Source organism: Janthinobacterium sp., from assembly GCF_031995485.1.
Classification (GTDB): Bacteria; Pseudomonadota; Gammaproteobacteria; order Burkholderiales; family Burkholderiaceae_D; genus Janthinobacterium.
Window position 1 is genome coordinate 236,123 of record NZ_DAMAGB010000002.1, and the last position, 50,329, is coordinate 286,451.

Annotated in this window: 43 protein-coding genes (1 of these 43 only partly in view); 18 read left to right on the forward strand and 25 right to left on the reverse strand. The window is 57.4% G+C overall.

Annotated elements, in window-relative coordinates; all coding sequences use genetic code 11:
• From RTQ46_RS02775 to RTQ46_RS02845, 15 genes are all read right to left on the reverse strand, one after another.
• On the reverse strand, positions 1-676 hold the 5' portion of the coding sequence (locus tag RTQ46_RS02775; protein WP_312434438.1) for an alpha/beta hydrolase. Its footprint begins 137 nt before the window's first position; 676 of the gene's 813 nt are visible here — the first part of the coding sequence; the start codon lies at positions 674-676; the stop codon falls past the left edge of the window.
• Positions 677-701: 25 nt separating this feature from the next.
• Positions 702-1,766, reverse strand: coding sequence for an enolase C-terminal domain-like protein (locus RTQ46_RS02780; protein ID WP_312434439.1), 1,065 nt, complete (start codon positions 1,764-1,766; stop codon positions 702-704).
• A 13-nt stretch (positions 1,767-1,779) separates the two neighbouring features.
• On the reverse strand, positions 1,780-2,841 hold the full coding sequence (locus tag RTQ46_RS02785; RefSeq protein ID WP_312434440.1) for a porin: 1,062 nt from the start codon (positions 2,839-2,841) through the stop codon (positions 1,780-1,782).
• Positions 2,842-3,067: 226 nt separating this feature from the next.
• Positions 3,068-4,201: a PA0069 family radical SAM protein gene (locus RTQ46_RS02790; protein WP_312434506.1), complete on the reverse strand. Its 1,134-nt coding sequence runs from the start codon at positions 4,199-4,201 to the stop codon at positions 3,068-3,070.
• Positions 4,202-4,306: 105 nt separating this feature from the next.
• Complete coding sequence (locus RTQ46_RS02795) at positions 4,307-4,957, reverse strand: tRNA-uridine aminocarboxypropyltransferase (RefSeq protein WP_312434442.1); 651 nt, start codon at positions 4,955-4,957, stop codon at positions 4,307-4,309.
• 54 nt (positions 4,958-5,011) lie between these two features.
• Positions 5,012-6,658: a methyl-accepting chemotaxis protein gene (locus RTQ46_RS02800; RefSeq protein ID WP_312434443.1), complete on the reverse strand. Its 1,647-nt coding sequence runs from the start codon at positions 6,656-6,658 to the stop codon at positions 5,012-5,014.
• 95 nt (positions 6,659-6,753) lie between these two features.
• The gene (locus RTQ46_RS02805) at positions 6,754-7,281 is read right to left on the reverse strand and encodes a lipocalin family protein (RefSeq protein ID WP_312434444.1); all 528 of its coding nucleotides are present in this window, start codon (positions 7,279-7,281) and stop codon (positions 6,754-6,756) included.
• Between the two features lie 42 nt (positions 7,282-7,323).
• Positions 7,324-8,130: a transporter substrate-binding domain-containing protein gene (locus RTQ46_RS02810; protein WP_312434446.1), complete on the reverse strand. Its 807-nt coding sequence runs from the start codon at positions 8,128-8,130 to the stop codon at positions 7,324-7,326.
• Between the two features lie 21 nt (positions 8,131-8,151).
• Positions 8,152-9,183, reverse strand: a complete 1,032-nt coding sequence (tssA, locus tag RTQ46_RS02815) for a type VI secretion system protein TssA (protein ID WP_312434447.1) — start codon at positions 9,181-9,183, stop codon at positions 8,152-8,154.
• Between the two features lie 21 nt (positions 9,184-9,204).
• Positions 9,205-11,841: a type VI secretion system ATPase TssH gene (gene tssH, locus RTQ46_RS02820; protein ID WP_312434448.1), complete on the reverse strand. Its 2,637-nt coding sequence runs from the start codon at positions 11,839-11,841 to the stop codon at positions 9,205-9,207.
• Positions 11,838-12,329: a type VI secretion system baseplate subunit TssE gene (gene tssE, locus RTQ46_RS02825; protein WP_312434450.1), complete on the reverse strand. Its 492-nt coding sequence runs from the start codon at positions 12,327-12,329 to the stop codon at positions 11,838-11,840. Before tssE ends, tssH begins: the two co-directional genes overlap by 4 nt.
• A gap of 76 nt (positions 12,330-12,405) precedes the next feature.
• Positions 12,406-12,897, reverse strand: coding sequence for an Hcp family type VI secretion system effector (locus RTQ46_RS02830; RefSeq protein WP_065310606.1), 492 nt, complete (start codon positions 12,895-12,897; stop codon positions 12,406-12,408).
• 36 nt (positions 12,898-12,933) lie between these two features.
• Complete coding sequence (gene tssC, locus RTQ46_RS02835) at positions 12,934-14,421, reverse strand: type VI secretion system contractile sheath large subunit (RefSeq protein WP_312434452.1); 1,488 nt, start codon at positions 14,419-14,421, stop codon at positions 12,934-12,936.
• A 1-nt stretch (position 14,422) separates the two neighbouring features.
• Entirely contained in the window at positions 14,423-14,932 is a 510-nt protein-coding gene (gene tssB / locus RTQ46_RS02840) for a type VI secretion system contractile sheath small subunit (RefSeq protein WP_312434453.1), read from the reverse strand.
• A 59-nt stretch (positions 14,933-14,991) separates the two neighbouring features.
• Positions 14,992-15,615 (reverse strand): tetratricopeptide repeat protein, encoded by a 624-nt coding sequence (locus tag RTQ46_RS02845; RefSeq protein WP_312434454.1) that lies wholly within the window; start codon positions 15,613-15,615, stop codon positions 14,992-14,994.
• A 277-nt stretch (positions 15,616-15,892) separates the two neighbouring features.
• On the opposite strand from RTQ46_RS02845, the gene tssJ reads away from it, so the two are divergent.
• From tssJ to icmH, 3 genes are read left to right on the forward strand one after another with little or no spacing between them, the layout of a single operon-like run.
• Positions 15,893-16,474: a type VI secretion system lipoprotein TssJ gene (gene tssJ, locus RTQ46_RS02850; RefSeq protein WP_312434456.1), complete on the forward strand. Its 582-nt coding sequence runs from the start codon at positions 15,893-15,895 to the stop codon at positions 16,472-16,474.
• Between the two features lie 35 nt (positions 16,475-16,509).
• Positions 16,510-17,877 carry a type VI secretion system baseplate subunit TssK gene (gene tssK, locus RTQ46_RS02855; RefSeq protein ID WP_312434457.1) on the forward strand — a complete coding sequence of 456 codons (1,368 nt, stop codon included), beginning with the start codon at positions 16,510-16,512 and terminating at the stop codon, positions 17,875-17,877.
• The gene (gene icmH, locus RTQ46_RS02860) at positions 17,874-18,653 is read left to right on the forward strand and encodes a type IVB secretion system protein IcmH/DotU (protein ID WP_312434458.1); all 780 of its coding nucleotides are present in this window, start codon (positions 17,874-17,876) and stop codon (positions 18,651-18,653) included. Before tssK ends, icmH begins: the two co-directional genes overlap by 4 nt.
• Here icmH and RTQ46_RS02865 read toward each other — a convergent pair whose 3' ends face one another.
• The 4 genes from RTQ46_RS02865 to RTQ46_RS02880 form a co-directional block, all read right to left on the reverse strand.
• Positions 18,654-19,433 (reverse strand): OmpA family protein, encoded by a 780-nt coding sequence (locus RTQ46_RS02865; protein WP_409518292.1) that lies wholly within the window; start codon positions 19,431-19,433, stop codon positions 18,654-18,656.
• A 10-nt stretch (positions 19,434-19,443) separates the two neighbouring features.
• On the reverse strand, positions 19,444-20,457 hold the full coding sequence (gene tagF / locus RTQ46_RS02870; protein WP_312434460.1) for a type VI secretion system-associated protein TagF: 1,014 nt from the start codon (positions 20,455-20,457) through the stop codon (positions 19,444-19,446).
• Complete coding sequence (gene tssM / locus RTQ46_RS02875; protein ID WP_312434461.1) at positions 20,454-24,242, reverse strand: type VI secretion system membrane subunit TssM; 3,789 nt, start codon at positions 24,240-24,242, stop codon at positions 20,454-20,456. The genes tagF and tssM overlap by 4 nt, the downstream gene beginning before the upstream one ends.
• 212 nt (positions 24,243-24,454) lie before the next feature.
• Entirely contained in the window at positions 24,455-25,294 is an 840-nt protein-coding gene (locus RTQ46_RS02880) for a M15 family metallopeptidase (protein WP_312434463.1), read from the reverse strand.
• Between the two features lie 119 nt (positions 25,295-25,413).
• Between RTQ46_RS02880 and RTQ46_RS02885 the strand changes: the two genes are divergently transcribed.
• On the forward strand, positions 25,414-26,097 hold the full coding sequence (locus tag RTQ46_RS02885; protein WP_312434464.1) for a hypothetical protein: 684 nt from the start codon (positions 25,414-25,416) through the stop codon (positions 26,095-26,097).
• Positions 26,098-26,103: 6 nt separating this feature from the next.
• Here RTQ46_RS02885 and RTQ46_RS02890 read toward each other — a convergent pair whose 3' ends face one another.
• Complete coding sequence (locus RTQ46_RS02890) at positions 26,104-26,880, reverse strand: alpha/beta hydrolase (RefSeq protein ID WP_312434465.1); 777 nt, start codon at positions 26,878-26,880, stop codon at positions 26,104-26,106.
• Between the two features lie 245 nt (positions 26,881-27,125).
• On the opposite strand from RTQ46_RS02890, the gene RTQ46_RS02895 reads away from it, so the two are divergent.
• Positions 27,126-27,512 carry a hypothetical protein gene (locus RTQ46_RS02895; RefSeq protein WP_312434467.1) on the forward strand — a complete coding sequence of 129 codons (387 nt, stop codon included), beginning with the start codon at positions 27,126-27,128 and terminating at the stop codon, positions 27,510-27,512.
• A 187-nt stretch (positions 27,513-27,699) separates the two neighbouring features.
• Here the strand turns inward: RTQ46_RS02895 and RTQ46_RS02900 are convergent, their stop codons facing one another.
• Positions 27,700-28,785, reverse strand: a complete 1,086-nt coding sequence (locus RTQ46_RS02900) for a GNAT family N-acetyltransferase (RefSeq protein ID WP_312434468.1) — start codon at positions 28,783-28,785, stop codon at positions 27,700-27,702.
• A 321-nt stretch (positions 28,786-29,106) separates the two neighbouring features.
• Here RTQ46_RS02900 and RTQ46_RS02905 point away from each other — a divergent pair, with 321 nt between their 5' ends.
• The 11 genes from RTQ46_RS02905 to RTQ46_RS02955 all read left to right on the forward strand — a co-directional run bounded on the left by RTQ46_RS02905 (position 29,107) and on the right by RTQ46_RS02955 (position 43,088).
• Positions 29,107-30,171: a glycosyltransferase family 4 protein gene (locus tag RTQ46_RS02905; protein WP_312434469.1), complete on the forward strand. Its 1,065-nt coding sequence runs from the start codon at positions 29,107-29,109 to the stop codon at positions 30,169-30,171.
• Positions 30,172-30,203: 32 nt separating this feature from the next.
• Positions 30,204-31,226: a DUF354 domain-containing protein gene (locus tag RTQ46_RS02910; protein WP_312434471.1), complete on the forward strand. Its 1,023-nt coding sequence runs from the start codon at positions 30,204-30,206 to the stop codon at positions 31,224-31,226.
• Positions 31,227-31,237: 11 nt separating this feature from the next.
• A complete protein-coding gene (locus RTQ46_RS02915; RefSeq protein ID WP_312434472.1) occupies positions 31,238-32,371 on the forward strand; it encodes a Gfo/Idh/MocA family oxidoreductase in 1,134 nt (377 codons plus the stop codon).
• A 25-nt stretch (positions 32,372-32,396) separates the two neighbouring features.
• A complete protein-coding gene (locus tag RTQ46_RS02920; RefSeq protein ID WP_312434474.1) occupies positions 32,397-33,308 on the forward strand; it encodes a hypothetical protein in 912 nt (303 codons plus the stop codon).
• Positions 33,309-33,452: 144 nt separating this feature from the next.
• The gene (locus tag RTQ46_RS02925; protein ID WP_312434475.1) at positions 33,453-35,114 is read left to right on the forward strand and encodes a hypothetical protein; all 1,662 of its coding nucleotides are present in this window, start codon (positions 33,453-33,455) and stop codon (positions 35,112-35,114) included.
• Between the two features lie 64 nt (positions 35,115-35,178).
• Positions 35,179-36,591 carry an O-antigen ligase family protein gene (locus tag RTQ46_RS02930; protein ID WP_312434476.1) on the forward strand — a complete coding sequence of 471 codons (1,413 nt, stop codon included), beginning with the start codon at positions 35,179-35,181 and terminating at the stop codon, positions 36,589-36,591.
• Positions 36,588-37,691: a glycosyltransferase gene (locus RTQ46_RS02935; protein WP_312434478.1), complete on the forward strand. Its 1,104-nt coding sequence runs from the start codon at positions 36,588-36,590 to the stop codon at positions 37,689-37,691. The genes RTQ46_RS02930 and RTQ46_RS02935 overlap by 4 nt, the downstream gene beginning before the upstream one ends.
• Entirely contained in the window at positions 37,688-38,857 is a 1,170-nt protein-coding gene (locus RTQ46_RS02940; protein ID WP_312434479.1) for a glycosyltransferase family 4 protein, read from the forward strand. The genes RTQ46_RS02935 and RTQ46_RS02940 overlap by 4 nt, the downstream gene beginning before the upstream one ends.
• A 133-nt stretch (positions 38,858-38,990) precedes the next feature.
• Positions 38,991-40,292, forward strand: a complete 1,302-nt coding sequence (locus tag RTQ46_RS02945; RefSeq protein WP_312434480.1) for a lipopolysaccharide biosynthesis protein — start codon at positions 38,991-38,993, stop codon at positions 40,290-40,292.
• Positions 40,293-40,452: 160 nt separating this feature from the next.
• Complete coding sequence (locus RTQ46_RS02950) at positions 40,453-41,913, forward strand: GNVR domain-containing protein (protein ID WP_312434482.1); 1,461 nt, start codon at positions 40,453-40,455, stop codon at positions 41,911-41,913.
• 92 nt (positions 41,914-42,005) lie between these two features.
• Positions 42,006-43,088: a GNAT family N-acetyltransferase gene (locus RTQ46_RS02955; RefSeq protein WP_312434483.1), complete on the forward strand. Its 1,083-nt coding sequence runs from the start codon at positions 42,006-42,008 to the stop codon at positions 43,086-43,088.
• Positions 43,089-43,388: 300 nt separating this feature from the next.
• Here RTQ46_RS02955 and RTQ46_RS02960 read toward each other — a convergent pair whose 3' ends face one another.
• Both RTQ46_RS02960 and RTQ46_RS02965 read right to left on the reverse strand, forming a co-directional pair.
• The gene (locus tag RTQ46_RS02960; protein ID WP_312434484.1) at positions 43,389-43,634 is read right to left on the reverse strand and encodes a hypothetical protein; all 246 of its coding nucleotides are present in this window, start codon (positions 43,632-43,634) and stop codon (positions 43,389-43,391) included.
• Positions 43,635-44,083: 449 nt separating this feature from the next.
• Positions 44,084-44,275 carry a hypothetical protein gene (locus tag RTQ46_RS02965; protein ID WP_312434485.1) on the reverse strand — a complete coding sequence of 64 codons (192 nt, stop codon included), beginning with the start codon at positions 44,273-44,275 and terminating at the stop codon, positions 44,084-44,086.
• 348 nt (positions 44,276-44,623) lie between these two features.
• Here RTQ46_RS02965 and RTQ46_RS02970 point away from each other — a divergent pair, with 348 nt between their 5' ends.
• Positions 44,624-45,694 (forward strand): undecaprenyl-phosphate glucose phosphotransferase, encoded by a 1,071-nt coding sequence (locus tag RTQ46_RS02970; RefSeq protein ID WP_312434486.1) that lies wholly within the window; start codon positions 44,624-44,626, stop codon positions 45,692-45,694.
• Between the two features lie 400 nt (positions 45,695-46,094).
• Here the strand turns inward: RTQ46_RS02970 and RTQ46_RS02975 are convergent, their stop codons facing one another.
• The gene (locus RTQ46_RS02975) at positions 46,095-47,222 is read right to left on the reverse strand and encodes a GNAT family N-acetyltransferase (RefSeq protein ID WP_312434487.1); all 1,128 of its coding nucleotides are present in this window, start codon (positions 47,220-47,222) and stop codon (positions 46,095-46,097) included.
• Between the two features lie 421 nt (positions 47,223-47,643).
• Between RTQ46_RS02975 and RTQ46_RS02980 the strand changes: the two genes are divergently transcribed.
• Positions 47,644-49,116 (forward strand): hypothetical protein, encoded by a 1,473-nt coding sequence (locus RTQ46_RS02980; protein ID WP_312434489.1) that lies wholly within the window; start codon positions 47,644-47,646, stop codon positions 49,114-49,116.
• Positions 49,117-49,217: 101 nt separating this feature from the next.
• Here the strand turns inward: RTQ46_RS02980 and RTQ46_RS02985 are convergent, their stop codons facing one another.
• On the reverse strand, positions 49,218-50,078 hold the full coding sequence (locus RTQ46_RS02985) for a class I SAM-dependent methyltransferase (RefSeq protein WP_312434490.1): 861 nt from the start codon (positions 50,076-50,078) through the stop codon (positions 49,218-49,220).
• Between the last annotated feature and the right edge of the window lie 251 nt (positions 50,079-50,329).

Consider the following 50,329-nt stretch of genomic DNA (forward strand, 5'->3'; position numbering starts at 1 on the left):
CGCTGGCGCGCGGCCGCCACGGGTCCTCTGCGCCCTGCAGATCGAGCACGGGCGCATGGCTGACCGGCCACCAGATCGAGCGCGCAGGCGTTTTGGCCGCCTTGCGGTAAACCGCCGCCAGCTCCGGCTGCCAGCCCTCCAGCCAAGGGCGCGGATCGTTGCCGGCCGCAAAAAAAGCGCGGCGCAAGGCGTCGAGGCGCCGTGCTTCCGGCTGGGCGCTGTCGGCCGCGATATCGAGCGATGCCGGCAGCGACGTGTCCGCACTGGCACTGGCGCTGGCCAGCATCACCACGCCGCGCACCAGTTGCGGGTGATCGAGATCGGCCACGCGCGCCACATAGTGGCCATAGGCATGGCCGGCCACGATGGCGCGCCCGCCGCCGAGCTGGCGGATGGTGGCGGCGACATCCTGCGCCAGCACGTGCAAGCTCAGGTCTGTCATCTCGCCCCGGCTCGCGCCAAAGCCGCGCGGCTGCGGTCGCAGCACGCGCATGCCGCTCTCCGCCAGCGCTTCGGCCACCGCGTCGAGATCGTCGCTGCCGCGCTGCGACGAAGGCAGCAGCACAATGGCGTCCCCGTGCCCGTCGACGATGACGTCGATCCGCGTGTCCCCGTCCTGCAGCAGCACGCGGCTGCGTTCCGCTTGCGCCACCGGAGCAGCACCAATGGTCAGCATGATCATTCCTTTCAACAGCAGTTTTCTAGACATAGCCCACCCCGCAGCCTGCGCCGGTGGGCAGCGCCATGTCGCCATCGATCACCGGCAATGGCGTAAACGGATCGTCGCGCAGGTGCAGGTGCTCGGCCAGTTCGCAGCCGTGCGGCAGGCTGCCGATGCACGCTGCCGCCTGCAAGGCCACCGACTGCAGCAGCGCCGGCCCGAACGTGGCGCCGACGCGGCAGGTCACATTGCCCGTTTCGCAGATCTGCACGGCAGCGAGGAACTTGCGCAGGCCGCCGAGCTTGGTCACCTTCAGATTGATCACGTCGACCATGCGCCCGCTGACCAGCGCCAGCACATCGTCCAGCGTGCCCGCGCTTTCATCGGCTTCGATCGCCACCGGCAGGGTGTCGGTCAACAGCTTCATGCCGGCCCAGTCGGACGCCGGCAAGGGCTGTTCGATCAGCGCGATGTCGTATTGCTCCATACGTGCAAACGCGGACATCATCTGCTTGACGCCGTACGACTGGTTCGGGTCCAGCGTCAGGGTCACGCCCGCGCCGGCCGCCGCGCGCACTTCGGCCACGCGCGCCACGTCGAGCGCGCTGTCGCCACTGAGCTTGAGTTTCAGCTGGCGGTAGCCCTGCTCCGCCAGCCGCGCCGCGTTGGCGGCCATGTCCAGTGGCGGCTTGATGGCCAGGATGCGCGCCTGGATGACGCTGGTGCGCACGGCGCCGCCCAGCAGCACATGCAGCGGCACGTTCAGCTGGCGCGCCAGCAGGTCGTGCAGCGCCATGTCGACGGCGGCCCTGGCAGAATTGGAGAAAGCGAGGCGCGCATCGACCTCGGACATGATCTGGCGCAGTGCGGCCGGATCGCGCCCGACCAGCTGCGGCAACAGGAATTCCAGCGCCGCGCGCACGGTGTCGCCGGAACCGGTAATGGCGGCAATGGCATGCGCATAGCCGAGGCCCTGCACACCGCTATCGTCTTCGAGCACCAGCACCCAGCCATCGAGCCGGGGCACGGTGGCGCGGGCGAATTTCCAGGTGGGGTCGGCCAGCGGCTGCACGCAGGGGCGCAGGGTGGCGGAAACTATCGTCATCGCATTGCTCCCATCAGAACAGGTGGCGCATGCCAAGGTTGAAGGCACGGTTGCCGGAACCCGTGTCGATGGCCGAGTTGACCGTGTACGAAGCGCCGTTTTCGTTGCTGATCTGGCCGTAGGCCGCGTACAGGTCGGTGCGTTTGGACAGCAGGTAGCTGTAGCCGATCGCATATTGCGAGGCATCCTGCTTGAACGCCGTGCGATCATCCTTGTGGATATACGAGGCGATCACGCGGCCCGGCCCGGCCGGAATGGTGACGCCGACCAGCAGGTCGCGGCTGTCGATACTGGGGCGCGCCGCCACAGCCAGGCCGTAGGCATTCGGGTTCGACAGCTGCGAACTGTTCAGGCCCTTGTTGATGCCGTAGGCGAAAAAGCCTTTCACCACCTGCCAGTCGTAATTCATTGCCAGCAGGGTATTGCGCGCGGCGCTCTGGTTTTTCAAGGTCGCCGTGTCGTTGTCGCGATGTTGGTAGCCGACGCGCATATTGAACGCGCCCGTGCTGTAGGCCAGCGCCGCACCGGCCACGCTGGAGGCGGAAGTGCTGCCAGCCACTTCACCGGCGCCATACACCACTTCGCCGCTCAGGCCGTTGAACTTGGGCGACACATATTTGACGGCATTGTTCATGCGCGCGCCGGAATTGGCAAACACACTGGAAAACACCCCGGCCAGGCCCGCCACGAACGGATCGCCGACGGTCGTCATGGTGGTGTAGTTCGGCGCGTACTGGCGGCCAAGCGTCAGGGTACCCCAGTTGCCGGACAGGCCGACGTACGCCTGGCGCCCGAACAGCAAGCCGCCCTGCCCCAGCGCGCCCGTATCGGCCTGGAACCCTGATTCCAGCAAAAAGATGGCGGAATTGCCGCCGCCGAGGTCTTCGGTGCCGCGAAAGCCGATGCGCGAACCGTTTTCCACGCCGCTGGTCAGCTTGGTCACGGAACCGGCCGCCCCGCCCGATTCACGCACCACGCCCATGTCGACCATGCCGTACATGGTGACCGACGATTGGGCGGTGGCCATGCCCGAGGCGGCCGACAGGATGGCCACGGCCAGGATTTGTTGTTTCATCTACGTCTCCATGGTTATAAAGGTCAATTATCTGACCTATTGATTTAATTGGACTGTAGACGGCACATCGAACGCTGTCAAGCGTTATCGGGCCAGCGAGGGCAAGAGCAGAAAAGGAGAGAGAAGCCGAGGGGAAAGCGCAGCAGAAGCCGCACCCGCCTTGTCTCACGCGCGCAACGCATGACGGCGCGGCGGCAAGCCGCGCGCCGGGGACAAAGAACCGCTGCTAGAACAGATCCAGCTGCCCCGTCTGGCTACGCCCGGCCTTGAGCCCTGGCGGTGGCGCTACCAGCGGGCGCCGGAACTGTGTGCTGTCGAGCTGCTTGAAACGGCCGCCCTTGCCATGCATGCCGAGGCGGTGCACGGCTTTTTCAAAGCGCTGGCGTATCAGGTCGGCCCAGACGCCTTCGCCATGCATGCGGGTACCGAAGCTGCTGTCGTAATCCTTGCCGCCGCGCATTTCACGCACGCGGTTCATCACGCGCTGGGCACGCTCGGGAAAATGGGCTTCCAGCCATTGCTGAAACAGCGGATTGACTTCCCACGGCAAGCGCAGCACCACATAGTGGGCATTGATGGCGCCCGCATCGCGCACGGCTTCGAGCAGTTGCTCGATTTCGGGCTCCGTCACGAACGGAATAATCGGCGCGATGCTCACGCCCACCGGAATGCCGGCGTCGGTCAGGGTACGAATCGTGCGCAGCCGCCGCGCGGGAGCGGCCGCGCGCGGCTCCAGCGTGCGGGAAATGGCCGGATCGAGCGTGGTGACGGTGATCGCCACCGCCGCCAGGCGCTTTTCGGCCATCGGCGCCAGCAGGTCGATATCGCGCTCGATCAGCGAGGACTTGGTAATCAGCCCCACCGGGTGGTCGCACTCGCGCAGCACTTCCAGCACGCGCCGCGTCAGCTGGCGCTCGCGCTCGCACGGCTGATACGCATCGGTATTGACGCCCAGCGCGATCGGCTCGGGCACATACGAGGCCTTGGCCAGTTCGCGCCGCAGCAGTTCGGGTGCATTCACCTTGGCAAAGATGCGGCTTTCAAAATCGAGTCCCGGCGACAGGCCCAGGTAGCTGTGCGTGGGGCGGGCAAAGCAGTAAATGCAGCCGTGCTCGCAACCGCGATATGGATTCAAGGATACGCAGAACGGCAGGTCGGGCGAAGTATTGCGCGACAGGATGGTGCGCGCGAATTCGTCGCTGACCTGCGTCTTCCAGGGGGCGGCTGCCTCCTCGCCGTCGTCAGCAGGCACGCTCCAGCCATCGTCAAACCCTTCCCGGCCATGCACCTCGTAGCGGCCCTGCAGGTTGGAAACGGCGCCCCTGCCCTTGCGCGCTTTGAGCGATTGCGGCGGCAACATGGCCTGGCCGGCAAAACTGTCGCCATGATCCGGGATGATAGCTTTCATGAACGGCCCCATTAACTGTATATACGTACAGTATACTATGCCGCTGCCGGATCAAGTTCAAGGACTATCTGAGGCATTTTTATCCGCTGGCGGGATGTAACTCATCTGTTGCGCGACAAAGCCGTCAAAGGCGGTGATCAGGGGAGCAAAACGGGGTACGTCGTTTTCCAGCTGCATCAGCGCATAACAGGTCGCTTCCAGGGTCGACAACTGGTCCGGCGCATGCGCCTTGCGGATCAGGTAGTGCGATGCGGGCGTGTCGCGCAGCGGCAGGCGCGGCAGCTGCTGCAGCGCGGGGTTCAGATACAGCATCTTGCGGCTCTTGCGCCAGGTGGCGTCCAGCACCACCAGCCGCAGTGCCGCCGGGTCCAGCAGGATGGCGGGGTCGAGCGCAGGCGGCGGCGCGATGCCCAGCGAGCGGTCGCCTGGCGTGTCGGGGTACAGCAACACATTGTGCTTGCCCGCCAGCAGTTCCGCCAGGACCTCGGGGGCAAACGCCTCGCCCGCCACCAGCCGGCTGTTGGGCAGGCTCAGGTGTAGCAGGCGGGCGCTGTTCTTGGCGTTCGTTACTTCCAGCGGATGCTGGAACAGCAATATCTCCACCGTGTTTGGAACGCGCCGCACCCACTGGCAGATGCAGCTGGCCTGGGCGCGCAGGCAGGTGGCGCAGCGTTCGCGGCGGCAAGAAGAGTCGGTAGCGGAATTCATGGAAGGGCGTCAGTCGGCATCAGGACCGCGATTGTAGCGCCCCGCCCTGCGCTCTTAAAATTCTTCCCATTCCTTGGCCTTGCCCGCTGCCAAAGCCGCCGACCGGCGCACGGCAGGAACCAATGGCGCCGAGGGTGCCGCAGCTGCGCGCGCCACCTGCCTGGCATCGAGCTTGAACAGCCCCACCACGCCGCTCAGGCGCGCCGCCTGGTCCTGCATCGATTCGGCGGCGGCCGCCGCCTCCTCCACCAGCGCCGCGTTCTGCTGGGTGACCTGGTCCATCTGGCCGATTGCCTGGTTGACCTGTTCGATGCCGGCGCGCTGCTCTTCGCTGGCGTCGGTAATCTGGTTCATGATCTGCGTCACATGGCTGATGCTCTGCACGATTTCGTCCATGGTGCGGCCCGCCTTGTCCACCAGCTGCGAGCCCGCTTCGACCTTTTGCACCGAGTCGTCGATCAGGCCCTTGATTTCTTTCGCGGCCTGGCTGGAGCGCTGGGCCAGGTTGCGCACTTCGGTGGCAACCACGGCAAAGCCGCGGCCCTGCTCGCCTGCGCGCGCCGCCTCCACGGCGGCATTCAAGGCCAGGATATTGGTCTGGAACGCAATCGCATCGATCACGCTGATAATGTCGACAATCTTGCGCGAAGAATCGTTGATGGAACCCATGGTGCTGACCACTTCCGACACCACCGCGCCGCCCCGGCTGGCGATCTGCGACGCGTCGATGGCCAGCTGGTTGGCGCTGCGCGCATTGTCGGCATTGTGTTTCACGGTCGAGGTCAGCTCTTCCATGGACGAGGCCGTCTCTTCGAGCGAGCTGGCCTGCTGCTCCGTGCGCGACGACAGGTCCAGGTTGCCGGCGGCAATTTCGCCGGAGGCGGTGGCGATCGAGTCGGTGCTGGCGCGCACCTGGCTAACAATGCTGACCAGCTTGTCGTTCATGTCTTTCAGCGCGTGCATCAGCTGCCCCGTTTCATCGGTGCTGTCGACCACGATCTCGCTGGTGAGATCTCCGGCCGAGACGGCCTGCGCCACTTCGACAGCGCGCGTGATGGGCCGCGTGATCGAACGGGTGATCCAGTACGCACAGGCAATGCCCAGCAGGATGGCGGCCACGCCCAGCGAGATCAGCAGCAGGCGTCCGTTTTCATAGCGCGAGCGGATCTGCCCTGCGGTGACATCGAGCAGTTGTGCTTCGAGCTGGGCCAATTTACTCAGCGAGGCCAGGTAACTATCGCGCCGGGTGGCCATCTCGCCTTCGTACAGCTGCCTGCCCAGCGCCATGTCGCCCGCATTCTTGGCCTTGAAGACATTCTTGCGCACTTCCGTGTAGGCCTTGCGCGTGGCCAGCACGTCCTGGTACTGCGCCTGTTCCTGCGCGTTGAGCTGGCTCTTGCCGATGGCGTCCTGGATTTCCGTGGCGCGCGCGGACGAGGCGGCCATTTCCGTTTCGAACTGCTTCTGGTGTGCCGGATCGCTGACCTTCCAGGCGGCCGCCGTGCGCGCCGCATTGACTTCGATCACCTTGGCCCATTCGCCGATCAGGCGCTCGTTGCGCACCTTGACGTTGACCAGCTCGTCGGTTTCGCGGCTGGCATTTTGCATCTGCACGATGCCGACCACGGTAAGCGAGGTCAGCAATATCAATACCGCGGCAAAACCTCCGCCCAGACGTACGCCGATCCTGAGGTTTTTCATGATGCAGTCCCCTATCTGAAAAGTCGACGCGTATTCCGCGGGCGCGGCGCGTTCTGAGGCTGATTGTGACCGACTCAGATAGGCATTGCAAGAAATCAGTTTTGCTTGACGATAATCAGTTTCGAGGTATCAAAACCGAGCGCTTGCGCTTTGTCGATCAGGCGCTTCTGCAGCGCCGGGTCCATGGTCGGCGTACGCGACAGCAGCCAGAAATACGATTTGTCGGGGCCGCTGATCATCGAGTAGCTGTAATCCTGCTGGTCCAGGTCGAACACGATGTACGAGCCATAGAACGGGCCGAAAAACGACACTTTCAGGTAGCCCTCGTCTTTCTTGTCGACAAAATAGGCCTTGCCCTCGGATTCCTTCCAGACAGCGTCGGCGTCCTTGTAGCCGCGATTGACCACTTTCAGGCCGCCATCCTGGCGCAGGCTGTAGTCGGCCGTCACGTGACTCAAGCCCCGCTCGAACGAGTGGTCGAGGCGGGCGATCTCGTACCACTTGCCCAGGTATTTGGTGGTATTGAAATTGCTGACAGGAACGATATTATCAGGGCGGCCAACGCAGCCGGCCAGCAGCGCCAACGACAGCAGGGAAGAGAGCAGCAGCAGCAGTTTTTTCATGGTGATACTCCACGGTAAATGATGGCGCCGATTGTAGCCTGCTCAATGCTGCAGGGCGCGTTCGACTATGCGCCGGATCGCGCCGTTCTGCTGCATCTGCGCCAGGGCCAGATTAAAGCGGGCAATAAAGTCGGCGCGGTATGGCGCAGTCGCAGGCAGCACGGGACCATATCCCAGATAACCTTGCTGGCTGGCCAGCTGCGCCGTTTCCTTGATGGCCAGCATGGCGGGCAGCACCTGCCCTTCGCGGCGCAAGCGCTGCAGTTCCCAGTGCACCGACAGCCGGTCGTTGATATAGCAGTCCACGCGACCGTGCATCAGCTTGAGCAGATTGCTGCGCGTACCCTTGGCCATATCGACTTTCAAAGTTCCCTCCCGGACCGCCGCATGATAAGCCGCGTCGCCCACCAGGAAACCGGCATTGACGCCGATGCGCAGGCCGCGATAGTCAAGCGGCCAGCTGGCCAGCTTGCGCCGCTTGGCCACTTCCTGGTTGCAGAACACCGCCACGTGCTCGGTCAGCAAAGGCGCGGAGTAGCTCACCGTCGGGCGCTCGCCGGGCAAGGCGTACGGCGGATACAGGGCAAACGCCTCGCCCGTCTGCATCATCAGCACCCCACGCTTCCACGGCACCGGCCGCAGCTGCACCCGGTATTGCGGCATCGTTCGCAGGGCTTCGCGCAGGATGTCCGTATAGATGCCCTTCATCTGGCCGTTTTCAACATAGGAATACGGTGGATAGCCATCGTCGCCATAGATCACCAGCGGCTGCGGTGGCGCGGCAGCACTGGACAGGCGGGTACAGGCAAGCAGACAAAGCGCGGCAAATGGCAACGGTGTTTTTTGCATCCGACAAGGTTAGCATAAAGCTCAGCCACCGGCGCCATCGGTGCCCAGCATGTCGTCGAGCTGTGCCAGCGTGCCCTGGTCCTTGACCACGGCGCGCAGCCACTGGTGCAACGGCATCTCGCCCCAGCTGGCGGCCTTGTCGGCCAAATAGGCCACGGGGCTGTGCGGCTCGGTGCGGCGGAAGAAATCGGCCACCTGGCGCAGTTGCGACAAGGCCTGCTGGCGCTGCACAATGGCGCCCGTATTGCCCGGCACGCCCGAGGCGGCAGGCACGCCCGGCAGCGCGGCGGCAAATTCGCCGTCCAAGGGCATCGGCGCAATAAAATGGATCGCGTTTTCCAGCGCTTCGCGCGCGGCGCGAAAACTGGGGCCGTCGATGCCGAAGCGCGCGTCGATGCAACGCTCGAGCGCCAGCAGCGACTGCATGCAGTACTGCGCGTCGGCCAGCAGGGCCTCGCTGAACTGGCGCGTGTTCTTTTGCCGCGCCAGTTCCATCTGCGCCAGTGTGACGCCCTCCTCTTGCCGCGGCTCGCCCCAGCCGTTGTCGGGCTGCTGTGCGCTGGCTGCCTGGCGCTGGCGCGCCGCATCGAAATCTTGCAGCGAAAAGCGGCCGTCCGGGCCGTCGGTCAGCGCGATCTCGCGCACCAGCTGCGGCGTGCGCGTGAGCAGCCAGAACAGGTTGCCGATGCGCTGCTCCGGGTCGCCGTCTTCGACCGGCGGATACAGGCCGTCCCAGTAGCGTTCGCACAGCCCCGCCAGCAGTGCATAGCCGTCGCCCAGGCCCCGGAAATGGCGCGTCTTCGCGTGCGCTTCGGCCAGCCAGACGGCGACCCGCAAATCCTTGCTGTGCGAGGCGATCAGCTGCGCGCAGCGGGTGGCGACAAACGGCCAGTCGGCCTCCTTCAGCGCCACCACCCACTCGCCCTGGTCCAGGCTGGGGTCGTCGTGCTGGCGCGCACGGGCGATCGCATCGAGCTCCTGGCTGAAGGTGATGTCTTCGCCGCAGGGCTTGACGGCGCTGACCGGCTGCAGCAGTTGATCGAGATTGAACATGGCTTCCTCCGGCTGATGTAATTACGTGACGGTGTAGGTGAACTGACCCTGCGCGGTGGCGCTGACGCTGATGGCGGACACCGGCCGGCCATCAGCCATGCGCGCCAGCACCGCTTCGGCCACCTCGGGCAGCACGCTGCCGTTGAGGATCTGGTCGACATTGCGTGCGCCCGAATCGACTTCGGTGCAGCGCGCCAGCACCGCTTCGACCAGCGCGTCGTCGGTGTTGAACGTCGCCCGGTGATTGCGCGCGATGCGCTGGCCGATGCGCGCCAGTTTCAGCGCGATGATCTCGGCCAGCACCGCATCGTTCAAGGGGTAGAACGGCAGCACTTTCAGGCGTCCCAGGAAGGCGGGCTTGAAGTGTTTCACCAGCTGCGGGCGCACCAGTTCTTCCAGCGCCCCGGGTGTGGGCAAGGTATCTGCCGGCTGGTTCAGGCAGGCCGCCATCATGGCGCCGGAACCCACATTCGAGGTGGCGATGATGATGGTGTTGCGAAAGTCGATCTCGCGCCCTTCTGCGTCATCGAGCACGCCCTTGTCGAACACCTGGAAAAACAGTTCGAGCACGTCGGGATGGGCTTTTTCCGCCTCGTCGAGCAGCACCACGCTGTAGGGCTGGCGCCGCACGGCTTCGGTCAGCACGCCACCTTCGCCATAGCCGACATAACCGGGCGGCGAGCCTTTCAGTCCGGCCACGCTGTGCGCTTCCTGGTATTCGCTCATGTTAATGGTGATCAGCTTGCGCTCGCCGCCATACAGCAGGTCGGCCAGCGCCAGCGCCGTCTCCGTCTTGCCGGTGCCGGACGGCCCGGCAAACAGGAACACGGCCTGCGGCTTGTTAGGATCGTCGAGACTGGCGCGCGCCGTGCGCACGCGCTGCGCCACCGCATCGAGCACGTGATCCTGGCCCAGCACGCGTTCGCGCAAAGCCGCATCCAGCGCCAGCACGGTGCGGATTTCATCCTTTACCATTTTGCCGAGCGGGATGCCGGTCCAGCCGGAGACGATCCCCGCCACTACCTGCGCATCGACTTCGAGCGGCGCCAATGGCGCTTCGCCCTGCAGCGCCGCCAGTTCGTCTTTTACCGCCAGCAGCGCCGCCGCACCGGCTTCGCCGGGCCGCTCGCGCTGCAGGCCGGCGCGCAGTTCGGTGATCTGCGCCACCAGCGCCTTTTCGCGCTGCCAGCGCTGCGCCAGCCCGGCCACCTGCTGCTGCCCCTGCTCGTGATCGTGCAGCAGCTGCTGCAATCGCGCAGCTGCCTGGCCGGGTGGCTCGCCGCCGGCCAGCTCGCGCTGCAGCGCGGCGATTTCCGCCGCCATGCGCTCGTTGCGGCGACTGGCGTTTTCCAGTTGCGCCGGCGTGGAGCTCTGTCCCAGCGCTACCTGGGCGCAGGCCGTATCGAGCACGCTGACGGCCTTGTCGGGCAACTGGCGCCCGCTGATATAGCGGTGCGACAGGCGCACGGCGTCGACGATCGCCTCGTCGCGCACGCGGATATGAAAGTGGCGCTCCATCAGCGGCGCCATCGCGCGCAGCATGGCGCAGGCGATCTCCTCGCCCGGCTCCTCCACCTTGACTACCTGGAAGCGCCGCGCCAGTGCCGCATCCTTTTCAAAGTATTTTTTATATTCGCCCCAGGTGGTGGCGGCAATGGTGCGCAGGGCGCCGCGCGCCAGCGCGGGCTTGAGCAGGTTGGCGGCGTCGTTCTGCCCGGCCTGGCCGCCGGCGCCGATCATCGTGTGCGCCTCGTCGATGAACAGGATCACGGGATGCGCGCTCTTGCCCACTTCGTCGATGACGTTTTTGAGCCGGCTTTCAAACTCGCCCTTGACGCTGGCGCCGGCCTGCAGCAGGCCCATGTCGAGCGAGTGGATATGCGCACCCTGCAGCACGGCGGGCACGTCGCCGGCGGCGATGCGCAGCGCCAGTCCTTCCACCACGGCCGTCTTGCCCACGCCGGCCTCGCCGGTCAGGATGGGATTGTTCTGGCGCCGGCGCAGCAGGATGTCGACCGCCTGGCGGATCTCGTTTTCGCGCCCGATCACGGGATCGAGCTTGCCGTCGCGTGCCAGCTGCGTCAGGTCGGTGGTGAACTGGTCCAGCGCCGGCGTTCTGGTCGCCAGCGCCGCGACGGCGTCGGCCGGCGCTTCAGCCACTTGCGGCGCAGCGGCGGTTTCTTCGCTGGAACCGGTCGTCAGCTTGTCGGGGTGGTGTTTCAGCTGTTCCACGCTGAAGCGGGCGAACAGCTTCGAGCCGCGATACGCCAGTTGCGACAGTTCCGGCTCGGTCAACAGCGCCAGCAGCAGATGGCGGCTGCGGATCGCCGCCGGCTGCGCCGCGCCGAGCGACGCGATCAGCCACGCGTGCTCGAACAGCAGCGGCAGGTGCGGCGAAAATACGGGGGTGCGCGCGCTGCCCGTGCGGAAGGTGCCGATCTCGCGGCGCAGGTCCGCTTCCAGCGCCGTGACGCTGATGTCGCTACGCCGCGCGGCCACGGCGACATCGCTGCGTTCCTGCTCCAGCAGGGCCAGGAACAGGTGTTCGACATCGACTTCATACTGGCCCAGGCCCACGCAGATCGAGGCCGCGCGCGTGGCGGCCGTGCGCGCGGTGTCATTGAGTTTCGAGATCAGGGTCTTGAGGTTGTTGCTCATGCGGCGGCTCCCTTGCGGTTGATCGAATAGCGCAGCGACGATGGCTGCAGCACGGCGTCGAAATTGACGGCTTCACTGGCCTGCGCCACGGCCAGGGTCGCGCTGATGACAAAGCTGACGCGGTTGATGGAACCGGCCTCGCGCTCCAGGCGCGCGCGCACATGGCGCAGGCGCGGCTCGTGGCGTTCGATGGCCGCCTTCAGCGCGGCGCAGATGCGGGCCCGGTCATCGCTGCTCGACAAACACATGCCGGCAAAGTCGATCAGGCCGTAATTGACGATGGAGGCGGCGCATTCCGGGTAGTTGTCCAGGGCGCCGGCCGGCAGCGCCACGCGCGTGTTGAGCAGCTCTTCCAGGTCGCGCGCCACCGCATCCTTGAGCTGCTCGAGCGTCAGCCGCGCCGTCGCGCCCGTACCACCCTCGCCCAGCAGGCGGTCGAACAGTCCCGGCACGAACCCGGGCGCTGCGCCATTCAGCGGTGCTTGCATGCGGCCTCCCGAAAAGAAGCGCGGTGCGCATCGGCCCGTCGCCGGCGCGCACCGCGCATGCTGCGTCAGATCACCATCACACTACGCGGTTGGCCGCCAGGTCCCAGCCGCCCGAGGTATTGCCGCCGGCGCCGCCGGTCACCTTTTGCTGCGTGTATTTCCACTTCACTTTCGAGAACTTGAAGCCCACGTGCTCGCCCAGGATGTCGCCTTCTTCCACGTTGGGCGTGACGGCGCCGATCAGCACATTCTCGATCTCGATTTCAAAATACTTGACGCGCTCGCCCTGGCCGTCGGCACGCATAAATTCGAAGCGCGCCTTGGGGATGGTCTTGCCGGCCGAGCAGGTCTGCAGCAGCACCGGCGAGGACAGGTCGGCCAGCTTGGAGATGACGATGTCCTTGTGCTCGCAGCGTTCGGCCGTGTGGCCGCCACCGGTCGATGCGGTGGCCGATTTCGGCTGTTCCACGCTCCAGCTGACCGATTTGCACTCGATCCAGTCCTTGTGCTTGTCATCGGTCGACTCGCCCTTGATGCCGTCTATCTGCAGATATACATCGATTGCCATGGTGTGCTCCTCTGGTTGAAAAAATAATCGGATGAATCAGGAATTGGTCGACTTCGGCAACTCCGCGACCAGTCGGAGCGAAACGGACAGTTCATCGAGCTGGAAATGCGGCCGCAGGAACGACACCGCGCGGTACACGCCGGGCCGGCCCGGCACTTCATGCACCTGCACCGATGCTTCGCGCAGCGGGAACTGCGCCTTCTGTTCCTGGCTGGCGTTATCGTCGAGCAGCACGTAGGTCATCAGCCAGCGGTTCAGGAACTCTTCCACGTTGGAGGCGGCGGAAAAGCTGCCGATCTTGTCGCGCATCATGGCCTTCATGTAATGGGCGATGCGCGAGACGGCGAAGATGTACTGCAGCTGAGACGACAGCAGCGCGTTGGCGTTGGCCGCCTCGCTGTTGTACTTGCGGCTTTTCTGCGTCGACTGGGCGCCGAAGAAGGCCGCGTACGCCGTGTTCTTGCAGTGCACCAGCGAGATGAAACCAAGGTCGGACAGCTCCTTTTCGCGCCGGTCGGTGATCGCCACTTCGGCCGGACATTTCAAGGCCACGTCGCCCTCGTCGGTCTTGAAGGTGTGGGTCGGCAGGTCGTCGACCAGGCCGCCGCCTTCCACGCCGCGGATCGCCGCGCACCAGCCGTAGTCGGAAAAGGCGCGCGTGAGCTTGCTGCCAAATGCATAGGCGGCGTTACACCACAGGTATTTGTGGTGGTCGCTGCCGTCGACTTCCTCGACAAAATTGAAGCCTTCGACGGTGGTGCCGTCGACCGGATTGAAGGGCAGCCGGCCCAGGAAGCGCGGCAGGGTCAGGCCTACGTAGCGCGCGTCTTCCGATTCGCGGAACGCCTTCCATTTGGCATATTCGATGGTGTCGAATACCTTGGCCAGGTCGCGCGGCTTGCCCAGGTCGCCATAGCTTTCCAGGCCAAACAGTTCCGGCGCGGCCGAGGCGATGAACGGCGCGTGCGCGGCGGCGGCGATATGCGACATCTGCTCGATGAAATACATGTCTTCCGGCTGGCGCGAGATGGCAAAGTCGCCCAGCAGGGCCGCGAACGGCGCGCCGCCGAAGGTGCCGAATTCCTCTTCGTAGATCTTCTTGAACATGCTGCTCTGGTCGAACTCCAGCGCCGACTGGAAGTCCTTCACCAGCTCGCGCTTGGTGGCGTTGAACATGCGGATCTGCAGCCGCGTGCCGGTCTCGGAATTGCCGACCAGGTAATGCAGGCCGGTCCAGCTTTGCTCGAGCTGCTGGAACGCCGGCGTGTGCATCACTTCACTGAGCTGGCTGGAGATCAGCTGGTCGATCTGCGCCACGCGCGCGTCCAGCGTGGCCGACAGGCTGTGCGACATCAGCACCGTGCCGTCGAGCACCTGCCCCACCAGTTCGGCGATCAGGTCGCGCGCACGCGCATGTTCGGCGTCGGACTTGGCGACGCGGCTCTGCTCGACGATCCGGTCCAGCAGATCGGTCGCTTCGGTCGCCGCCACTGGCTGCGCTTGCATTTCTGCCTGTGCGTTCATCTCAGTCCTCCTTGACAGCGCGTTGCGGCTGCAGTGCGGCCAGGCTTTCGGTGTTGCCCAGCACCTCGGTCAGCAGGTCTTCCAGCTTGTCGTTGCCGGCCAGCTTGTTGCGCAGGTCGGCCAGCTTGGTGCGCGCTTCGAGCAGCTTGCGCAGCGGCGCGACCTGCTGCACCACCGACTCCGGGCGGAAGTCGCTCATCGAGCGAAAGCGCAGGGCGACCGGAAACGTGCCGCCTTCGCTGCTCAGGCGGTTCTGTACCTGGAAGCGCGCCACCGGCTCGACGCTGCCCAGCACCTCATCGAAGTTGTCCATGTCGATGCCGACGAACTTGCGGTCCTTCAGGCGCTTTTTTTCGAGCTCGGAATCGCCACCGAAGTCGCCCAGCACGCCGACCACGAAGGGCAGCTCCTTGTTCTCGATCGTGTCGCCGATCTCCACGTCATACGTCATCTGCACGCGCGGCGCGCGCACCTGCTGCAGGCGCTTCTGGACACTGTCAGGCTTGGCCATATGGTTTCCTTCGCAAAGTCGATGGGGAGGCGCCGCCAGGGCGCCCGGTGAAATGCGGTTTATTTCAAGCCGCTGAAGGGATCGGCGCCGCCTTGCGTGCTGGCTGCCTTGCCCGCTGGCGCGGAAGCTGAAGCGGGTGAAGCGGCTGCGGCGCCAGCCGCGCGCTTGCCGCTGGCGGCAGCCGGCCGCTTGGCCGGCGGTACCAGTACGTCTTCGCCGATGCTGGCGCGCAGCAGCTTGGCCAGTTCCTGCGCTTCCGAGCGCAGCGAGCCATTCAGGTTGTTTTGCCGCGACAGGTCGGCCAGCGCTTTGCCCGACAGGCGCAGGCCGCTGACGGCGACGATGCTGTTGGCGACCTTGTCGTCGGGATCGCGTTCGAGCGCTTCGAGCGCATGGCCGATCGCGTCGCCGTACTGGCCGCGATCGAACTTCATCTGCGCCATCTGCAGCCACGGCGCCTTGTCGGCCGGATAGGCGCTGCCGCCTTTTTCCAGCAAGGTATAAGCCTTGTCGTACTGGCCGGCGCGGGCGGCGGCGTCCGCCTCCGACAGCACTTGCGCCAGGGTTGGCGCCGGCACCGGCTTCGGTGCCGGCGGTTCGGTGGCGGCGCAGGCGGACAGCAGGAGTGCGCCGGCGAGACAGGCGATGCTGGTGGAAGCGGGCAGATGCATGGTGGACTTCATCTTGACATTCCTTCACGTGAAGGACGCTGCCGCTAGGAAAGATGGGCCGCGCCGTGTGGAGGCCATTATTGATCGCGCCATTTTTGGCCAACTTGAGCTTGATCAGCAAAGAATAAGTTCCACTCAGCAGCGCATTAGACGCACAACAAGCCTGATCTGGCGCAGTCTTTTCAGCCGTCACGACCCGTGTTTGTGCCATCGCAAACGGCACGCCATGCCATGCGATTAAATAGCTGCAGCGGTTTCTTTCCACCGGTTATTTTTTGAAAGGCCAGCCATGCGCCCTTCCCTGCGTTACTGCGTCACGCTGTCCCTGCTGCTGCCGCTGGCCGGCTGCGCAGGCGGCGCCGTCGGCGGCCTGGCCAGCGCGGCGCTGCAGATGGCGGGCCTGGCCAAACCGGCGGCGGAACTGCCCGAGTCGCAAAAACCCCCGCGCCATGTCAGCATCCGGTTGCATGCGGGCCAGCGCCTCAATACCGATCCGCAGGGCCGGCCGCTGGCGCTGGTGGCGCGCATCTACAAGCTGCGCCAGAGCGCCGCGTTCGAGCAGGCGCCGTACGACAGCTTTCTCGACGCGCAGAAGGAGAAGGCGCTGCTGGGCGCGGACCTGCTGGAGATGAAGGAAGTGCTGCTGGTGCCGGGCCAGCGCTACGAGATCCAGGAAAAGGTCGGCCGCGACGCCGCCTATCTGGGCGTGGTGGCGCTGTTCCGCGCACCGAGCCCACAGCGCTGGCGCGCCACCTTTGCCGCGCCGGACGCCGAACGCGATGGCGTCACCGTCGGCCTGCATGCATGCGCGCTTACCGTCGGCAGCGGCGCCGCGACCCAGCCAGGCCTGGCTGGCGCGCGCTGCGAATGATCCCGATCATCAATCACCAAGACAAGGAGAACGGCATGGCGATGGCAGCGAAAGTCCTGTGGGGAGAAGGCCTGTTCTTGCGGCCGCAGCATTTCCAGCGCCAGGATCAGTATCATGAAGCGCGGCTGCACCATACGGCCAGCGCGCTGCATCCCTATCTGTGGGGCGTGGCGCACATGCAGTGGGATCTCGACGCATTGAAAACCGGCACCCTGCGCCTGCAGGCGCTGTCGGCGATCTTTCGCGACGGCGAGGTGATCGACGCACCCGGCGATGGCGCGCCAGGCAGCGACGCGCTGCCGCCGCCGGTCGACCTGGCAACGCTGCCGCCTTCGCTGCAGGAAGTGACGTATTACGCCGCCCTGCCCGTGCTGAACCGCGAAGGGCTGAACTACACGGCGCAAGCAGCCGCCACGACGCCCGCCAGCACGCGCTTCGTGCACGCCATGCGCGCCACGCCCGACCTGTTTACCGGCTCCGCCGTGGCCGATGTGGCCTACCTGAAAAAAACCGTGCGCCTGATCCCCGACACCGAAGCGCGCGGCTCCTATGACTGCCTGCCGCTGATCGCGCTGCGGCGCACCGTGACGGGCGGTTTCGAACCACAGCCCGGCTTTATCGCGCCCAGCCTGTCGATCGCCGGCGCGCCGCGCCTGCAGGATCTGCTCGCGCACCTGCTCGACGCGCTGCAGGCCAAGGTGGCAGCGCTGCACGGCCACCACCGCGAACCGAGCCGCAACGTGATCGAGTTCCGCTCCGGCGACGTGTCGTCGTTCTGGCTGCTGCACACGGCCAGCACGGCGGCCGCCGCCCTGATGCACTATGTGCGGCACCCTGCACTGCATCCGGAACGCCTGTACGAAGCGCTGCTGGCGCTGGCCGGCGGCCTGCTCAGCTACGCGCGCCATCACACGCTGGCCAGCCTGCCCGGCTACGACCATGCGCAGCCTGGCGCGTGCTTTGCGGCGATCGACGCCATCATCCGCGAGCTGCTCGATACCGTGATTTCGTCGAAATACTTTTCCATCGCCCTGGCGGAAAGCCAACCGTCCTATTACCTGGGCAAGCTCGATTCGGGCAAGATCGACCGGCACACCACGCTGTACCTGGCAATCCGTGCCGCCATGCCGGCCATCGAACTGGTCGACATCGTGCCGCTGCGCGTCAAGGTCGGTGCGCCCGACGACGTGGAAAAATGCGTGCTGACCGCCATGCCCGGCGTGAAGCTGGCGCATGCGCCGCAGGTGCCGGCGGCCATTCCCGTGCGGCCCGACACCTGTTATTTTGCGCTTGAAAACCGTGGCGGGTTGTACGAACAGATGCTCAAGGCGCAGTCGATCTCGGTGTATGTGCCGGACGGCATCCGCGATCTGCAGCTCGAACTGATCGCGGTAACAGCATGAGCCAGTTCATCGAACGGCGCGCGGCGCCATCGCTGCTGGGACCTCGCGGCCCGGCCATCGCTCCAGGCCAGGCCAGCAGCGCCCTGCTCGACCTGATGCACGAAGGCTTCTATCTGCTGTTCCTGCTGAAGAACGGCTCGGCGCCCGGCGACGAACAGGGTTTCATGGAGCGCATCAAGGCCTTCCTCGACGAATTCACGCGCGAGGCAAAAAAAATCCGCGCCGACGATGGCGATATCGAAGCGGCCAAGTATGCGTTCTGCGCCGCCGTCGACGAGATCGTGCTTGCCTCGCCGTTCGACCTGCGCAAGCCGTGGGAGCGCCGGCCGCTGCAGCTGCTGCTGTTCGGCGACCAGCTGGCCGGCGAACATTTTTTCGACCGTCTCGACGCGCTGCGCGGCAAGGGCGCCATGCGGGTGCAGGCGCTGCAGGTCTTCCACATGTGTTTATTGCTGGGCTTCCAGGGCAAATATGCGATCGACGGCGGCGAAAAACTCAGCTACCTGACCGCCCGACTGGGCGACGAGATCGCCCATATCAAGGGCAAGAGCCGCGGCTTCGCGCCGCGCGCCGAGCGCCCCGACCAGGTGGTCAACAAGCGCCGCAGCGATGTGCCGCTGTGGGCCCTGACCAGCATCTTCGCGCTGCTGGCACTGTGCGCCTACCTCGGCCTGCGCGCCCACCTGACGCGCAACACGCAGGCCACACTGGCTGCCTACGCCGACCTGGTCAAGCTGGCGCCGCGGCCGGCCCACTTGACCATCACGCTACCCTGATTACTGCGCGATACGGAACTCGATGCGCCGGTTCCTGGCCCGGCCATCGACGGTGGTATTGCTGGCCACGGGCCGATCCGGGCCCTGGCCCGAGGTCAGCACCGTCTCCGGCGCAATGCCCTTGGTCGCGAGATAGCTGCGCACGGCTTCGGCGCGCGCCTGGCTCAGCGAGATATTGCTGGCGCGCAGGCCCGTGTTGTCCGTGTGGCCGATCACTTCCACCATGCGGCCCTTGAGCTTCTGCATGGCGGCCGCCATCTCGTCGAGGATCGCCATCCCGGCCGGCGTGATGCTGGCCTGGCCGCTGTCGAATTCGATGATGCGCCTGTCGAGCGCCGCATCGAGCAGGCCCTGCTCCGCGGCGCTCACGCGCAAGCCGTTGTTGACGGTATAGGTGGGATTGAGGCTGGTGGCGATATCGCTGGCGATCTGCTGGCGCTGCGCCTCGTTGGCCACCTCGCCTCGCACGGTGACGCTGCTGCCGTCGATGCCGAGCTGGCCGCGCGAAATCAGTTTCAGGTTGGGCGTCAGCAGTTTCTGTACATGCGCGTTCCAGTTGGCCGGTACCGCCACGGCGCCGATGGCGATCTGGTCAACCACCTGCTGCGCGCCATACAGCTCGCGCAGGCGCGCCAGCACGGCCGCCTTGGAGGCTTCATCGGCCACCGTGCCGCTCACCAGGATCTGGCCCGGCTGCGGCGAGACGGGCGCCGGCGCCTGGGCCTGGCCGAAGCCGGGAGCATGGGCCGCCAGCAGCAGTGCACACATCAATGGTTTCATCGCCATCCCCTCAGGCAAACGTATCGGTAAATGTATCGGCAAACATGCTGCAGGCCGAGCGCAGCGACAGCTGCTCCTGCTGCAGGCAGGCGGACAGCTGGCGCAGGGCCGGCTCCTGCGCCAGTCCGTCGTCGACCCAGTCGAGCTGGTCGAGCACGATCAGCCGTTCGCAGGCGGCCTGCGGGTCGATCAGTGCGCGCAGCGCATGCGGATCGGCGCCGCAAAATCCCACCAGCAGCACCGGCGCCTCGCCCAGCTGGGCAAAGAACAGCGCCAGCTCAAAGTCGAGCGGCTGCAAAAAAGGCAGGATCAGATGCAGCCAGAAGCTGGCCACCAGTTCGCGCTGGCGCGTGTCAATGGGCAGTGGCAGCACCAGGTTTTTTTCCAGCCGCACGCTGCGGCCATGCCCGCTCTGCCGCACCGGCAGCAGCAGCATGCCCAGTCCCAGCACCAGCTCGCGCGCGGTGACGGGAAACGCGGGCGAGGCCAGCATCGCCTGCAGCGAGTGCAGCGTATGGTCTTGCAAAAAGGCGGCAAACCGCGCCGCATGGCAGGCACCGCCAGGCTCGACTTCCACCACGCTGCCGGCCAGCGCCAGCAGCGCCTGCGCCGGATCGGCCTGCGACAGCAAACCGGTGCTCAGGCTTTCGATGCGCTGCCACAGCGGCGCCAGCGCCAGCGGGCTGCAGGCGACAAAGGCGTCCGCATCCGCCACTTCGAAGGCGCTCATGGCCATGAACGGAAAGCGGCGCTGCGACAGGTCGCTGCTCGCTTCCAGGCGCCCGGCAATGGCGCGCCGGCTGCGCGTGCCGACAAACGCAAAGCGCAGCGGCGCCAGCGCATCGTAATTGAGCTTCCAGCGCGGCGCCATCGTTAGCGCGTTCATGACCTGGGCCAGCCAGTCGTCGAGCAGCTGCACCAGCGCCAGATTGTCCGACGCCTTGATGAAGTCGCCGCGCGCGGGGAGCTTGCCGAAATACCCGAGGCGCACCTGCTGCGGCGCCTGTACCACGGCGCTCATCATGGCCTCCCTTCAAGCGCCGCCACGGCGACTGCCGGGGCCGCCGGTGCTGCCGGCGGCGCTGCGGTACCGACGATGGTCTCGGGCAGCGTCATGCCGCGAAAGCCCTGTTCCTGTACCGCCGCCGGTCCGCTTGCGCCCGCGCCGGTGCTTTCCGGACTGCTGGTGATTTTCAGGTCCAGCGCCACGGCCACCTCGCCGCGCGTCCAGCGCAGCTCGAATACGCCGCCGTCCTTGCGCTTCTTGGCCGCCGCGTCGATCATGCGTTTCAGGCCGAACTGTCCCGGTTCGTTGAACAGCTCCACCGTGCGCCCGTCAAACGTGACGGCCGTGATCCGTGCGCCAGGCGCGCCCTGCGCACCGGGATGCACCATATTGGTCCACTGCGCCGGCGTATTGCGGTAGCGTAGCTGCTGGCCATCGATCTCCACCGTGTATTCCAGCGTGCCGGGGGCCGGCGACGGCAGCAGCTGGAACACGGTCTGCGCCGCGCCGGACGTGGCCGCCACGCCGCCCGCGCCCAACGGCGCGATCCAGCCGGGAAAACGCGCCACCATCTGCGGCGACAGGCTGATGCCCATGTCGGCCCAGGTGCGCGGCGCCAGCACGTCGCCGCGCCGCACCACCAGCGGTCCCATCGCCGTGGTGACGAATTTGGCCACCAGCCCGTCCGGGCCGAAGAACTGGCCAATTTCCAGATGGCTGGCCTCGATGCGCGCGCCTGGCGCGAACGGATATTTGTTGGCCAGCGAGCGCTGGAACGGTTCATACACCTGCGCCGCCCAGGTCTTGTTCACTTCCAGTTCGGCCGGCGCCACGATCACGGCAAAGGTCTGCATCAACGGCCGCACGAGGATGGGCCGGATCGCCTGCTTCTGCGCGTCGCTCATGCCGGTCAGCATCTGCTCGTCGACCAGTTTCAACGCGTCGGCCAGCTCCGAGCCGCTGCCTTCGAGCGTCTGCTGCATGAACTGCTTGGCGCCGGGCCCGGCGTCGCCCTGGTTCTTCAGCTGATTCAAGCGGCTGCGCAGTTTCGACAGCGCTTCGAGGTAGGCGCGCATCAGCGAAGCGTCCTTGTCCCTGGCCGCCACCAGCTTGCCGACACCGGCGAACTCGCGCCCGACCGGCCCCATCGGCTTGTCCAGCCGGGCCGGATCGAGCTGCGCGTTGAGGCCGGGATTGGAGGTGAGCTGCGACGGCGCGCGGCGCAGGAAAGTGTCCTTGAACCAGGCGATGATGCCCCGTTCGGCCTGGCGCAGCTGGGCGTTCTGCAGGGCCGGATTGTCCCACGAGGTTTCCTCGTAAATCGTGGTGAGCAGCCTGGCGATCGGCGACGACTGCGGATCGCCGAGACGGTTCATCGCCTGCACCGCGCCATCGAAACCTTTCAGGTCGGCCACCGCCACGCCCTGCACGAATTTCTGCCACTCGCGCGCATAGTCGGCCTTGTACAGTTCCACCAGGTTTTTCTCGATCTGCTCCGGGCTGCCTTCCAGTGTCAGGTCGTCGGTGGACGCGCTTTTCAACACCCAGTCGGCACTTTGCAGCTCGCGGTTGGCCGCTTCGCGGAATGCCCCTTCGACGAATTTTTCCCACGCCTGCCGTGTATAGGCGCCGGAGATGGCATGGCTGCCCACCAGCAGGCCCTGGTCCTGTTCGCCGACAATGCGCGCCACCGTCATGCCGGGAAAGCGGGTCGCGGCGCGCGCGCGGATGTCGGCGTACACGCGCTCGCGCGCCGGCATGCCGCGCACCACGCGGCGCAGGTTTTCGCGCGCCTGGTCGACCAGCGCCAGCTTGGGTTCGATGCGTGGCCAGGAAGGATCGCCCACCTGCGCCAGGTAAAACGTCAGCAGCCGTTCGGCGCTGCGTATCATCTGCTCGCGTGGCATGGCACCGCGGTTGTTTTCCAGCCAGCCGCGCCAGAAGCGCGTCAGCTGGTCATTCAGGTGGCTGCTCTCGGCGTGGCTTTTATCGGCCAGCATCAGATAGGTTTTCAGGGCGTTATAAGCGTCTTCCACATTGGTGGGACTGGCCGCCTGGTAGGGCTGGCCCCGCATTGCTGCCGGCTGCTGCGGCGTGCGCGCTGCCGGCTGCAGCTGGTCGGCGCTGGCGTTCATCTCGGCCAGCAAGCCTTCCAGGCCGGCCGTCACGGGCGCCAGCATCACGTGGCGAGCGCCGGCAAAATACTCTTCACGCAGTTTGCGCTCGAGCAGCTCGCCCTGGTACAGTCCCATGCGCAAGGACCAGGGTCTTTGGTGACGGTAAGCATCAAGCTGCTCGATGCGGTCCTGCAGGATCTCCAGCGCCTCCAGGCGCGATTGCAGGTCCAGCCGCTGCTCCTGCAGCCGCAGCACCTTGTTCATGTCCGCTTCAACATTGGCCACCAGCTGCCGGTTGCCGAGATAGGACCAGCTCCAGCCGCCCAGGCAGGCGCCGAGCAGCACGGTGGCGCTGAAAAACACGGCGTACCTGAGCCGCAGCCGCGTCTTGCTGGCGTAGTTCGACACCAGGTATTTGTCGGCAAAGATCACCTTGCGGAACAGGTCGAGCAAAAAGAAACCCTGCTGGCGCAGGCCGGGCGCCACCGGCGGCGGCACGAAGGTCAGGTCGAAACGCCGTGCCACCTCCTGCGACGACGCGCTGACGGGCATGCCCTCCTGCAGCGCGCTGGTCAGGTAAAAGCCGCGGAACACGGGCTGGAACTGGAACGGATTTTCTTCGAACAGGGTGGCGATAAAGGCGCGCAGCGCATGCTTGGTGGCGGCAAATTCGAGCGGAAACGTAAACACGCCGGGCGGCATGGTCTTGCGCTGGCGGTGCGCCATGTTGGCCAGGCTCAGTTCGGTCAGGCCGGCGTGCAGCTCATCGAAGCTCTGGTCGAAAAACGCCAGCAGCTCGGCCGTGGGCAGCTTGCGTTTATAGGGCATGGTGGCGCCCCAGGCCCGCTCGCGTTCGCTGCGCTCGGTATCAAGAAAAAACTCGGTGAAGCCGGCGATCAGGTCGGCCTTGGTAAACACGATATACAGCGGCGCAAACACTTCCAGGCGTTCGATCACGTCCTGCACCCGTTTGCGCAGGCTGCGCGCCAGCTGCCTGCCGACATCGGGGTCGGCACCGAGTTCGGCGATGCTGACGGCGATGATGATGCCGTTGATGGGCGCCTTGCGCCGGTATTTTTTCAGCAGGTCGAGAAAGCCGAACCACTCGCCACGGTGTTCGTCGACCACCGAATAGCGGCCAGCCGTATCGAGCACGATGCCGTCGGTGGTAAAGAACCAGTCGCAGTTGCGGGTGCCGCCCACACCCTGCACCACCTTGCCGTCGGCGAACGGAAACTGCAACCCGGAATGCAGGATGGCGCTGCTCTTACCGGCGGCGGGGTTACCGATGATCATGTACCACGGCAGTTCATACAGGGCCGCCGCGCCCGATTTGCGGCCCAGCCTGGAAGTCTTGATGGTGTCGATGGCGGCCAGCAGGCCCGTGCGCACGGCATCGAGCTCGCCATGCTGGGGCGTGGTGGCCTGTGCCGCATTGGCGGCGGCAATCTCGGCCTGGTTGAGGATGGCCTGCCCCAGCGCCTGCGCATCGCGGCGCGCGCGGCGCCGGCGCAGCAGCCACAGCGTCAGCCAGATGAGCAAGGCCAGCAGCAGCAAGGCCAGCGCCCAGACCAGCGCCAGCTCCAGCGCCTCGGCGCCCAGATACAGCGTCACGGCCAGCGCCACGAAGCCGGCAATGGTCAGGTGGCGGCTATCGGTGAGGAAATTCCAGATTCGTCGCAGCATGGTGGATCCCGGTTGTGTCCGACAATATGGTTGCCACCGCAATGGCGAACCGAATCATGCTGACAGTAAAAAAGCCGCGCTTTGTTGACTTGCGACAAGTTTCGGGGGACCTGCAAAGCGGCCGGGCGTGCCGTGCTTGACGCTGCGCAAGCATGAGTTCGCCTGAGAAATTCCTGCGCCTGGCGAGGACTAGAATGGCTGGCGCGCCGGCCTTATCTGGCCAGTACGCCGCGCTGGCGCAGTTCGGCGTGGCCGAAGTCCATCATGGTCCAGCGCCCGCCCCATTGCAGGCCCACCGATTCGGCCGTCACGCCATACAAGCGGTAGCCGCGCATGGCCCAGGCATTTTTTTCGGAAATGATGAGTTTTCCCTCATGCATGAACGCACAATCGGCAGCCAGGCCGTACTGGTGATAGCTTTGAAACGCTTTCGCGTTGGTCACGTTCGGCCCGGCGGCGGCCAGCTGGTTTTGCCGCTCCGGACTGCGATAGCCTTCCAGCAGCACCATGTCGTAGCCATGCATCTCTTTCATGATCTTGAACACCAGCAGCAATCGCTGCGCGAAATCCGGGTCCAGCAACTGCCAGTTGCGACTGGCGCCGCCCAGCAGCGGCCGCAGCTGGGTCACCTCCGCCGTGGTAAACACCAGCGGCGGCAAGGCGGGCGGCGGCGCCAGTTGCTCTCCCTTGAGCAGCTCGCTGACCTGTTCATTGATGGCGTACTGCCGGTCTGCATAGCCGCGCAAGGCGATGCGGTCGCTCCACAGCCAGGCCAGCAGCGGCGGCACGGCAATCAGCAGGCCGCCGGCCAGCGACAGCCAGCGGTGCCGGCGCAGCAGCTGCCAGCCGCGCGCCATGCCATGGCCTGCGCGCTGATGCGCCCGCTGCCACTGTGCGCCACCGCCATGGCTGAAGCGCTGCGCGCGGCGGTGCATGCGCCAGCCCAGGTTCACCATCGCCTGCACCAGGGTCGCGCGTCCCGAGGGAAACAGCAGCAGCCAGCAGGCAAAGGAAGCGAGCAGGAAATACATCAGGACCAGGGCGATCAGCATGGGGGCTCCGGAGGAAAGAGGTTGCCAGCAGGTATCGCCAAATCGTAGGCGCGGACGCACCAGGCAGGCGAGGTTTACATCAAGCGAGATCCAATTCGACCAAGTTCGGAGGTGATATTTTGGCTACAACGACAAGCAAAGGCGGCCGCAAGAGCGGCCCCGACCTGCTGGCCAGTGCCGCCAGGCACGACGCCAACCGCATCCTGTCGCAGCTGGAACACGGCACGATGCCGCTGGCGCCGGCGGGCCTGGCGGCGCACTGGCACGGCGGCTGGCTGGGCACGGTCGGCGCACTGCTGGGCATGATGCTGCTGGTGCTGGCATGGCTGGCCTGGGACGGCAGCAGCGAGCAGCCGCCCGCCACCAGCGCCATCGCGCCAGAGGCCGTGGCGGTGCCGCAGGCAGGCGAGCCGCCTGCGCATGGTCCGGCTGCGGCAGCAACCATCATCAACGAAGCGCCGGCGGCTGCGGTGCTGCCGCAAGCAGCCAGGACACCACCGCAGAAGAACCATCCGGCGCCTTCCGTGACCGCAGCGCGCGCATCTGCCGCCAAGCCATCAAAACGCCCGGCGGCAGCGCCGGCCGGCGACAGCGACGTGACCCTGCTGGCAGCGATGGTCGCGCATGGACAGCAGCCGGCTGCCGTCCGCCAGGAAGCGGCACGCGATGTGGTACTGCGCCAGGATGAAGAAGAAACAGCTTCCCTGCTGCAGCGCTGCCGCCAGTTGGGCCTGATCGAAGGCATGCTGTGCCGCGCCCGCATCTGTTCGGGGCGCTGGGACAGCGATCCGGCCTGCCACTGAGCGGATTCAGGCGGGCGTATCGATGCAGCGCTGCAGAAAGGCCTGCATCCGCGCCAGCACCGCCTGCGGCTGCTCCAGGTGCGGCGTATGGCCGCAGTGTTCGATCATCGCCGGCGCGGCCTGCAAGGCTTGCGCCACAATGGCGTCAACCTGGGCCGCGCTGCCATACTGGTCGTCGCTGCCCTGCATGACGAGCGCCGGGCAGGCGATCGACGGCAGCAGATATTCGATATTCCAGAACTGGAAACCGTGGCTGAGCCAGGTCTCGGACCACGCCTTGAATATCGTCTGCGTCTTGTCGCCGTGATACTTCGCCAGCGCGCGCAGCTTGCCCGCGTCAAAGGCCGCATCGGCGGCGCGGATGCCGTCCAGCGTCACGTCTTCCACGAACACATGCGCGGCCTCGGTCACGATGGCGCGCAGCAGTGGCGGTTGCTGGGACGCATGGATCAGCGCGATGCTGCCGCCGTCCGAATGGCCGACCACGACATATTCCTGCCCGGGTATCAGGTGTTCCAGCACCAGCGGCAATTCGCGCAGCGCGTAGTCGTGCACGTAATGCAGCCGGCGCTGTTCCGTCAACGGCGACGAGCGGCCATAGCCGAGGCGGTCGTACAGCAGGCCGCGGCAACCGGTGGCCTGGCACAGCCGGGCCGGAAAGTCCTTCCACATGGCGCAGCTGCCCAGACCTTCATGCAGGAACACCAGCACCGGCCTGGCCGGGTCGCCTGGTATCAGCTCGTAATGGATAGCGTGGGCGGGATGGAGATGCAATATCGGCATGGGTGGACGCAGGCGCAAAGGTAACAGGATGGTTGAGCATTGTGCCATCACTTGCTCGGCACGCTCTGGGAATGCCCAAAATATCTTTCAGGAAAATGCATCTACGGCGGGTTTGTGCCAGCGCAAAGATCCTGACATTTCTCACACTACTGCCGAGTACTGGCTTGAGAACGCGCGCCTAGAATAAATACCGCCCCTCGCCAGCAGACTGGCGCGGTGCCCACCTTATCAACCAGGAGACCAGCATGGACACGCAAGAAAAAAACCGTGGCGGCAGCAATACGCAGCCGGAAATCAAGGATCTGCCCCAGGAAGGCAAGATAGCAGGACAAGAAGCGCGCGGCCAGGATGCTTCGGCCAATCTCAGCGGCGCTTCCTTCAGCACCTACTATATCTGGCGCGCCAACGGCGTGCACCCCAACGTCAATTTCACCCAGGCGAACGTCAACGCCAATTCCCGCGTCTTCGTCAACATCAGCGAATATAGCGCCAACGCCCAGGACCGCTTCATCGGCTCGGCCCGCATGGCGGTGTATAACATCGCACCGTACAACGGCGGCTTCCGTGCATGGGTTGACATCTCCTGGGGCAGCCCGCTGAATGTCCGCTTCGACGTACTGGTCGATCCTTGACGCATAGGGCATTGCCGTATGCCTGTATGAGCTGCAAAAGGGCCATGTGTCGCCATGTGGCCCTGCAGTGACAATCCGGTGTCGCTATCGCCTTGCTGATCAAAAAGATAAGCCGGGCTTGAATACCGCATAATCCGCATCCGACAGCCGCGCCGGCGCCCTTGCAGCCCATCCTCGCAGCCCCTTCTCAGCCGCCCCGCCAGAGCCAGCGTACAGGCCCCACCATCCGGCCAAGAAATGGCAAAACACCGGGGCCCTGTGTCGATCTTCCCGGCAGACCGCTGCCGCGCAGCTTCAGATAACGTTTAACGCGCCGACCATTTCCTCGATAAAAGATGGCCAGGTAACGCCTGAGACAAAAAAACACCGCGCCGGCCGACCGGTACACTTCCACGCGGTCAAATTCCACCGGTTTCCCCAAAAAACGCAGCTTGTAGTCGTACCAGCCCGAGAGCAGGTGATATCGCAAGACTCCTGATTCAATCGCAGCACAAATACTGAAATAGCACGCCAGTTTGCCAAGCCTGAATCTGTCGAAACCGGTGTCATGAGCGACCACATGCATGAACATTTCCGTGCCGTATCGCGTGCAGATTACGCCGGCGCGCACTATTCCGTCGACGTAAATCACGGACAGGAATCCGAAATTTTTCACCAGGTCGAACAAACGCCGCGACTTTTCCAGCGTATGAGAAGAAGCGACTTCCTTCCCAGCCATCCGCGATGCGCTCAATCCGATAATTTCGTTAAAAACAGCCTCCGCCACATCCTGTCCTGAAAAACACGCATATCTCACGTCGCTGGATGCAGTTGATAATTTTTTCTTGTAGCGTTTCAGATCATGCTGCAACTGTCTCCCCAGCATGCTCGTATAGCGCGCAACCGATCCGCATAAATCGATTACAAAATCCTCCGAGACATTATATCGCTGCGCGACAAAACCGATTTCTTCCCGATCCGATTCGACACAGTCAAATCCAATGCACCTGATTTGGCCAAACATGTTAAAAATATGTTGGCAAACAATGTGTATATCCGAAGATGAAAATTTTGAACACAACTGCAATATTTCAATGCGATAAGAATAAATGCGGAAAAAAATCAATGGATGAGCAGTACTAACATTCCGCAACACAAAAAACTCGCCGTCTTTTGATGCACCGGACCAAGTATAGCGGAGCGAGGAGAAAATGCTGTGCCCCAGGCATGCGAGTTCCTGATCCCACTCTTCGTCCCCCTTGACTGGCATGACATAAATTAAATTATCAGACATGTGCGCCTCGTGACAAGCTGAATATAATCAAAAGCAATGTAGACATTTCCAGTAATAAAAAATAGCCACGACCAACCTGTCGCATTAGCGTTGATTGCCAGCATGGCCAGGCATTGTCAAAATGCTGACAATAGTTTCCTGCATTAAAGCGCAATGCTATCAAAGTTTCCTGTATTCACAATCAAACACATTTTACTCACTTAAACATGAATCACCCAGCATGGCGTGGTGGCGGATTTGCGTTTTCTCAAAAATAAATTATTAATTGCATGGCACGCTTCAGTAAGCGCATACGACCAGTGACGGGACGGAGAATTAAAAATGGGAAAGAACGCGAATATCGTCATGTTGGGAACGGCGCCTGATGCGCTTGGCGGTATCGCATCGGTAATAGGCATATATTACGCCTCAGGAATAATCGACAATTGCAACATAACTTACCTGGTGACGCACTGTACCGGTACCGCTCAGCAGAAAATTTTCATGCTAGTCAAAGCATGTTACACATTTACAAGACTAATTCTCAAAAGAAAGATACAAATAGTCCATATGCACCTGGCATGTGGCATGAGCTTCTGGCGCAAAATTTTATTTGCGGCCTATGCTACCCTTCTGAAGATACCATTTGTCATACATCTTCATTCCGGAAACTTTCCCCAATACTATTCAAATTCTTCAAAATTGACCAGACTGATGATCAGATGCATGTTTCGCCTGGCCGCAGCAAATATCACCGTTTCCAGAGAATTGAAATTGTGGCTGGAGCAAATATCGAGCATTCGCCCTGCCGTGATCATTCATAATCCAATCTGTATTCCTGCGATACGTGAGGCAAGCGCAAGGAAACAGTCAACCATCGTCTTCCTGGGCCGCATCGAACCAACAAAAGGCATCATTGATCTGATTACCGCAGTTCAGCATATATCGCCGAGCTATCCGGAAGCACGTCTGGTCATTGCGGGCGCAGGCGATACCGCCACTGTCAAAAAAATAGCTGCTGACTTGGGGATAGCTTCGAAAATCGACTTTCCGGGATGGGTTACTGGAGAAACCAAGAGCGCGCTGCTGACAACCGCGACCCTCTTCGTACTTCCATCGTATGCGGAAGGCATGCCGATGGGAGTGCTGGAAGCAATGTCACATGGCACTGCCGTCATCGCCAGCGACGTCGGTGGGATCCCGGAAGCTATTCATGACGGAATTGAGGGATTACTGGTGCCACCTGGCAACGTCCTGAAACTGGAGGAAGCGATAACGCTTTTACTTTGTAATCGTGAATTGCGGGAACGTCTGGGAAGAGCTGGCCAGGAGGCGGTACGACAACGGTTCTCAACCGCATCGACCTCGGCAGCACTGTCCGATTTGTACGCCAAGCTACTGTGCTGACTTGTCGCGTTCGCCACTAGGATTGAGCAGCCATGAAAATATGGTTCGACATTTCTAATTCACCGCAGGTGAACATGTTCAGCCGAATGATTACGGAACTTTCCCTTAATCATGAAGTCATCGTCACATGCAGAGACTTGGCAAACACCATCTCCCTGCTTGAACTTCATGGAATACCGCATCAAACCGTTGGCATTCATTACGGAAAATCATTGTCCAGGAAATTGCTGGGCTATCCGATTCGAGTGCTTCAACTCATTCATTATCTTGAAAACTACAATATCGACCTGGCCATTTCACAAAGCTCCTTTCATTCGGCTCCAGTCGCACGCCTGCGGGGCTTTCCTTCAATCTATTTGAATGACAACGAACACGCCATTGGAAATATTCCTTCCTTTGCTTGCGCAACAAAAATTATGGTTCCCGAATTTATGACCGACCAAAAACTTGCCGCGCAATTCGCAAAAAAAAGAAAAATAATAAAATATCCGGGAATCAAGGAAGGAATATATCTATGGCCAATAGCAACAGATATAATTTCGAAGATCAAAAAACGTCCGCCAGCAAAACGTCCTGCCGTGTATATAAGACCGGAACCCAGAACAGCACAATACTACAAAGGACAATCCGACATTCTCGATCCGCTGATTTCAGCGCTTGCCAAAAGCGCTGACGTCACGGTTTTCCCACGCGACACTACTCAGCTGCTACATTACACCGCGCTGCAGGGAAATAATATCAAGATCAATGGCAGCGCTACCAGGATCGAAGGTATTGCAACGAAATGTGATGTCTTTATCGGCGCTGGAGGAACCATGACACGTGAAATGGCAGTGCTGGGAATTCAAACAATCAGCGTGTATCAGGGTGATTTGCTCGACGTCGACCGTTATTTGATATCGCAAGACGCGCTGACATATTGTCCTGATATAACGGCCGACGAAGTCATGGCTATGTACGATAAAGGCAGGAACAGGCCAGTGCAAACCGCACTGCTTGCCAAAGGAAAAGCAGCATACGAAATAATTCTCTCTCAAATAAATAAATTTAGATGACAAGGCACGATATGACCAAGGTGGGAATAATTGGCTTGGGAAAAATGGGAATCTCTCATTTATCCATACTTAACGCACAGCCGCAGGTAGCCGTTACAGGCATCTGTGATAATTCGGCATACCTCTCAAACATGCTTGAAAAAGTAACTTCGATAAAATCCTATACAGAACCGGAACGCCTGATCAATGAATGCGCGCCGGATGCCATCGTTATTGCCACGCCGACAAGCACACATGCAAGCCTGGTGGAATACGCCCTGCACAGGAACATCCACATCTTCTGTGAAAAACCTTTTTGTATCGATGTTAAAAAAGGCGCAGAACTGTCAGAACTTGCAAAAAAAAAGAACCTGGTCAACCAGGTCGGTTACCACTGTCGTTTCATATCATCATTTGAAAAAGCCTACCAACTTGCACTCGAGGGATTGATTGGTTCCATATACCATGCACGCGTAGAAGTATATGGGGCCGTGATACTGGAGCCAAACGGAACATCCTGGCGTTCGGTTGCACGAGCAGGTGGAGGATGTTTATACGATTATGCCTGTCACGGTATCGATTTGCTGCATTTATTCATGGGCTCACCGAGTTCCGTTGCAGGCACTGTACTCAATCCCATCTATTCGCGCAATGTGGAGGACGAGGTGTACTCGAATTTTTCATACTCTGATGGGCGCACAGCTTCTATTGCCGCGAACTGGAGCGATAAAAGCTTCCGTAAAATGTCGACGCGCATCGCATTATGGGGAATAAATGGAAAGATTATAGCTGACAGGCAAGAAGTTCACATTTATCTGAACCATAAAGTATCGATACCGGATGCCACTTACGAAGCCGGATGGACATCACTGAATAACCTGTCCTTGAACAAGCCAGTCGGTTTTTATTTGAGGGGAGAGGAATATTCAATGCAGATCGAGCATTTTATTGCATGCATAGAAAATAAAATTCCCAATTCGAAAAGTACGTTTTATACAGCCCACAACACCGATGTGATTGCGGAAATGATGCATCATGATGCCAAACTCGGCAGTAACCGCAATTTGAAAAACAATGATGGTGCGCTGAAAAACAAGGCTGGTAGCTGGATAGAGTCAGTCAAGCAAGCGATGCATGCCGAGCGCACGCCAAAATCTTCAAAATAGGAAAAATTGGAAATCAGCATGGCTCATGCAGACCAATGAAAATCCAAAGGGAAATATTATGGAACGAATAATTCTTGGTGATAATCAATTTTTCGGAATTAACCATATGTCGGAAGAACTTGCGCGCCAACAGTCAATTCGATTCCAGACCGATGCCGCCATTATCAGTGTGCTTGATGCCGCATATGATGAAGGAATCAAGGCCTTCATGTGCACGACCCATAGCCGCCTGGCGGCCATCTGCAGACATGTCAGAAACAATCCACAGCACTACAGCAGTTTTGTATTCTACCCATGCATGCCGTATGCGCACAAATATGCCGATGCTGTAACACAATATGGAATGATCGGCGCACTCAAGCATTTCACGCCGCGTGGCAACGTCTTGAACTCCGCGATCCTGGGCGGCATTGCAGTTGCCCGTTCGGATATTGAAACACTGATAAAGATGCTGATTGACGCGGAAATGAAGATGTTTGCCGGGGTATCGACGCCAGTCATATTTCTGCAGAATATATTGACTGATCTTTTACTGGGTCTGCACTATCACGAGGCATTCAGGGTATTTCAAGATCACGTCAAGACGAAATATGATGCAGAAGCAGGTTTTATTACCATGAACCTGCCGCGTTTATTAGATGCACTGAATACGGCCGGCATCAGCAACCCCATCATATGCTCGAATATCAATAAAATCGGCTTCCGAATGAGCGGAGGAAAAGAAAAATATGAAGAGCTTATCGAAAAATCCACTTTCAGACCCGTTGCCATGTCTATTTTTGCTTCAGGGTCAATCAATCCGCATGAAGCAGTTGAATATCTCGCTGGCCTCGGCGACATCGAAGGAATTGTATTCGGAGCATCAAACAGAAAGAATATTCAGGATACCGTTCGCTTACTTTCCCAGAGATACCGCGTCCCCCGTCCTATCTCATAAAAAAGCATCGACGCAAGTTAAAAAATATTCATCTCGGCACAAAATGCGATACAGCCAGCTTGATTTTCATTAAAACAATAATTATCGAAACTAGCCGCGCGAGAGATTTAACGTTTTTTATTTCTGCCATGGCATACGATAAATATGCAAAACCTTCATTTCAAGATAGCGATACTGACACGCGGCCAAGCCGCTAATGGACCTGTGGCCGACCTCGTCAATCAAATTTCCGCCGCAGGTATCAGCAAGATATATTTTTTTGAATTACACGATACCCAGGCATCACGCCACCACCGAAAAGGGATAATAGCCCGTTTTCGATCGCTGCTGCGCTTGATAAACGATGCTGTCACTGACGGCGTAGTCCGGACCGAGATTTTCTTGCTCAACTACAGGGGCAAGCAAAAAAATCCACGATGGGAAGACACCATAAGTTCCATTTATCGGACCCGAAAATTTGTTCAGGTTTATAAGAAAGAAATGGATGGGAAAGAATATGTAGATTGGTCAGACATGAAAGCAATCGCCCATATCAATCCGGACATCCTGGTACAAATTGACAGCCCGCAACCGCCTGCCGGTATCAGCAACGCAGCAAAATTCGGCCTATTGGAATTAATTTACAGTCCGGCTACGCTTGAAGTCGCACCCCGCCCTGGATTCTGGACCAGCTATTATCGTAAGAATAAAACCGAATTTCAGATCCGCCATTATCAGCACGGCATCGATTCCGGCACATTGTTACTACATGGCTCGTTTGCGACAAAGCTGCTATTTTCCGAGAACTATCAGAGTTTGGTTCGCCAGGCTAATGCACAGCTGGTTTTGCTAATTTTAAAAATCGTGCGTAACGTGAAATTTTTACCGAGGCGGAAAGAACGAGGTTTCGATTTCGCATGTGCAAGCCCCCCTGGTACGCTGGCTTTGCTGGCATATATTTTCAAGTCATCATATCGGGTGGGAAGAAAATTCCTGCGATGTGCTTTCAATATAAAACAAAAGTGGTCGCTTGCCCTGACAATCGGACCATGGGTGCATGCCAACGAACGCGATATTTTCAGGATAGAGCCACCGCCAGGGAAATTCTGGGCTGATCCATTTCTTTTCGAACACAGTGACCAACTCTATTGCTTTGTCGAAGAATATGATTACAAAACAAAAAAAGGGCATATTTCTGTTCTGTCCATCAAGGATGAAAAAGCCATGAAGATTGGCAGCTGCCTCGAAAAACCTTTCCACCTGTCGTTTCCTTATATATTTCGCTATGAGGGAAATATATACATGTGCCCGGAAGCTTCTGAATCCAATGAAATAACAATTTATCGCAGCCAGATGTTTCCATTGAAGTGGAACGTCCACTCAACTGAAATGAGCGGCATTGCTGCCGCTGACACCATGATTTTCGAATTTGACGGGAAATGGTGGATGTTTACCAATATCGATACATCAGGCACACATGATTACTGCTCCGCGCTTCATATCTTTTATTCGGACAAGCCTGTGCACGGTAGCTGGAACGCACACGCCATGAATCCGGTCATCGTGGATTCCCGTGGAGGAAGAAATGGCGGATTGATAATCCAGGACGGAAGGATATTCCGAGGGGCACAAGTACAGGGTTATGACCAGTATGGCCAACGACTCATTGTCAGCGAAATAGTCTTGCTTAACGAGTTTGAATATGTTGAAGCAGAGTGCAAGGAATTCGGTCCTATCCCGCATACTGGACTGGTCGGAGTTCATCATATATCAACGACAGGCAATATGACTGTCGTTGATCAGCTGACCAGCAGATTCAAAGCATGATGTTTTTTTATAATTTATGACTACTATTTTTTCATCTTTTTTCTCGCGACCATGGATATGGTCCATGATGATCTGTCTCGCCGCTAGCGGCATATATATCTTTATCGATGTGACATTTGGAGATCTGAATGCCATCGCGGCCATCATTGCAATCGTCGCTGTGGTGGCAATACTAAAATCATACACCGCCGGAGTGACTTCGCTCGCATTAATTTTGCCCTTATCTTCCACCTATCTGTTACCGCGAAAAATTTCAGGTATTAGCGGCCTGAACTCCCTGAATCTCATTATAGTCATCGTCAGCTTTACTTCAGTCGTAAAATTTCTGTCACAGGATGAGAAACCCGTTTTTCCAAAGATTTCTCCCTCTCTGTTTGCCTTCTCCATCTTGATTGCCATAGCAGGAATTCGCGGAGCAATGCATGCTTCGATGGTTCCCGACTATTACCTGGAGTTGAATGTCATTTCCAGCAAATCTCAAACTGAGTTCCTGCAGATTTATGTGCTTAAACCTTTTATAACCCTGTGGGTGGTTTGGCTGGTGGCTTTGTTCGTTGCAAATTCGAGCAAAGCCGACGTGGTAGCTTACGGCATGGTGGCTGCAGGTATCATAATCTCCATGGCAATCTGTACCTACGCCATACAATCAGGATCTGAAATTCAAAATCTTGCCTCTCAAGAATCCAGACGATATCTTTCCGGTATTGGCATGCACGCCAATGAACTCGGGCTGATGCTTAACACGATATTTCTGATGGTACTGCTAATGGCATGCTCTGCCGGAGAAATCCTGAGACGCGCCATCCTTTTTTCAATAGCGTTTGCCCTGCTGGTGTCGATCACGCTCACATTTTCCCGTGGCGCCTACTTGGGTGCACTCACAGCAATATGCTTTGCGTTAACAGTTCGGCACAAAACCTTGCTGGCGTTGATACTCGTTGCCAGCGCCACTGCAATTTTCCTGCTTTTCCCGTCTACATTTGGACGCTCGGAAGAACTTGATCCTCACACCACGCCAGAATCGCTAAGTTCCGGACGAGTGGCGAATATCTGGGAACCACTGTTACCAGAAATTGTCGACAACATCATTTTTGGTGGGGGGGCCAGCTATATCCTGCGATCGGAAGCGGCGCGAAGTGAACGCATCCTCCCCGTCGGTCATCCACATAGCGCCTATCTGGAGGCTTTGCTGGATGTCGGCCTGGCAGGTTCCGTGATCATCCTGTTATTTGGGCTGTATGCCTGGCGCCTCTTTTCCATCGCAGCAGCGATGGCCGTTGGTACGCCCATATCTGCTGTACTGCGAGGTGGACAAGGATGCTTGCTGATTCTTCTGGTACAGGGAACAACCGACGACAGCTTTTTTCCGGCGCGAAGCCAGGCGTTTGTATGGCTAGCCTTTGCTGCGGCCTGGGGTATCCATGCGAAGTTTGCGACCAGATGGTCGTGGCCAATAATCCAGCGGGAGCCGGCATGAAGATATGTTTTCTGGGACTCGATAATTTGCCGGCACTCGCGCAAGAATTTGGACATCTTGGGGTTGGCGGAGAGCAAGTCCAGCAGGCGCTTTTGGCAAAGGCGCTGGTGAGCAGGGGCCATAGCGCTAGCATGATTGTATTGGACTACGGGCAAAATTCGATTACCAATTATCACGGCGTGACCGTGTTTAAAACATTTCGCCCCAGCGCCGGGTTACCGGTATTGAGGTTCGTCTACCCGCGCTGGGTCAAGATCTGGTCGGCAATGTCGGCCGCCGATGCGGACGTCTATTATGTCAGCTGCGCCGGGATGCATCTCGGCCTGGCAGCGATTTTTTGCAAACGGCATAATCGGAAATTGGTCTTTCGGGTCGCTCATGATCATGATTGCGAGCCTGAATTTCTTCTGGTGAAGTATCGGCGCGACAAGCTGCTTTACGAGTTTGGGGTGCGTCACGCAAATGCAATTTTGGTACAGACTGCCAAGCAGCAGATACGACTGAACCGGAACTATCACCGTATCGGTAAGATCGCCGGAATGCTGGTCGAACGACCGCTTGCAATGCCACCGCGCACGGTGGATGTCCTATGGGTCAATAATATACGCCCGTTCAAGCGCCCGGATATTTTTCTGGAACTTGCCAGATCCCTGCCTGATCTTCGCTTTCAAATGGTTGGCGGGCCCCAGCCCGGCCACGAGGCGCTGTTTGATGCAATTCAAAAAAAGGCACTGTTAATACCGAATTTGGAGTTCTGTGGACACGTCCCCTACCATTCAATGGACTCGTACTATTCTTCCGCTCGCATTTTTGTGAACACATCGGAAAGTGAAGGCTTTCCTAACTCATATTTGCAGTCCTGGATACGTGGCACACCTGTGATCGCTTTCTTCGACCCGGACGCAATTATTGAAAGGTTTTTGTTAGGACAGGTAGTGGCTAGCATTGATTCAATGCGCGTGGCAGTGCGCTCAATGATTTCTGACAATTTCTTGCGAGACGACTATGGCAAAAAATGTCTTTCATATATGGAGGACCATTACTCAGAGCAGGCTGTAGCAGCTTTATATATCGATCAATTCGAGGAACTGCTGCGATGAGCGATATGAAACAAAAAATCAGACTGCTTTTTCTAATGCAATCCTGTGGCATCGGGGGGGCTGAAGTCCAAGCAGTCAACCTCATCAATGGGTTGAGCAAGAACGTATTTGAAATCTCCGTAGTGTATCTTCGCAATGAAACCGATCTGCTAAAAAAAATAAATTTAGATGCAATTGAAAACCGTGCATTTTGCTTGCATGCCGGCCGTGCAATCGATCTTGGGGCAATCAGACGGCTTGCTTCTTACACCGAGAAGATGAAGATCGATATAGTTTTTTGTACAAACATGTATCCTTTGTTTTATGCATGGTGTACCAGACTTTATTCACGCCGCGCGCCAAAGATTATTGAAGCCTTTCACTCCACTAAATTTGGTACGTGGAAAGATCGTTTGAAGATGATCGCTTATTATCCGATCTGCTGGGCCAGCGATGCGCTCATTTTCGTCTGCAAGAACCAAAAAAGATTTTGGAATAGGCGCCTGTTGACTGCCAGAAAAACAGAAATCATATACAACGGAGCCGATGCTAAATTTTTTGTTAATGATTTTACGGCCACGCAGCTTTCCAATTTTCGCGGATCGTACGGAATGTCTGCAACTGACTATATTATTGGAATTTGCGCATTCATGCGTCCGGAAAAATATCACGTCGATCTTGTGCGGGCCATAGCAAAAGCGCGCGCTGATGGCCTTTCAGTACGGGCGCTATTCATAGGAGACGGTCCCGAACGAGAGGAACTTGAAAGAATAATATGCGAGCTGGGCCTGGGTTCAGAAATAAGAATCACCGGATTGCTGGACGATGTACGGCTGGCGGTTTCTGCATGCGACGTTATAGCGATTACCTCTCATTATGTCGAAACTTTTTCGATATCGGCATTGGAGGCCATGCTGCTATGCAAGCCGATGATCATGTCAGATATTGGGGGCGCAAATGAGCAAGTTGAACACGGCAGTACCGGATTCCTTTACAAGGCAGGCGACTTGCTGAAACTTTCGGAACATGTAGCCAGTCTGGCCGACCCGCATCTTAGAATTAACATGGGGAAACAGGCACGGGAACGCGTATTAAATATGTATACTTTATCAAGTATGGTAAACAGTTATTCCAGGCTCCTGCAATCAGTCCTTGCTTCTGATGGGGTCAACAATGACGATTATTAGAAGCATAGCGCGGAGTTCAATTATCCTCACCGCCGCATCCATGCTGGAATTTACAATGCAGTTATGCGTGCCGATAGTGCTGGTCAGACACCTTAGCACTGAAATTTTTTCGGAATATCGACTGATATGGCTAATGGCAGCAACCCTGCTTGCATTTGTTCCCGCTTTCATGCCTCAATCGCTTTTCTATTTTTTGCCCCGCGTTTCTGCCGAAGAGCGAACAACCTGCATCAGCAATGTTGCCTTGTATCTTGGTGTAGCCGGGATAGCAGCTGCGCTTATCGTGAGTCCCATTAATCCTCTGATATCAGGCCCGGTAAAGCAACTGTCGATCGATTCAAACGGCATGGTTCCTGTATTTTTGGCTGCCTGGATACTGGTATCGCTGAATACTACAATGCCTGTTGCTGAGGGACGGATTTTTTGGCAGGCAAATTTTGATGTCATACTGTCGCTATTACGTACAGGATTATTATGCTTTGCTGCACTTTTTATTGGCACACTGCTCTCGATTGTGTATGCGCTGCTAATAGATGCTTGTGCACGAGTAATCGTCATGGCACTGTACATTTTTACGCGTGAGGCGAAACCAAAATTGTCATTTTGTTTCGATCGCGGACTGCGTCAATTCCGGTATTCCCTGCCATTTGCGATCAGCAATTCCTTATTCCTGTTTCGCGCCCAAATAGATCAATGGGCGGTTGCGTTTACAACTGGCGCATCCGCGCTGGCCGTATTTTCGATCGGTGCAGTTCTCAATCCGATTGCATCGTTGATCAGACAACCGCTATACAATTCAACTGCGCCACGTTTGAGCGCATCGTTTACTCAACATGACTTTCATGCGTCACGGGAACTGATTTCGGGCGGAATTTCATATACGGTGACAATTCTCATTCCGGCAGTCGGGGGATTTTTCTTGATCTCAAGGGAACTGATCGCATTGGTATATACCGTGCAGTATCTCGATGCGCTTCCAGTCATGCATGCATACCTTGTCGGGATCGGTATCAGCTCGGTTAGCGTAAGTTATGCCCTTCCATCAATCAACAAAGGATCATTTGCGGTTAAAAATAATGCGTTATGCCTCACATTGTCGGCGCTCTTGAGTATCACATTTTGCCTCTGGCTTGGTCCTGTCGGTGCCGCGATAGGTAGTGTGGTTACGCTGGTTGTAAGCGAGACCTGGTCCATGAGAGCTATTGCCGTAGCGCTTGAAACTACAATTTTCAAGCTGCTCCCCGTTCCGATCATTGCCTGGGTATTTTCTGCAACGGCAATTTGTTTCTATATTTCAACCACAACAAGCCCTGTATACGACAAAAGCACAATTCTTGTTTTGATCTCGAAAGCCACGTTGTACATATTAACCCTGTCAATTTGCGCGGTGATTTTCCATGTATTTGATTTTAAAAAACTGTTGAAAACCACATGATTTTTGAGGTTTTGATCCGTCCAGCTTGACCTGGAAGATCCTGATTACACATTTGTTTTTTTAGTGGTTTCAGTTGACCCTATGACTTGCATCAATTTTAGCTGGTATTTTTAATGCTATAAATATAATTTTCCGCTGCAGCATTGTTGAGAATAATCTTATGGCGCAGACATACAAATATAAACTGTTCAACAACCGAACCAACCCCTCGAAAACTACGCTGGTCAAGGGTGTAGATGTTTCGCATCGATTAAATACACTAGATTACGTGGCGATGTTACGCGCTCACTACCTGATCGTGCTCATCTCAATTTTGACTTGTGCTTTGGCAGGCATGGCCGCCGCGCTGCTGAAGACACCGACCTATGAGGCAACAATGTTATTGCAGGTCGGACCTGCATTTTCCCGGAAAATTGGCAGTTTCGGAGAAGAACGCAATGGCCAGGAGAACAATATCAATGTGGCTTCTGAAACCGAGATAATTAAATCACGGGCAGTAATTGGTGCGGCAGCGAATGATCTGGCGTTATACATCAATGCGCGGCCAAATTATTTCCCGATAATAGGCCGGTTTTTTGCAGCGAAATCCGATGTAAGTCGCACAATCATATTTCCGATGTTTGAGAAATATTGCTGGGGCAACGAATACATCGACGTCAAGGCTTTTGACGTTCCGAATTCCCTGCTGGATAAAAAATTCGAAATTTCGTTGCAGAGAGGTGGATATTATACGCTTCATAGTTATGCCACACGGGAATCGTTTGTGGGGCACATAGGCATCGCGAGAAAATTTCATTCCAAACTCGGCAACATAAACTTGCATGTGGGTAGTGTTTTTGGTCAAGAAGGTCAATCCTTTATTCTGCTACGTCGTCCCGAAATTTCGGTTATTGAGGATTTGCAGGCATCGCTCACTGTTTCCGAGTCTGCCAAAGCGTCGAACATGATACGTGTCGCATTCAAAGGATCTTCTCCGGCAGCAACATATTCCTTCCTCAAATCCTTGAGCGCACATTATCTGGAAATTTCCGGACGCGGGCGCACTGGCAGCATTGTGCGTTCGATGGTGGTAGCCAACTTGGGCTTGCCTGATTTCAAGCTTCGCATGGAGCTTGCAGATCGAAAATATAATGATGCCAGGCGCAAATACGAGGTGGCGAATGTTGGCGACGTGGGAGCAGCAACAGCAAATCGTGTCATTCAATTGAGGGAGAAGCACTCTGATATTCTGCGCAAGCGCGTAGAACTTGGCTCAAGCCTGGGACCATCTCACCCCTTGTTAATTGCGGTTAATGAGCAGCTGCGCGCAATTGAAGCCGAGCTAAATACGGCAGAACGTGAGGTGGCCAGAATACCTGCAATGGAGGAAGAATTACAAAATCTGGCTCGGGATGCGAAGATTAATGCAGACCTTTATACAGCACTGTTGCGTTCTTCAAAAGAGCTCAGCTTTGCTGCAGAAAAATATTCGGCTGAGGTTCGAGTCGTCGATCCTCCAGTTGAGCCGACAGAACGCAGCGACGCACCATGGCGGCTCTTTATAGGATGCCTGACGTTGGGCGGTGTCATAGGTATTTCTTCAGCAATAATTATGGGGGTTATGCAGCGTCGGGTCTGCTAGCAGGTTCCGGCACCTTTGCATTCTTGCTTGTTTTTATGCTTTATCTTTCGCCTGGAGTTTATATTTTTATTGACGTTACACAGGGATAAATCATGAAGACACTGCATTCAGAAAAATTTCACTTGCGGATACCTTTCAGTGAAAATATTTCGCAATTTGTCGATCCTGATCTTTGCACCTTTCAGCTCTTTCCTCCGCCAGTGCCGCAGTTTATCGAACAGGAGGTCGAACGTCTGTACGAAAACGTCTACTGTACTGTAGCACGCATGCGTGTCTATGGATTTGATGGTGATGCATATACATTCATTTCTAAATACAAAGGAAATATCGCTGATATTTTTATTTTTCGAATCCGCGGCGCTACGGCTTCTGTTCTGAATCAGCAGATTACCATACCGGAATGCCGAATTCGTTATTTCGTTGATACCATATTATCTTTGTTTTTACGGGTGAAAGTTGTCAGTTTTCATGCAATAGATGTCGAGATCAACAATACATGGCGTCTGTTTAATAAATGGGAGGCGATACACGAAAATATTGTGGCTTTACCTGCCAGTCGTGCCGATTTTGACGAACGGCTCAGCTCTTCCTTTCGTAACAGTATACGCAGCTCCAGTCGCAAACTCCATGCCGACTTTCCGTCTTTCACTATCCGTTTTTATTCCGGATTGGAAATCTCGGAAAAAGATACACGAGCGATTATTGCACTGACTGCGCAACGAATGGCCACCAAAGGAAAAAGCAGTTACCTGAAGGAGGCTGATATTGAACGAATCATGAGGGTTCTGAGACTGTATGGAATGCTGTGCGTTGCCACCATCGATGACAAAATATGCGGCGGAAATATTTGGTATGCGGTTGGCAAGCGACACACGATGCATATAATCAGTCATGATCCTTGCTACGATCGCTACGCACTTGGAAATTATCTGAATTATGAAACCTTCATTTACTGCATAGAGCAATCTGGTAAAGAGTGCTGGTTGATGGGAGGTAATGATGCTCATAAGGCTAAATTCGGCGCCATTCCTTTCAATCTGTACAGCTATCGCTTTTACCGGTCGCCCCGAAATATAATCAGGTATTTTTTTGATAATTTTATGGTGTCGACCATATCGCTATGGACCAAAGTTTTCTATAAAACAGCAGCGCTTGTACGTGGCTTGTTGCGATGAGACTTCTTCTCAATGTGGTCAATATAGTCTGCTTGCCGTTAGAGGCGCTTCGATTCCCTGCTCCTGCCAGACGTTGCCTGGCTTCGCATCTATAGTTACTCGATCTTTCGGCAGCATGCCTTGATGTGATGCCCGTCTGTGCATACCTCCTCCGACCCGTTGCCGAAGCCCTGCCCGTCTACCCGGTTTATGGTGTCGTGAAATACAACAAACTGTAGTAGCTGACTGTATCGCAGGTGCCTGGCACGAGCGTAGGGCAGCGCACGTCAACGACTTGCAGCGCGCAAGTTCACGATGAAGTCAGACAGTGTTTTCGATCCGCAAGACATTGGCGCCGGTTGCCTTGATTGCTGACTCAGGCGTGAACTGATTGCCCGCTTGCAGCAAGCTGCCCGGCGCGCGGCCAGCACCAGGGTGGGCCAGATGAAGCCAATCCAGGCCAGATACAGTGTCACGCTGTCTTTCATCCATGCTCTTGCGCTGATGCGGGCTCGCTCGGGCAATAAATGCAAGATATTGCCGGGTAATATAGTCGATAGCCAGCAAGGCCAAGCACCAGGAGCGCCGGCGAAGGGCTGCAGCGCCAACCAGTCATTGGCCAGCCTCAAGTCCCATGCAAGGATTGGTACCGGCGGTTATCGGCAGGCCGTGAATCTGAAACCTGCTGATATCGGCGATTCTTGAGACACATACGGCGCTCGGGCACTTTGATCCAACGCTGACCATGGCCGGTGCGTTGGTGCGTGACGTTGTTGGCGGCCGCTGGTAATTGATGAGATGGATGCATGCAAGCAGAGGCGCCGTGGAGGTGCCGAGATACTGCATGGGAATACAGGGTTGCGAGCCGGTCCTGACGGCGCATCGCTGCACGCATCCTGTCTGGGTGAAGCGTTACAGGCGGGCAGTGGGGCGATACTCAGTGCGCCGAGCTGGAGGCGGCCATCTGTTGTAGCTTGCGATCGGTGCGCCCGATCCATCAATTACATTGCCGCCAGTTAGTTATGGTTCGTTGTTGGAACATCGGTTTCTGCCCTACGGCCTTGCGAAATAGTTAAATAAAGTTGCGGCACGGTTCCTTTGATCGGCAGGCGCAGCTCGCTCAGCTCGACTACACGTAGCACGTTCAATGCAGCACTTTGCAATGTTTCAATCAATGCATCGACTTCAAGGTGTGATTTCTTAAGCATGAAAGACCCCATCACATTCAATATTCGTTTGATGCCACAAAAGGTGAGCGTCGATTCCTTATTTCTGTATCGACATGATTTCTGGTTAATCAGAGAACATAGTCTCTTCAGGCTGTAGCTCCGATTTTATGCCAAGCCTTTTAATGGAACCTTGACCGGCATCACTCATCTCAATGGATTTATTCTTACAATCAAATACAAAGTTCATACTTCATATCTTGCCAACACGTATTTTATTAATAATTTTCAATCATGCCGATATTCAATATATCACCGGTGGTGGTTCGATCAGAAAACTCCAAACCCTAGCTCAGGATCACTCTTCACAGAGACTATAACGAGAGCCATATGAACCTTACAGCCTCTTCAATTCCTGTCTTCTCATCAATCTCACCAAAGTCATTCATCGGTATTTTTGAACGTTTAGCCAATCCAAAGGTCTCCAACTCAGCAGTCATAGTAGGACTTTCGAAAATGAGTCTGGATTTTTCGAAAAAATGCAACTCGGACAAAAATTCAGAATTCAAAATTCATGGATTTTTTGACGACCGAAACTATTCGAAAAAATTTTATGAAGCGGCCCCTCCACTGCTCGGTGTCATTGAAGAAATGGTCGACTACGTTAAAGCCAACAAAATTCAATATATATTCATCGCATTTCCGATCTATGGAAACACGAGAACATTGCGAATTATCAGGGAACTCAAGGATACTACCGCATCCGTATATTTCCTGCCAGAACTATACCAGTTCGATCCCATATATACCCGTTACAGGAAAGTCGGAGAAATGGCGCTCCTTTCCGTTCATGAGACACCCCTGGTGGGGCTCAAGCGTATGGGAAAACGCATGACCGATATCGTCGTCAGTGTATGTGGAATAGTCCTGCTTTCTCCGATTTTTATTTTTACAGGCCTGGCGGTCTGGCTGACCTCATCTGGATCAATTATATTTCGACAACGCCGCTACGGATTAGGCGGTGAAGAAATCATTGTGTACAAGTACAGGTCGATGGTTGTCAACGATGACGGGCCTGATGTTCCCCAAGCTCGCCGTAATGATCCGCGACTGACCCCGATTGGCGATTTTCTTCGAAGAACTTCGCTAGATGAACTGCCTCAGCTTTTCAACGTTCTTAAAGGAAATATGAGTATCGTCGGCCCTCGTCCCCATGCCGTCGCCCATAACGAGCTTTATCGCAAATTAATCGGTGGATACATGCTGCGTCATAAAATCAAACCCGGCATTACCGGGTGGGCACAAGTTCACGGATTGCGAGGGGAAACCGAAACTACAGAAAAAATGGCGGCAAGGGTAGAGCATGACCTTTTTTATCTGCGTAACTGGTCCTTCTGGCTGGATATCGTGATCATTTTCAAAACCTTCAAAATTGTTTTCAGCAAGGAAAACGCCCATTAGCACTGCCCTGTCCGAGCCACACCATGGGCGACTGATTCTGCGAGTGGCTTTCGTTCAGGCCGCCATAAGCGCGGTCCAGAAGAACGCTATCCGCCCAGCAGCTGCATGTAGCGTGCTGATCAGTCATATTGCCTACATTCAATGACATGGCGCGATCGTTTGCGCTGCCAGCCGAAACATCGTACCGGATCGGGAGCCTCGAACTCATCTGCAGTAGCCGCACGAGGAGTGATGGCAAGGAAGAGCCACCCTGTACGCAACCACTGATCGACCATTGGCATACCTGGCGGCCCATCCTGCAGAGCCGCCTCTCGAATCCGGTGTATTGGCGGCGCTTTTCCATGCCCGTCTGTGCGGCTACGTAATGACGACGCGAAAGCGACAACAAGTTTCCGTCGAACTAGACATCTCCATTCTTATTGCAAGGCCGGAAATACGATTTCACGTTACGCAGCATTTTTATTGCATTTACGATACGCTTGTCCAGACCGGTATTTCCCTGATCGAGGCGTTCGATCCAGAGCTTGTAACGGCGAATTTCATGCCGAATCACCACCCACAGAAAATGTCCAATATTTCCCGCCAGCCGTGCGCTGGAACGATATATTTCGATGCGATACAGATCGATATTCTTCGCCCCCATCGCATACTTGTAATTTGTTCTACCCCAGCCAAAATGATAGGATTTCGCGCCATTGGCGATTGCATCGCAAATACTAAGGAAACAGCAAAGCTTCCCCAAGCCGTATTCATTGTATTTTGGATGGTGCGCCAGGACATGCATGAAATAGTGTTCGCCAACCCGGTAACAAATGGCGCCTGCGCAGATATCAGAGATATTTTTTGCCATCACCACGGTGCCATATTTTCGAATCAGTTTTATCAGTTTTTGTATTGCGATTTCGTTATAGTGGAATCGTCTTTTTTTAGCGGACATTCTTGCATGGCTGAGCGCGATAATGCTTCTTATCTGCTGCTCGCTGACGTTATCTTTGCAGCAGGTTTCAAATTGAATCGCTGGCAAATTCTGTTGCAGCTTTTTCTGGCTTTTGCGAATCGAAGCACGCGTATTTTCGCTCAAAATCTTGAAGTAAGCTTCGGCCGTGCTGGGCAACTGCAGCACGATGTCCTCGAGGCAGTTCAGCTTCTGTACCGGACGCGAAAATTTATTTATATCCGTATTAATTGCGTAAAACGAAATGACAGACACTGACTTGTATTTTGAGAAAATGGCATCTGAAAATTTCCTGATTTCATTATTTTCAAGGCTGATCTGTTCATTGTAGACTGTCACCCGATTTCCCTCACACCGGAACAGCAAGACCGTCCGGGCTTTTGCACCCTGGCGCACAATGTAAGTACTTGCCCCGGCCAGCGCGCCATCGATTTTCATTCTTGCCACGGTGGTAAATATGGATTGGTAAATATTTTCCAGATCATGTTCGACAGAATCAGGCACATGGTCGTAAAATTCCACGCATGCAATATCTTCGGCGATATTTTGAATGTCTTCTGCAATGGCGATCATATCTTCCCTTCCACTTTCCCGACAATCATGTCAAAAAATCAGTTATTTTTTAAAATAAACATCTCAATGGCAAGTTCAAGCCATGATGTGCCAACTGATCATAATTCTTTTTCGGACGATGATTTGTCGTTTTCACACGAAGCGCCTGGCATTATGAGTTCCGTCAATATCCTCGTTGCCCAGGCAAATCGATTCGTTTTATTCCCTCGGCAGTTCTGATGGTTTATGCCCCAGGTCTGGCCAGGATCAATCAATGGACCAGGCCGCCTGACAGACCGTCAGGTGCCGGCACATGCCGCAACGCATATTCAGTATCGCTTCAATAACAGTCTGATTATTCTCTCACCATCGATTATCAAATTAATCATTAATTTCTGAAAAGAAAAATAAGCTAATGAAAAACTGCTTATAGGAAATTTCGTTGGCAATTATTACAACCAAGAAAAATATTTTCTTTTCTTGCGGAACTAAATTTGTTGATCTATCTCAAACCTTACTCATTTTAATTATTATAGTAAGGAACCTTGTGAACAATCCTACGTCACCTACACTCAGGGCAACGGTCGTATTCGCGCCCGTACTTTTACTTTTGGCAGCTTGCGGGGGAGGTACATCACCGCCTTCAGAATTATCTTCGCAGGCAAATGGCTTACCAGACATTACAGCCGCCAGCATCGTTGCAACTGACGTGGTCCATCCTGCAGACTATGCTCCCGAAGCGGAGTCAGCCATTATGGAAAATGATGCAAGTCTCACAGCAATTGACGCGACTGGCGCCTCGGCATCTTCCGATATTGGCAGCATCAATCCGGCAAATGTCTCAACCGAACCCATCCCTACCACCGATAAGTTTTTAGCCAGTGTCGTAGGGGCAAGCGGAGGACGAGATCCACTGAAGCAACCATTCTCGACAGGGAGTATATGGAATATGCCGATCGGCAGTGGCGCCATCTATCTCCCAGCAAATTTACCCACAAATCCAGGGAAAAACATTTGGGCAAAAATGCCTGGAATTGATGACGAGCACATCGTGCTGAAACCAACTGCGCCCTTGACGAAAATTAATGCCAGCAATGCGGCATGGAGCGGCAGGAATCGGTGCGCGGCAACCGGTGGCCTGTTGCTGCAGGTGCCGATGCCGAGCAATTATATTGTGCCGAATAGCACCTCAAATTCCTCTTCTTCTTTTCTGCTCGCGGATGGCCGTTCAATTGTCCAAACGCAACCTCTTGCGCGCTGCACGGCTGGTGGGCCTGGCACTGCGTTGGTCAAATTTGCCTCGGTTGACCTTTACGGCCCAGGCATCACGGGGGCGCATGGCGGCTCAGGGCTCTCGGCAATCGGCGGCTCGATTCGGGTGGGCGAACTTCGGCCTGGCAGTACCGGGCCGCGACATGTTCTCAAACTGGCTGTGTACGCCAAAGAGTCCTTGTATAAATGCAGCTCCCGATCGAACTGCTTCCGTTGGCCGGCAGTGACGTCCGATAGCTATGCGGTAGGGAATTATGGCGTGAATAACCCCAACTCACATCCATCGATGAAAATGGGATCATTGCTGGCAATTCCACCAGCCACCAATCTGAACGCCTTGGGTCTGGAAACCGTTCCAGCAAGACAGCTGGCGTGGACGCTGCAAAACTACGGTGCGTACATCGTTGACGATACCTATGCACCGGGTTTCTTCCTGAATGCGGAAGTAGGTCCCGATGGTTCGGTACCAGCTCAGTTCAAGGCGGACTATGGATTCGAAATGGAACAGAAAGTTCAAGGCAATACAGCGTGGATGCGCGACATACAACGGCTGGCAAAAGCGTTACATGTGGTGACGAATAATGGTCCAAGCAGCATTGGAGGTGGGGGTACGCCAAGGCAGCCGCTGGCACCGCAGATTTAACTCTCGCTCTGTTCTCACGGCACGCAGCTTGTCGTGGGGATGTCTCGAATGCATGCAATGAAAGAGTGCTGCCATTAAAAAAATGGCCTGTATTTTCCGGTTTATTTTATTCCCACAATATTCAAAGGCATCAAGCTCCGGAAATATTTTATTTTTCTCAGCCAGGGGAATGTGATCATGGCGATTTCAATAGGACGCGCCAGCCAATAGGGAAAAGGAATTTTCAAGCCCCGGGCATTGATAAAGAAATGTATTTTCCGAAATCCGCATCGCCTGAACAGCTGTCGTAACGAATAATAGTCATATTCGCATAAATGAAAGCCGGTCGCCTGATAATCGAAATATTCGGATACATCGTGCGGGCCAGTAATCTTGCTGGGCGTCTTGCAGCTATATGCGCCGCCAGGCTTTAATACGCGCAAAATTTCCTTCATTTGATCTGCCACGTCATCGGGATGCAGGTGCTCTATCAGCTGATTTGAATACGCGATGTCGATAAAATCGTCCGCCAGGGCGATATCGGTGGACTGCGTGCGCAAAAAAGAAAAATTTTGAGGCGCACGTTCGTATTGTATAAGCTCTTGGGTGACGTCCAGTCCATAGGCATGCAATACCTTTGCTGCAACGGCAAAGCTCATTTCCGCGTCGCCGCAGCCCACCTCAAGAAATCTGGTGCCCGGTGCCAGCGCGACATTTATGTAGTGCAAGTCGAGCGCAATGGTCGATGTCGATCGATCAGCCGTCACTTGAGGGTGGTCGGGCAAAGAGGTGAATAATTCCGAATACACTTTGCCGTAGATGTGTGCGCGCTCCGAACGGGGGGCGTTGAACAGCTGCGCCGCCAGCCGTCGCTCGAGTAAATAATGCTGGTAAATACGCTCGATGGACCGCTCGTCGCGACGTCGCTGCTTGGTTTCCATATAGTCGGGGCGCAAAGGCAAGTGCTTCAGAGTATGGTCCATATCGCCTCCGCATCACGCTATCCAATGCCACAAGAATTTTATAGTTTGGTACAAATAAAGTTGATGGCGTTGATCGATATCACAGCCAGGGGACCCGGATGGCTCAGCTGCCCCAGCTGCCATTACGTGCGCGATCCACACCTCGACCAGCCCGTAAACAAAAAAAGCCCAACCGGTAAAGGCTGGGCTTTTTTCATTGCTGCTTGTTCTGGCTCCCCGACCTGGACTCGAACCAGGGACCTGCGGATTAA

What these genes read in the sequence shown, in the direction of transcription:
- RTQ46_RS02780 (WP_312434439.1), bottom strand. Translation starts at nt 1,766, where the DNA reads ATGACGATAGTTTCCGCCACCCTGCGCCCCTGCGTGCAGCCGCTGGCC.
- RTQ46_RS02785 (WP_312434440.1), bottom strand. Translation starts at nt 2,841, where the DNA reads ATGAAACAACAAATCCTGGCCGTGGCCATCCTGTCGGCCGCCTCGGGC.
- RTQ46_RS02790 (WP_312434506.1), bottom strand. Translation starts at nt 4,201, where the DNA reads ATGTTGCCGCCGCAATCGCTCAAAGCGCGCAAGGGCAGGGGCGCCGTT.
- RTQ46_RS02795 (WP_312434442.1), bottom strand. Translation starts at nt 4,957, where the DNA reads ATGAATTCCGCTACCGACTCTTCTTGCCGCCGCGAACGCTGCGCCACC.
- RTQ46_RS02800 (WP_312434443.1), bottom strand. Translation starts at nt 6,658, where the DNA reads ATGAAAAACCTCAGGATCGGCGTACGTCTGGGCGGAGGTTTTGCCGCG.
- RTQ46_RS02805 (WP_312434444.1), bottom strand. Translation starts at nt 7,281, where the DNA reads ATGAAAAAACTGCTGCTGCTGCTCTCTTCCCTGCTGTCGTTGGCGCTG.
- RTQ46_RS02810 (WP_312434446.1), bottom strand. Translation starts at nt 8,130, where the DNA reads ATGCAAAAAACACCGTTGCCATTTGCCGCGCTTTGTCTGCTTGCCTGT.
- tssA (WP_312434447.1), bottom strand. Translation starts at nt 9,183, where the DNA reads ATGTTCAATCTCGATCAACTGCTGCAGCCGGTCAGCGCCGTCAAGCCC.
- tssH (WP_312434448.1), bottom strand. Translation starts at nt 11,841, where the DNA reads ATGAGCAACAACCTCAAGACCCTGATCTCGAAACTCAATGACACCGCG.
- tssE (WP_312434450.1), bottom strand. Translation starts at nt 12,329, where the DNA reads ATGCAAGCACCGCTGAATGGCGCAGCGCCCGGGTTCGTGCCGGGACTG.
- RTQ46_RS02830 (WP_065310606.1), bottom strand. Translation starts at nt 12,897, where the DNA reads ATGGCAATCGATGTATATCTGCAGATAGACGGCATCAAGGGCGAGTCG.
- tssC (WP_312434452.1), bottom strand. Translation starts at nt 14,421, where the DNA reads ATGAACGCACAGGCAGAAATGCAAGCGCAGCCAGTGGCGGCGACCGAA.
- tssB (WP_312434453.1), bottom strand. Translation starts at nt 14,932, where the DNA reads ATGGCCAAGCCTGACAGTGTCCAGAAGCGCCTGCAGCAGGTGCGCGCG.
- RTQ46_RS02845 (WP_312434454.1), bottom strand. Translation starts at nt 15,615, where the DNA reads ATGAAGTCCACCATGCATCTGCCCGCTTCCACCAGCATCGCCTGTCTC.
- tssJ (WP_312434456.1), top strand. Translation starts at nt 15,893, where the DNA reads ATGCGCCCTTCCCTGCGTTACTGCGTCACGCTGTCCCTGCTGCTGCCG.
- tssK (WP_312434457.1), top strand. Translation starts at nt 16,510, where the DNA reads ATGGCGATGGCAGCGAAAGTCCTGTGGGGAGAAGGCCTGTTCTTGCGG.
- icmH (WP_312434458.1), top strand. Translation starts at nt 17,874, where the DNA reads ATGAGCCAGTTCATCGAACGGCGCGCGGCGCCATCGCTGCTGGGACCT.
- RTQ46_RS02865 (WP_409518292.1), bottom strand. Translation starts at nt 19,433, where the DNA reads ATGAAACCATTGATGTGTGCACTGCTGCTGGCGGCCCATGCTCCCGGC.
- tagF (WP_312434460.1), bottom strand. Translation starts at nt 20,457, where the DNA reads ATGATGAGCGCCGTGGTACAGGCGCCGCAGCAGGTGCGCCTCGGGTAT.
- tssM (WP_312434461.1), bottom strand. Translation starts at nt 24,242, where the DNA reads ATGCTGCGACGAATCTGGAATTTCCTCACCGATAGCCGCCACCTGACC.
- RTQ46_RS02880 (WP_312434463.1), bottom strand. Translation starts at nt 25,294, where the DNA reads ATGCTGATCGCCCTGGTCCTGATGTATTTCCTGCTCGCTTCCTTTGCC.
- RTQ46_RS02890 (WP_312434465.1), bottom strand. Translation starts at nt 26,880, where the DNA reads ATGCCGATATTGCATCTCCATCCCGCCCACGCTATCCATTACGAGCTG.
- RTQ46_RS02895 (WP_312434467.1), top strand. Translation starts at nt 27,126, where the DNA reads ATGGACACGCAAGAAAAAAACCGTGGCGGCAGCAATACGCAGCCGGAA.
- RTQ46_RS02900 (WP_312434468.1), bottom strand. Translation starts at nt 28,785, where the DNA reads ATGTCTGATAATTTAATTTATGTCATGCCAGTCAAGGGGGACGAAGAG.
- RTQ46_RS02905 (WP_312434469.1), top strand. Translation starts at nt 29,107, where the DNA reads ATGGGAAAGAACGCGAATATCGTCATGTTGGGAACGGCGCCTGATGCG.
- RTQ46_RS02910 (WP_312434471.1), top strand. Translation starts at nt 30,204, where the DNA reads ATGAAAATATGGTTCGACATTTCTAATTCACCGCAGGTGAACATGTTC.
- RTQ46_RS02915 (WP_312434472.1), top strand. Translation starts at nt 31,238, where the DNA reads ATGACCAAGGTGGGAATAATTGGCTTGGGAAAAATGGGAATCTCTCAT.
- RTQ46_RS02920 (WP_312434474.1), top strand. Translation starts at nt 32,397, where the DNA reads ATGCAGACCAATGAAAATCCAAAGGGAAATATTATGGAACGAATAATT.
- RTQ46_RS02925 (WP_312434475.1), top strand. Translation starts at nt 33,453, where the DNA reads ATGCAAAACCTTCATTTCAAGATAGCGATACTGACACGCGGCCAAGCC.
- RTQ46_RS02930 (WP_312434476.1), top strand. Translation starts at nt 35,179, where the DNA reads ATGATGATCTGTCTCGCCGCTAGCGGCATATATATCTTTATCGATGTG.
- RTQ46_RS02935 (WP_312434478.1), top strand. Translation starts at nt 36,588, where the DNA reads ATGAAGATATGTTTTCTGGGACTCGATAATTTGCCGGCACTCGCGCAA.
- RTQ46_RS02940 (WP_312434479.1), top strand. Translation starts at nt 37,688, where the DNA reads ATGAGCGATATGAAACAAAAAATCAGACTGCTTTTTCTAATGCAATCC.
- RTQ46_RS02945 (WP_312434480.1), top strand. Translation starts at nt 38,991, where the DNA reads ATGGCAGCAACCCTGCTTGCATTTGTTCCCGCTTTCATGCCTCAATCG.
- RTQ46_RS02950 (WP_312434482.1), top strand. Translation starts at nt 40,453, where the DNA reads ATGGCGCAGACATACAAATATAAACTGTTCAACAACCGAACCAACCCC.
- RTQ46_RS02955 (WP_312434483.1), top strand. Translation starts at nt 42,006, where the DNA reads ATGAAGACACTGCATTCAGAAAAATTTCACTTGCGGATACCTTTCAGT.
- RTQ46_RS02965 (WP_312434485.1), bottom strand. Translation starts at nt 44,275, where the DNA reads ATGCTTAAGAAATCACACCTTGAAGTCGATGCATTGATTGAAACATTG.
- RTQ46_RS02970 (WP_312434486.1), top strand. Translation starts at nt 44,624, where the DNA reads ATGAACCTTACAGCCTCTTCAATTCCTGTCTTCTCATCAATCTCACCA.
- RTQ46_RS02975 (WP_312434487.1), bottom strand. Translation starts at nt 47,222, where the DNA reads ATGATCGCCATTGCAGAAGACATTCAAAATATCGCCGAAGATATTGCA.
- RTQ46_RS02985 (WP_312434490.1), bottom strand. Translation starts at nt 50,078, where the DNA reads ATGGACCATACTCTGAAGCACTTGCCTTTGCGCCCCGACTATATGGAA.